This window comes from Desulfonatronum lacustre DSM 10312 (genome assembly GCF_000519265.1).
GTDB classification, from domain to species: Bacteria; Desulfobacterota; Desulfovibrionia; order Desulfovibrionales; family Desulfonatronaceae; genus Desulfonatronum; species Desulfonatronum lacustre.
On sequence record NZ_KI912608.1, the window covers coordinates 2,652,756 to 2,709,706 of the forward strand.

The window sequence follows — 56,951 nt, forward strand, 5'->3', positions numbered from 1 at the left end:
GGACTTTCCCCGGATGTATTGGGGCCTGGGCGCCCGCATCCTGCGGGCCACCAAAAAGATCGCCCGCACCCCCAACTGGTTCGGCGTCCACCTGACCAACTTCTCCTGCGGCCCGGATTCGTTCATTGAACACTTCTACGGCCACGTGCTGAGCGACAAACCCTTCCTGATCCTGGAACTGGACGAACACAGCGCCGTAGCCGGAATGCTCACCCGCATCGAGGCGTTTCAGAACGTGGTCAAGAATGTAAGGGCGGCGAGCAAGGCAGCAGAAGAGAAAGAGATCGCCGCGTGAGCGGGAAGTCGGATAATGTCCCCCCGGTAGGGGCACGGTGCGCCGTGCCCTACGGATACCACCCCATCCCCGCCATATCGATCAATTCGAAACCATCCCAACGAGCAAACAGTTAAAAGACAACGGACACCACCATGGAAATGCCCCCCGACAAACCAACCTCCTCGTTCGCGGAACGGATGACCCAGCAGGTCGGCCGGTTCGACGTTACCGGCAGGACCCTTCTGGTCCCGGACATGGCCCCCATCGGCTCCCGGCTGCTGGCCGCCAGCTTTCGGGCCTTCGGGGTTCCGGCCGTGGTCATGCCCACCTACACCCATTTGCACCTGGGCAAGGAGTTCACCTCCGGCAAGGAGTGCTTTCCCTGCCAGGTCACCCTGGGGGACATTCTCGGTTTTCTGGAGGAGGAGAAGAAGCGGCTGGGCGAGGCCTTTGACGTCACCCAGTACGTCTATTTCATGCCCGAGGCCGACGGTCCCTGTCGCTTCGGGATGTACAACAAGATGCACCGCCTGGTCCTGGACCGCTTCCCGGAATTCAAGGACATCCCCATTCTCTACATGTCCACGGCGGACGGCTACGCCTCCACGGGGGTGCTGCCCGGGGACAAGGCCAAGCTGTTCCGTCGCTTGGCCTACGTGGCCACGATCCTGGCCGATGTCCTGGACCGGATCACCTGGCGGGTACGACCCTACGAACGCGATCCCGGGGCTACCGACGCCTACATGGCCAAGGCCCTGCAAGAGATGATCGAGCTGATCGAGCGCCGCGGCGAGGCCCGGGATTTCAACGCCCTGTACGAGTTGCTGGGCAAAATCGCCGCCGGGGCCAGGGAACTCATCGATCCGGCCAAGCCGCGCAAGCCGAAGATCGGCATTGTCGGCGAAATCTACCTGCGCACCCATCCGGATTCCAACCAGAACATTGTCGGAGAGCTGGAGCGCTTTGGCGCGGAGGTGGTGGACGCCTCCCTGGGCGAGTGGGTGAACTACGTGAGCTTCGAGCAGCACCGGAACATCAGCAAGGACTGGCGGCAGGCCTGGAAGCGAATGGACGTCGGCGCTTTGGTGGACGCCACCCGGAAATGGGCGGACAGCCGGATCGAGATGGCCTGGCAGGGCTGGCGGCAGAATCAGGTCTACAAGAAGGCCCAGGAGCACCTGGACATCCAGGGCGACCACGCCATTACCACGGTGGAGGACAAGCTGGACAACGACAGCCTGTTCACCTTCGACATCGGCACCGAGGCGGCCCTGAGCATCGGCGGGGCGCTGGAATACGTCCACGACAACTTCGACGGCGTGGTCAACGTCTTCCCCTTCACCTGCATGCCCAGCACCATCACCTCGGCCATCCTCAAGCCCCTGCTCCTGAAAATGAACGTCCCCTATCTGGACGCCTCCTACGACGGAGCCATCCAACCCAACCGCGAAGTGGCTATCCGAACCTTTATGTACCAGGCCGCGCAGCATCAGGCGGCGCGGGGCGAGAAAAAAGGCGGGGCTTCCATGTAAAAGCCCGCGCAAGCGCCGACTTCTCGCAGAGAATTTAGACGGAACATGCTTCAAAAAGCCCGCGACGCACTCCGGGGGTTCGCCAGCGAAGCGGACGCGGTAATCCTGCAACGGTTTTTCAAGACCGGTCCCGGTGAATACGGGGAAGGGGATCGGTTCCTCGGCGTCCGGGTTCCCGCGACCCGCAAGGTTGCCCGGATGTTCCGGGCAATGCCCCTGGCCGACGCGCAAGCCCTCCTGACCTCGGAAATTCACGAGGAACGTCTCCTGGCTCTGCTGATTCTGATCGGCCGGTATCAGCGCGGGACCGCCGACCAGAAGCGGGGAATCTTCGATCTGTATCTCGCCAACACGCGCCATATCAACAACTGGGACCTCGTCGACGTCTCAGCCGAACACGTGGTCGGCGCCCACCTTTGGGACAAAAGCCGCGCCCCGCTCTCCAACCTGGCCCGCTCCGCCGACATCTGGGAACGGCGCATCGCGGTCATGGCCACCTTTCACTTCATCAAGAAGAACCAGTTCGACGAGACGCTGCGGATCGCCGAACTCCTCCTTTCCGACTCCCACGACCTGATCCACAAGGCCGTGGGCTGGATGCTCCGGGAAATCGGCAAGCGGGATCTGGACGCGGAAGAGGATTTCCTGCGACGCCACCACCAGCACATGCCCAGAACCATGCTCCGGTACGCCATCGAGAAATTTCCCGAGGACAAACGTCGCCGGTATTTGCTGAAGGGGCGGGGTAATGGCGGCCGTGCTACTGATCCCAGGTCTCGGGAGTGAACTCAACACAGTCCGTCAGTTCACAACGGCCCACGAGCGCGCCAAAGGCCAACTGCTTCTCGATCAAGCGAAACCGCTGCAAGAGCTTTCTTTCCCGCGTCATCCCGGCGTGCAACCACAGCGGCCCCCGGTGCCTGGTCGTCCATGAACGGATCTCGATGGCCTTGCGCCCCAGGGAGGGTCAGCTCAACCCAAGGTTGACGTATGCTCAGGGCAATCCGGGCCGGGTCCGTGGTCATATTCGTCATAGCCGGTTGGTTTGTTGGAATTTGGAGAGAATATCCAGAATTGAAAGGTCTTTCGTTACGGACCAGAAGGAAAGCATATCGAGCTCTTTCCGAAGTCTTTCGCAAAATGGGGAGCAGCTTAGGCCACACAAAACGAAGCACATTCGCCGACCTGGCTGTGAGAAAAGCGGGAGAGGGGATTGGACGCCTGTTCCTCGTCCGGACGAGGAACAGGCGAAAGTTTCCTGGTGGCCGACCCGCCGCCCAGAGCCAAGATCACGCCGGTTGGGCCTCCAGCCAGGTTTGGACCGGGGTGAAGTCCCGCTGCTGGTAGCGGGCCGCTTCTTCCAGCAGGAGCGTGCCCCCGGCGCAGGTCAGGCCTCGGGCCAGCCAGGGATCTTCCTTGCAGGCTTGAACCACGCCTTTGCCCGCAATGGCCAGGATCTTGTCCAGCAGGGCTTCGCCGTATCCGGCCGAGGCCGTGACCGGGACAGCGCCTGGGATGTTGTCCACGCAGAAATGGCGCACCCCGTCCACCTCGTAGACCGGATCGGCCCAGGTGGTGGGGCGGCTGGTCTCGATGGCCCCGGCCCGGTCGCAGGAAATGTCCACGATCACGGCCCCGAGCTTGAGCCGGCCCAGCATCTTCCGGGTGATCAGGTGGTCGGGCCGTTCCTTGGGCCAGAGCACGCAGTTGACCACCGCGTCCACGTCCTCCAGGTGGCGTTCCAGTTCGGTCACATCGCCCACATGCAGGCTTCGGTCGTGCCAGTCCAGGGCCGCGGCCTTGCGCGCACCCTCGAAAACATCCAGCCCGATCACCGTGCCCCCCAGTCCCAGCAAGGTGCGCACGGCCCCGCGACCCACGTTGCCCAGCCCCAGGACCAGCGCCTTCAGGGCTGGTTCACCGAAGTGGCCCATGAAATGCCGCCCCGTGCCGCCATACGTCGCCAGGCACAGCCGCACGGCCTCCAACGCGCCCACTTCTCCGGCCAGGACGCAGTTGGGCGAGCCGAAGCGGTGCGTGTTCTCAGCGGATATCGCGGTCAGCCCGACCTGGAGAAAAACGTCCAATTCCTCCTTGTTCATGGCCGCGTGAATATTGGTCAGGATAATATGTTCAGCCCTGAGCAGCGGGTATTCCGGCGGCAGAACCTCCTTGACCTTGATGATCAACCGGGCCGAGTCGAAAACTTCCTTGGCCGTTGGCAGCACCGTGGCCCCCACCGCGGCGTAATCCTGGTCCGAGGCGCGGGCCAGCAGACCCGTGCCGGATTCCACGAGCACGGCGTGTCCGGCCTGGGTCAGTCGTTGAACCTGTCTGGGCAGCAGAGCCGCCCGTCCTTCCTGGGGTTTGATTTCCTTGGGAATACCGATTCGCATTGATTCCTCGCGAAAGCGTCGTTGACGGTTGATGTGGTTGGGCGTAGGAAGCCCGCCAAACTTGAGTTTATCGATAACCTGATAGGTTTGTCTTCAAGGGTTGTGCCGCTGTTTCCCCCCGCGGCATCCCCCCCGTGGCCCCCCCTGCGGCCTCTTGGGCCCGGAAAGGATCAACATGGTTCCCGCTGAAATCCTGGCGCTCTGCGCCGCGTTGTGCTGGTCCTTCGGTGGGCTGATCGCCCTGTTTCCGGCCCGAGAGCTGGGGGCTCTGCCCTTCAACCGCCTGCGGATGTCCATGGTCTTCGTGATGCTCGCCCTGGCCGCCCTGGTCACCGGGGGCTGGTGGAGCCTGACCCTGGAGCACTCCTCGGTGCTGGTGGTCTCAGCCATGATAGGCATCTTCCTGGGGGACACGGCCCTGTTCGCGGCCCTGCGCCGGTTGGGGCCGAGGCGCTCCGGGATTCTTTTCGCCACCAACGCGCCCATGACCGCGCTGCTGGGCATCCTCATCCTGGGCGAACGGATGTCCCCGCTCACTCTGACCGGATGCATCCTGGTGATGATCGGGGTGGTCATGGCCATCCACTTCAGGAGCGAGGCGGCATCGCGGCATGCTTTCGAGGAGGTCCGCGGCCGGTTGGCCGTGGGCGTGCTCATTGGTCTTGGGGCCGCCCTGTGCCAGGCCGTGTCCACGATCATCGCCAAGCCCGTTCTGGCCTCGGGAGTGGACCCGGTGGCGGCCTCGGCCCTGCGCGTGGGTACCGCTGCCCTGGCCCTCTCCGCAACCTTGCTTCTGCCGGCCTCCATGTTCCATTCTCCGGCCAAAATCACGCCCAAAATAGCCGGTCTGACCGCGCTCAGCGGCCTTGTGGGCATGGCTCTGGGCATGACCTTTCTTTTGGCCGCCCTGGCCCGGGGCACGGCCGGAGTGGTGTCCACCCTGTCCGCCACCTCCCCGGTGCTGATCCTGCCCATTCTCTGGGTCGCCACCCGCCAGCGCCCGGCCGGTCCGGCCTGGCTGGGCGCGATTTTGGCGGTGATCGGAGCGGCCTGTATTTTCAACGGTCAGGCGTTCTGACCAGATTCGCGGCCGGCTTTTGCTCTGAATCGAAATCGGTATCGAAATCGAAATCGGTATCGAAATCGTTCTTGAACAAAAACAATTCAATACATTGTGATGCCTGACTTTTTTCGATTTCGACACCGATTTCGATTTCGATTTCGATCCGGACTCGCCCGGTTGATCCAAGTATATCTTCTTGAAAGCAAAATGGATTCAGTGCGAAAGGATCTGGGAGAGAAACAGCTTGGCCCGGTCCGTGCGCGGATTCCTGAAGAATTCCGTCGGCGTGTTGGCCTCGATGATTTCCCCGCCGTCCATGAAGACCACCCGGTCGGCCACTTCCCGGGCAAAGCCCATTTCGTGGGTCACGCAGAGCATGGTCATCCCGGATTTGGCCAGATCCACCATCACGTCCAGGACTTCCTTGATCATTTCCGGGTCCAGGGCGCTGGTGGGCTCGTCGAAGAGCATGATCTTCGGGCTCATGCACAGGCAGCGGGCAATGGCCGCCCGCTGCTGCTGGCCACCGGAGAGCTGGGCCGGATACTTGTCCGCCTGATCCGGGATGCGCACCCGGTCCAGGTAGTGCATGGCCTGTTTACGGGCCTCCTCCAGGGGCATGCGCCGCACCCAGATCGGGGCCATGGTGCAATTCTCCATAATCGTCAGGTGCGGGAACAGGTTGAAATTCTGGAAGAGCATGCCTACTTCCCGGCGGACCCGGTCGATGCGCTTCAGATCGTCGGTCAACTCGATCCCGTCCACCAGAATCCGTCCGCGCTGATGAATTTCCAGCCGGTTGATGCACCGGATCAGGGTGGATTTTCCGGAGCCCGAGGGGCCGCAGATCACCACCCGTTCGCCCCGGGCCACGTCCAGATGGATATCCTTCAGGGCGTGAAAGGGTCCGAACCACTTGTGCAGGCTCTCGATTCGGATGACCATGTCCGTTGGCGCGGTTTCGTTCATTTCCATTTCGTTCTTCCGTTCCTCAACGTTTCATCATTCGCTTCGTCTTCTGTCCGTCATCTGTCCGTCTTTAGCCGCTTCTCCAGGTGCATGGAGTAGCGGGACAGGGCGAAGCAGAGCAGCCAGAAGGCCAGTCCCGCGAAAACATAGGCTTCCTTGGTGTAGCCCAGCCAGTTGCTGTCGGCCACAGCGCTTTTCAGAATGCCCAGAATGTCCATCAGGTTGATCACCGCCACCAGGGTGGTGTCCTTGAGCAGGCCCAGAAAGGTGTTGGTGATGCCCGGAATGACCAGCCGCAGGGCCTGGGGCAGGATGATCAGGCGCATGGACTTCCAGTAGCGCAGGCCCAGGGCTTCGGCCGCCTCGTACTGGCCCTTGGGAATGGCCTGCAGGCCGCCCCGGACCACCTCGGCCATGTAGGCCGCGTAAAACAGGGATACCCCGATCAGGGCGCGCAGCAATTTATCGAAATGTACGCCCTGGGGCAGGGTCAGGGGCAGCATCACCGAGACCATGAACAGCACCGAAATCAAGGGCACGCCGCGCACGAACTCTATGAAGCTGACGCACAGGGCCTTGATCACCGGCATCCGGCTGCGCCGCCCCAGGGCCAGGAGGATGCCCACGGGCAGGGAGACGGCGATGCCGATCCCGGCAATGACCAGGGTCAGGAACATCCCTCCCCAGCGGTCGGTCTCCACCAGGGGCAGACCCAGCCCTCCACCCAGGAGCAGTAGATACGCGACGCAGGGATAGATGGTGAACAGCAGGGCGAATCGCCAGGAGGTCACGGACTGCCCGGACAGGGCAAAGGTGAGAAAGGCCAAGCCTCCCGCTGCCAGAGCCAGGGGGCCGGCCGCGCCGGGGTCCAGAGCCTGCATCGCTTGGCTCGTCACGAACCAGACCAGGACCGGAACGCCGATGAGCACGGCCTGACGCAGCCAGGGGAGCATGGTCGGTGGGAGCAGCTTGCGTTTGAACGCCCGGCCAAGCAGTTCCGGAGCCAGAAGCAGAACCAGGACCGCCAGTCCCGGGAGCATGCCGTGGAACACGAGGCTGTAGGCCGCCACGGCCAGCGGCAGGACCAGCACCAGGTCCAGCACTAGGCCCTGCTTGATCCGCTCCCGGAAAGGCAGCAGGGTGGAAAGGACCAACGGTCCGCCCAGCCCTACCAGCACCAGGAAGGTCAGCACCACCCGCCAGCGCTCGGCCTGGGGATAAAAGCCGTACATCAGCAGGTCGAAGCGGACCCGGATGAACACCCAGCAGGCGCCGTCCGGATTGCCCTGGGGCGGCAGGCAGGCGTCCCTGGTCTGGCCGATCCAGTTGGCCGAGAACAGACCCCAGTTCAGTATCGGCGGCAGGGCGGCCAGGAGCAGGCCCGCCGCGGCCAGGGTCATCAGCGAGTTCAGCCAGGAGGAGAACAGGTTCTTATGCAGCCAGCCCAGAACCCCGACCTCGGACAGGGGCGGCGGCAGGTCCGGATGGCGGGTGGTCTTTACGTACATGGACTACCGCTCCTTCAGGGCCATCCGCTTGTTGTACCAGTTCATGAACAGGGAAATCAGCAGGCTCACGGTCAGATAGAAGAGCATGGTCATGGCGATGATTTCCACGGCCTGCCCGGTCTGGTTCAACGTCGTGCCGGCAAAGACCGAGATCAGATCCGGGTAGCCGATAACCACGGCCAGGGAGGAATTCTTGACCAAGGTCAGGTGCTGGCTGGTCAGGGGCGGAATGATCACCCGCATGGCCTGGGGAATGACCACCAGACGCATGATCGTGCCGGGCCGCAGTCCCAGAGCCGCTGCGGCCTCCTCCTGGCCCCTGTCCACGGACTGGATACCGGCACGGACGTTCTCGGCGATGAATCCGGCGGTGTACAGGGTCAGGGCCAGGATCAGGGCGGTCAGTTCCGGCAGCAGGGTCATGCCGCCTTGAAAATTGAAGCCGCGCAGTTCCGGGATCACCCAGGTCAGGGGAAATCCGGCCAGGGCCGCGCCCAGCAGAGGCAGGACCACCAGCAGGCCCAGGGAGGCCGCGAAGGTCGGAAATCTTTGGCCTGTCAGGCGCTGGCGGCGTCTGGCCCAGAGGGTCAGGGCGACCACGGCCGGAATGGCCAGGACGGCGAATAACAGGATCAGCCAGGTGCCGGGATGAAATTCGGGTCGGGGCAGAATAAGTCCCCGGTTACAAAGAAAGAAGGTCTCCCAAAGACTGTAGGCTTGCCGGGGGCCGGGCAGCGGCATCAGAATGGCAATGTACCAGAACAGAATCTGCAAAAGCAGGGGGATGTTCCGGATCAGGCCGATATACGCGGCGGCCAAGCTTGAAATCAGCCAATTGGAGGACAGCCGGAGCACGCCCACCACGAAGCCGATCAGGGTGGAGGCCGTGATGCTGATCACCGAGACCAGCAGGGTGTTCAACAGACCCACCCAAAATACCCGGGCATAGGTGCTGGTCCGGGAGTATTCGATCAGGGTCTGACTGATCTCGAAACCCGCGGTCTGGCCCAGAAAACCGAAGCCCGAGGAAATCCCGGCCCGCTTCAGGTTGTCCGCCGTGGTGGAGACCACCCAGATCAGCCCCGCGACCACCGCGGCGAAGACCAGCAGTTGGACCAACGCGGACCGAAACGCGGGGTTGTTCGCGAGCCCGGCTAGAGCGGCCAGCCGGGAAGGGCGAGTCGGGTCAGAGGGAGGTGTCCCAAGAGGAATTTTAGACGCGGGGGCGGACATGGGAAAGGGCTATGGAGTCGTTCATACCTGGTTTCATGTCCAGGTGTAGGGGCGACCGGCCGGTCGCCCCTACTGCATGGCAAGAATGGCGTATATCCGCAACCAATTCTGAACCATTAGACCTGTATACGTTTCAGGGAGTTTCTTAGCGGATCGGGGGAGCGTAGAGCAGACCGCCGCGGGTCCAGAGGTCGTTTTGAACGCGTTCCAGCTTCAAGGCCGTGGTCGGTCCCACGTTGCGATCAAAGATTTCGCCGTAATTGCCCACATGCTTGACGATCTGATAGGCCCAGGCATTGGTCAGTCCGAACTGTTCGCCGAAATTGCCTTCCTGGCCGAGCAGCCGTTTGACGTTGGGATTGGCCGATTCCAGCATTTCATCCACGTTCTGGGAATTCACGCCCAGCTCCTCGGCATTGATCAGGGCGAAGAGGGTCCAGCGGGCTATTTTGCTCCAGCGGGGGTCGCCCTGGCGCACCGAGGGACCCAGGGGCTCCTTGGAAATGATTTCCGGCAGGATGATGTGATCGTCCGGGTTGGACAGCGTGGTCCGCCGGGCGGCCAGCCCGGAGGCGTCGGTGGTGTACACGTCGCAGCGTCCGGTGTCGTAGATCACCGTGGCCTCGTCCGCGCTCTCGAAGACCACGGGCTTGTAGGTCATGCCATGAGCCGCGAAATAGTCGGAAACGTTCATTTCCGTGGTCGTGCCGATCTGGATGCAGATGGAGGCTTCGTTCAGATCCTTGGCGCTGGTCACGCCCAGGTTCTTGTTGACCATGAAGCCCTGGCCGTCGAAAAAGATGATTCCCGCGAAATCAATGCCCTGTTCCACGTCCCGCTGGAACGTCCAGGTGGTGTTCCGGGAAAGGACGTCCACCTCGCCGGTCTGCACCGCGGTAAAGCGTTCGGTGGTGGTCAGGGGAACGAAGCGGACTTTTTCGGGATCGTTGAACACGGCAGCGGCCAGAGCCCGACAGTAGTCCACGTCCAGGCCTTTCCAGACGCCCTGCTCGTCCGGCACGGAGAATCCGGGCACCCTGCCGGCCACGCCGCAGGAAATATAGCCCTTGCCTTTGATGTTTTCCAGGACGTCCGCCAAAGCGGTCCCGGTCCAGAAAAAGACCGCCGCGGCCGCCAAAACCAGTATTTTGCCTTTCATCTGCTCCTCCAATCGGTAACAAGGTGGACAATCAACATGCACGACCATTTCCGCATACCGAGACAGCCCGACCCTCTATCCCCTACGGGCGGACCCGGCAAGAAAACATGAACGCGCTTATTTCCCCAGGAGAGGTTGGGAAGTCAAGAAAAAACTCATGTCTCAGCATGGAGGCTCTTTACGGCTGAGATAAAAAATCACCATAACTACATTGACACCTCGAATTGACGATGCATAGTTCCGAAATGCAAAATAATCCGTTGATCCAAAAGAGCGACATGGGCACGCATGATCAAGCGTCGAGGACACTTGCCACGGACCCTGCCGGATGGCGCTTCGACAACAGCTATGCCCGGTTACCGGAGGTCTTCTTTTCCCGGCTGCGTCCGGTTCCGGTTCGTGAGCCGCGCATGGTGCTTTTGAATCGTCCTTTGGCCGAGTTTTTAGGACTGAACGGAGAGATTCTCTCCGTTCAGGACGGCGCGGCGGTTTTTTCCGGCAATCGCCTTCCCGTCGGCGCGGAGCCCATCGCCCAGGCCTATGGCGGGCACCAGTTCGGATATTTTACCATGCTCGGCGACGGGCGGGCGATCCTCCTGGGGGAACAGATCACTCCGCGCGGCGAGCGTTTCGATATCCAGTTCAAAGGCTCCGGGCAGACCCCGTATTCGCGCCGCGGCGACGGCCGGGCCGCGCTGGGGCCGATGCTCAGGGAATACATCATCAGCGAGGCCATGCATGCCCTGGGCGTTCCCACCACCCGCGCCCTGGCCGTGGTGACCACCGGGGAGCCGGTGGTCCGGGAAACAGAGTTGGCCGGGGCGATTCTGACCCGTGTCGCGTCCAGCCACATTCGCGTGGGCACGTTCGAGTATCTCGCGGCCCGGGACGCGGCGGAGCATGTCCGAACACTGGCGGCTTACACCCTGCGCCGCCACTACCCCGAGTTGGAACCCTCCGACAACCCGCCCCTGGCCCTCCTGCGGGCCGTGATGGAGCGCCAGGCCGCGCTGGTGGCGAAGTGGATGCTTGTCGGATTTGTCCACGGCGTGATGAACACGGACAACATGGCCTTGAGTGGAGAGACCATCGACTACGGCCCCTGCGCGTTCATGGACGCCTACGATCCGGCCACGGTGTTCAGTTCCATCGACCAGCAGGGCCGCTATGCCTACGGCAATCAGTCCCGGATCGCCCAGTGGAATCTGGCCCGTTTCGCCGAGACGTTGGCGCCGGTGCTGGATGAAAGCCGGGAAAAAGCCGTTGACTTGGCCAACGAGGTGTTGGAATCGTTCCCCGACGTCTACCGCGATCATTGGTTGACGGGGATGCGGGCCAAGCTGGGGATGATCACGTCCGAAGAGGATGACGCCGCCCTGGTCCAGGATCTGCTGACGCACATGCATCGGAATCGGCTGGACTACACGAACACGCTGCGCGATCTGGCCGCGGACCATCCGGAACGCCTGCCGCTGTTCCAGGACCAGGCCTTCGCGGAATGGCTGAAGCGCTGGCAAGCGCGGCTGAAGCGACAGCCGGAATCCTCGGGAGCCATGCCGTCCGTCCGTGAACGGATGCGCGCCGCCAATCCCGCCGTGATCCCCCGCAATCACCGCGTGGAGGAGGCCCTGAAAGCCGCCGTGGACCACGGCGACCTGCGCGTGACGCATCGACTCCTTGACGTCCTGGCCCAGCCCTACGCCGAGCCGATCGATTCCGACTACCGGTTGCCGCCTCCCCCCTCGGCCGGAGCCTACAAGACGTTTTGCGGGACATGACGAATCTGACAAGCATGACGGGCATGACGGACGCGACCGGATCGAGACCGTCGTCGGCTTCGTTCGTGGATGCGGTCCAGCTCCGACACCATACCAGACCATCATGGGATTCTACGCCAGCACCGTTCTTCCCCGGCTGATTCACGCCGCCTGCGGCAAAGGGCCGATCCGTCGCCTGCGGGCGCGGATCATCCCGCCGGCCCAGGGCCGCGTTCTGGAGGTCGGAATCGGCTCGGGCCTGAATCTGCCCTACTATGACCCGGCTGTGGTAACCGAACTCTGGGGGCTTGATCCGTCTCCGGAAATGCTCCGCATCGCCGCCCACGCGGCCCGTTCCGGGCCGGTCGTTCCACACTGGATCGACCGGAGCGTGGAAGAGCTTCCGCTGGAGAGCGCAAGCATGGACACCATCGTCACGACCTTCACGCTTTGCAGCGTCGCTTCGCCCGAAGAGGGGCTGCGGCAAATGTACCGGGTGCTCAAGCCGGGAGGGACGCTGATCTTCTGCGAGCACGGCGCGGCGCCGGACCGAGCCGTGCGCCGCTGGCAGGACCGGCTGACCCCGATCTGGAAGCGGTTGGCCGGTGGATGCCATCTGAACAGGGATGTTTCGGGCTTGCTGACCCGGAGCGGTTTTCGATTGACCGCCCTGGAGACCACCGTGGTCCGGAAGTGGTGGCTGGCAGGGTATATTTTCCATGGAACCGCCACGAAATCGGTGGATCCGGTAACGCCAACCCTCCTTCGGTAATGCGTTATCCTCTTAAAATAATGCAGTTCTCTTGGTCGGCATCGGGGTCGGTATCGGGATCGAAACTGTTTGTTCGGCTATATCCTGATTTCGACCCAGATGCCGATATCGACACCGACACCGAAAGAGAATCGTTGATTGGAACTGGGATGACATATGAAGCGAGGCTGGTATGAATCCGGAAGCGTTGCAGGCGTTTCGCGAATTGATCGAAACAGGCATCCCCTTCAATGCCTATCTGGGCATCCGACTCCTGGACCTCGGGGATCGCCAGTGTCGCCTGCTCCTGCCGTACAGGCCGGAACTCCAGGGCGATGCCCGCCGCCAAGCCCTGCACGGCGGAGTGATTTCCGCCCTGATCGACACCTGCGGGGGATTCGCGGTCTGGAGCACCGGCAGCATCAAGGACCGGGTCGCCACCATCGACCTGCGCGTGGACTACCTCAAGCCGGCCGTGGCCTGCGACATCATCGCCCACTCCCGGATCAGGATGCTGGGCAACCGGGTGGGGAACGTCTCCACCGTGGTCCACTCCACCACCGCTCCGGAGGTGATCATTGCCGAGGGTCGATCCGTCTACAATATCCGACGGTTCTGAAACGAGGTCGGACCCTGTGTCCACCGAGATCGGGCCAGACATCCTCCAAGATCGGACCAGACATCCACCGAGATCGGACCAGACATCCACCGAGATCGGACCAGGTATTCATGAGCACGGGGCTTGGTCCAACTAATGGAACATGAATCGGCTGTAGACCTTCTTGATCAGCCGCAGCCCGTTCTTGATATTCTGCTTGAAAATCTCCTTGAGCATGGCCTCGTCCTTCTTTTTCAGGGCTTCCAGAATCTGGGCGTGCTGCTCGTGCATTCGCGCCAGATCGTTGTCGTCCCGGGGGCGATTGACCAGAAAGATATCCACGGACTCCATCAGCTTGTCCACCACCAGGCAGAGATGGGTCAGCCTTGAGTACTCGTAAATCAGGGAGTGAAACTGGCGGTCCAGATGGTAGAGGGCCTGAAGGTCCAATCCCGGCTGCATTTCCGCCAACATGGATTCCAGCTTGGCAATGCCTGACTCATCCATATTGCACATGGCCTCCAGGGCCAGAGTCGTCTCCAGCTTGACCCGCATTTCATAGATGATTTCAATCTCCCGCATCCGCGGAGACTCGGCCACCACCGCGCCTTTATAGGGAATATTGCGCACAAGGCCGGATCGGTCCAGACGCATTAAAGCTTCCCGGATCGGCCCCTTGCCGATTCCCAGCTCCTCTTCCAACTCCGAGATCACAAGCCGCGTTCCAGGGAGTTTCTCCCTGGTGATGACCATGTCCCTGATCCGCTGGTAGGCAGCCAGGGATTTCATTTCGCAGTTTTTTTCTTCCACTTCTTCTCCACAGCATCTTCAGCGATAGATCATTCTGACAGAAACACAGTGACGCTTTCCGGGTACCCGACATGCTCTCCAGTGCCGAGGGTGGAGGGACGGTTCGCGAACCGCCCCTACGGCAGACCGTGCATCCGCATGGGGTTTCTCAAGGCATGTCTCGACCGCCAAATGCCCGGCTGTTCTGAACCATCCCCTATCCGCAAGCTTGAATTTTCCGGACCACTCAACCGGCGCAATGAACCATAGGATTCGCCACGTCGAGCCGGAAGCGTTGCCGTCCTTGGACGTTCCGGTCATTACACTAGGTGCAGGGCAAAGTTAAGAATGACTTAATATAAAAAAAGATTCAAGAAAATTTAATAAATATTTTATAAAATATTGACATTTATTTTGACCTTCTCTAAGCAGAAAGTGAAGGCTTGAAATACAAGGTGGATGGAGGCTGGCTTGCGAAGAATCCCCGTATCTCTCGGCATATGAAACAGAGACTTTATCCTCATGGAATACATAAAAAAAGCGCGGAAATCGGCTGAAGACCACGGCGCAGAGATCAGTAAAACAGTTGCGCCCATGCTGGATGACATCCGAGCCCGTGGCGAATTGGCAATCCGCGAGATGGCCGCCAAATTTGACGGTTGGTCCGGTGAGTTCGTGCTCAGAGAGAATAAAAAGCAGCACTTGATTGCCGCTGTCCCGGAGCAGGTCAGAGCGGACATCCGCTTTGCTTACGAACAGGTCCGCAGCTTCGCTCTGCGGCAGCGCGAAAGCATTCGAGATTTCGAGGTTAACTCCTTCCCCGGGGTGCGCCTGGGGCAGCGCGTTCTGCCGATGGACGTTGCGGGATGCTATGTTCCCGGCGGGCGATTCGCCCATGCCTGCTCGGCCATCATGAGCGTGGCCACGGCCAAGGCCGCCGGAGTGCCCTTTGTGGTGGCCTGCTCTCCTCCTCGCGGTGAGAGCATCGACCCGGCAGTGGCCTTTGCCATGGACCTGGCCGGTGCGGATGTGATTCTCGAGCTCGGTGGCGTACAGGCCGTCGCGGCCATGGCCTACGGCCTTTTTACGGGCAGGCCGGCAAACATCCTCGTGGGGCCGGGCAACGCCTACGTGGCCGAGGCCAAGGCCCTGCTGGCCGGGAGCGGGGCTTGCGGGATCGATGTGTATGCCGGGCCCACGGAGTCGGCGATCATCGCGGACCAGAACGCGGATCCCATGACCGTTGCCGTGGACCTCGTTTCCCAGGCGGAGCATGGTCCGGATTCACCAGTCTGGCTGTTCACGGATTACCGCGAACTGGCGGACCAGGTGCTGGACCTGCTGCCCAGAGTGATCGCGGACATGCCCGTTCCGGATGTCCCCAGAACCGCCTGGTCCGACTACGGCGAAATCATCCTCTGTGCGGACCGGGACGAATTGTGCCGGGTTTGCGATGCATACGCCCCGGAGCATGTCCAGGTCATGGCCGAGGATCTGGATTGGTGGCTGGACAATCTACGTTCCTATGGATCGCTTTTTCTTGGCGAAGGCAGCTCGGTTGCCCATGGCGACAAGTGCTCCGGAACCAACCACATCCTCCCCACCAGGAAGGCCGCCCGACACAGCGGCGGACTGAGCGTGCATAAATTTTTAAAAATCAGCACGTATCAGGAAATCGACAGGGCGGCCAACAAGCAATTCAGCGCCGTTGCCTCACGACTTTCCAGGGTCGAGGGCATGGAAGGTCATGCCCGATCCTGCGATTGGCGGCTCAGGAAATTTTGCCCGGGCGAGAACTGGGATTTTCACGTCCACAACAATCTGGATGGTTGAAGATTCGGTAACTGTTCAATAATTGAGGCAATGGAGCTTTCAGACAATGCCCAGCCTTTTTGAGCAGTTACAAGATGCACATGTACACGAAACCACATCACAACAAGAAAAGGAGCGAATCATGAGCGTAGACAGGCCGTTTGATCTGTATTGCCCCACGAAAATCAAGTTTGGTGCCGGGATTACGGCTGCGGCAGGCGCGGAGGTCAAGGCGCTCAGGGGGAGCAAGGTCCTCGTTGTCGCCGACCCTGGAGTCGTCAAGGCGGGCTTGCTGGAGGGCGTTCTGGACTCCCTGAAGAAGGAGAATTTGCCGTTTGCCGTCTTCGACCAGGTGGAGGTGAATGCCACGCTGAGTTCCGTTGTGAAAGCCTCGGAGCTGCAAAAGAGCGAACAGTGCGACATTCTGCTGCTGGTCGGCGGCGGAAGCACCATGGACACCGGCAAGGGCGTCGGTTGCCTGGCCACCAACGAGGGGCCGCTGCCAGCCTACGAAGGGCCTGAAAAATACAGCAATCCACCCTTGCCTTCCATTGCCGTGCCCACCACAGCCGGAACCGGCAGCGAGCTGAGCTTTGGTGCGGTGCTCTTCGATGAAGAGCGTAACTACAAATTCTCCTTCCGCAGCTCCATGCAAATCCCGAAAGTTGCACTGCTTGATCCGCTGCTGCTTTCAAGCCTGCCGTCCCATGTGGCCGCGGGAAGCGGAATGGATGCGCTCTCCCATTGCGCTGAAGCATTTGTTTCCAAGTGGGCGACGCACTTCACGGATGCCTACTGCCGGGAAAATTTTATCCTCGTGGGCAAGTATCTGCGCCGCTTTGTCGCCGACCCCGCGGATACCGAGGCCGCTGGCGGCATGCTCCAGGCCAGCTCCATGGGTTCCATGGCCTTCAATACCGCCCGTCTTGGCCTGGTTCACGCCATGGCTTCCCCGTTGGGCGCCCACTTTCACCTGCCCCACGGCACGGCCTGCGCTGTACTGATGCCGGCGGTGATGCGCTTCAACCTGCTTGCCTGCCCTGAAAAATACCGTGAAATGGCCTTGTTGTTGGAAGGGGCGGTTTTCGGAAACAGCATGCTGGATCAAGCGGAGTCCGGCGTATACGCTGTGGAACGATTGCTGGATGATCTTGATATGAACGTTGAAATCGACACGACGCTTGTCACCGAGGAAAAGCTGTCCCAAATGGCGGATGAAACCTTGTCGTCAGGCATGCAGCTCACGAATCCCCGGAATGTGACAAAGGCTGACGTGATCAAGGTGTATAAGGATTATTTTAATATTTAAGTTTACAGGGCAAAGACAGCGCTGAAGGACAATCCCGTCTTTGCGTTTTCCATTAAAGCTGGGGCGTAAAAATTTTGCCCCTTGATTGGGGAGGCACATGTCAGTGTGTGTTTTCATCAACGGAGATGGCCAAACCTGCCCACACCAATATCAACACAAACAGAGAGAGGAGGTGAAGCGCTTCAAGTCGATGGTGTCGTCTCCATGTGGATGTTTTCGCGGAGATGGACGACAAATCAACCAGTAACGATGTGGAGGGACCGAGATGTTTAAGAAAGTTACAATGATGGTCGTGTGTTTGTGTTTTTTCCTCGGCATGATGGCGGGCAGCGCTTCGGCCCAAAAGGTTATCAAGGTCGGCATGGGGGATCCCATTGATTCGGACCAGGGCGCTTTTGCCACGCGTTTCAAGGAGGCTGTGGAAGGCTTGTCCAACGGTGAGATTAAAGTGGAGCTTTTCCCCGGCGGTGCCCTGGGCGCGGAGACGGAAATGCTCCAGAACGTCCGCATGGGAACCTTGGAAGTGGCCATCACGGCCGTGGGCAACATGGCTCCCTTTGTGCCCCAGTTCGCTGCCCTGAGCTACCCCTACCTGATCGAGACCCACTACGACGCGGTCAAGGCGACCACCGGCTATCTTGGCAAGTATTGGAACGAGATCAGCAAGGAAAAGGGCGGCTTTGAGATCCTGGGCTGGACCTACTCGAACTTCCGCTACGTGACCAACTCCCGCCGCCCGGTCTGCAACCTGGCGGACATTAAGGACCTGAAAATCCGCGTTCCGCAGAACAGGGTCATCCTGGCTGCCTTCACCGCTTGGGGCGCCAACCCGGTGCCCATGGCCTGGGCCGAAACCTTCACCGCATTGCAGCAGCGCGTGGTGGACGGTCAGGAAAATCCCTATATCGTCAACTACACCATGAATTTCCACGAAGTGCAGGATTACATCACGGAAACCCATTACCAGTACTCCCTGCAGCCCATGATCATCGGCGTGAACACCTTGGCCAATATGGACGATGAAACCCGGGCGATCATTATCCGGGCCGGCATCGAAGCCCAGCAGTATGGGCTGCTCTTTCAGGTTCTGGAAGCTGAAAAAGCCAAACAGGCCATGCAGGCTGCCGGCGTCGAGGTCTGTGAACTGGAAGACGAGGAAGAGTGGAAGAGAATCGCCATGGAAAAAGTCTGGCCTGAATACTACGACTTTGTCGGTGGGAAGGAAGTCATCGACACCATGCGCAAGCACCTTGGCAAGTAATCTCTGATGTTGACCACCCTGTGAACATGGGGTGATTTCCAGGTAAGTAGGGGCGACCCGCGGTCGCCCCTATTTTTCTCACGTATCGACAACGGACATATTTGTTTTTGGCGGTCACATGGATTCTCGAGAGTGATCATCACTCCGGTTTTTCAGGACTGCCGATCATTATCGTACAACCATCTTCCCAACTGAAGGAGATCGCCTTGTTCAGGAAATTGGCCCTAGTTGCCGTATCCGCGATTGTGTTGAGTCTCGTGGGACCGACCACTGCCCTGGCCACGCAGAGCATCAATGTGGGGATCGGCGACCTTCTGGATTCGGATCAGGGAAAGTTGGCCCAACGATTCAAGGAGATTGTCGAAGCGGTATCAGAAGGGAATATCGACGTGCAGCTGTTTCCCGGCGGAACGCTGGGGACGGAACAGGAAATGGTGCAAAATGTTCGCTCCGGCGCACTGGACATGGCCATTGCCAGCACAGCCACTTTGGCGTCGTTCGTACCGCATTTCGAGGCCCTGCACTACCCGTACCTGATCGAGAGCCAGGACGAAGCGATCAGGGCCACGACGGGCTATCTCGGCAATTTCTGGAACGACGCAGGCAAGAGCAGGGGCGGGTTCGAGATTTTGGGCTGGGCCCACTCGGGCTTCCGGTATCTGACCAACTCTCGGCGCCCTGTCTGCACCCTGGCGGACCTTAAGGGATTGAAAATCCGTGTTCCCCAAAACAGGATCACCCTGGCGACGTTCTCCGCCTGGGGCGCCACCCCTGTGCCCATGGCCTGGGAGGAAACGTACACCGCTTTGCAGCAAGGTGTGGTGGACGGCCAGGAAGCACCATACATGCCGTTCCTGGAAGTCCAGAAATTCGTCAGCCTGACCCACTATCAGTACAAGCTGTCGCCAATGATCATCGGTACGAAAACACTGGAGAGCCTGGACGACGACACGCGGAGGATCCTGACGCGGGCCGGTTTGGAAGCCCAGCAGTACTACCAGGTCCATCAAATCCACGAAGCGGAAAAGGCGCGGATGCATGCCGAAAAAATGGGTATCGCCATCTGCTCCCTGGAGGATGAGGAAACCTGGAAGGACATTGCCCGGGAAACGGTCTGGCCCAGGTTTTACGACTCCGTCGGCGGCAGGCAGGTCATTGACACCATCCAGCTCCGCCTTGGGAAACACCTGGATAATCGGTAGTCGGCAATTGTTCATCGGACCGCTAACCTTCGGGAGTCATCATGGTGGCAAAAAAAATATTGCACGTCCTCGACAATCTGGAGCGGTACATCTGTCAGGTTCTCCTGGCATTTTTCGTCACCATTCTCTTCGCGCAGATAACCCTGCGCGCCGTATTCAACATTGTTCTGCCCTGGAGCGAGGAAATTTCCCGCTTCTCTTTTGTCTGGTTCGTATTTTTCGGAGCCTCCTATGCAGCCAGACTGTCGGCCCATAACAGGGTCACCCTGCAGTTCAAGCTGTTTCGGCCGGAGGTTGGCAAGTATTCCCAGATATTCACCGATTTGATCTGGATCGGCTTCAATCTGACCATGATCCATGAAAGCATCAAGGTCATCAACAACATGAAGCTCTTTGCCTTCCACTCCCCTGCCCTGGGCTGGAACATGGCTCATGTCTACTACATTTTTCCCATCAGCTTCGCCTTGATGACCCTGCGCATCATCCAGGTCAATTACATCAAGCACGTCCTCAAGGAAGAGATCGGCGACGTGGACAAGGTCGACCCCGAGGAATTCAAGCAACTGGCCGAGAAGCCGAGCACCTAAAAGGAGCGCACAATGTCCCCAGCAACCATCCTTTTCGGGTCTTTCGTGCTCCTGCTGCTCTTTGGTAGCCCCATTGCCGTGGCCCTGGGCGTATCCGCCATGCTCACCTTTCTCTATGTGGGCACGGATCTCTCCAGTATCGTCCAGATTGCCTTCAATTCCGTCAACTCCTTTCCGATCATGGCCCTGCCCGCCTTTGTCCTGGCCGGGGCGCTCATGGACTGCGCCGGGATTTCCAAACGGCTGGTGCATGTTGCCGAGACCATGGTGGGCAGGGTCCACGGGGGCCTGGCCATCACCACGACCCTGGCCTGTGTGTTCTTCGGGGCCATTTCCGGCTCCGGCCCGGCCACCACCGCGGCCGTGGGCATGCTGATGATCCCGGCCATGATCAAGAAGGGCTACGACAAGGGCTATGCCGGCGCGGCCACGGCCACCGCCGGAGGCATCGGCATCATTATCCCGCCAAGCATTCCCATGGTCATCTACGGCATCACGGCCCAGCAATCCATCACCAAGATGTTCATTGCCGGCGTCATCCCCGGCTTGCTGATCGCCATGGGGTTGATCCTCGTCCATTACCTGCGCTGCCGGGGAACCGACTACAGCAGCGACATGGAAGCCTTTTCCCTGAGACGTTTCCTGCGAGCCGTCAAGGACGGTTTCTGGGCCATCCTCGCCCCGGTGGTCATTCTAGGCGGGATCTATTCCGGAATCTTCACACCCACCGAAGCAGCCATTGTGGCCATTTTCTACACCTTGTTCGTCGGTATCTTCATCTACAAGGAGATTACCCTCGCGGGCCTGGAGAAATCTCTGACCACGACCTCCTGGCTGACCGGTCGGGTGCTGGTGATCATGTTCACGGCTTTCGCCTTCGGAAGAATTCTCGTGCAGTACCGGATTCCAGACATGATCGCCCAGGGAATGCTCAGCCTGACCTCGGACGTGCACGTCATCTTCATTCTGGTCATTCTCTTTCTGCTGTTCATCGGCATGTTCATGGAAACCCTGGCCGTCATCCTGATCGTCACCCCGGTTCTGCTGCCGGTGATGACCATTCTCGGAGTGGACCCCATCCACTTCGGCGTTATCCTGGTCTGTTGCTGCGGGGTGGGCTTTTCCACGCCACCCCTCGGGGAGAACATGTTTATTGCCTCGGGGATCGCCAATATCTCCCTGGAGGAAATCTCCTGGAAGGCCCTGCCCTTTTGTGCCGTTACCGTCGGTGTCATCATCTTGATGGCCTTTTTCCCGCAAATCGTCCTCTGGCTGCCCACGGTCCTGGGGTACTGACCCCACTATCATAACCCAACCATCACTGGAGAATCTCATGTCAAAAAACGTTATTCACACCACCAAGGCCCCAAAAGCCGTCGGCCCCTATTCCCAGGCCGTCGCATCCGGTCCGTTGCTGTTCACCTCAGGCCAGTTGCCCCTGGATCCGGAATCCGGAACCATGCCCCAGGGGGACATCCAAGTTCGGGCGGAACAGTGTCTGCGCAACCTGCAAAGCATTGCCGAAGCCGGTGGCACGAGCCTGGACCGGGCGGTCAAGGTCACGGTGTTCCTGACCAACATGGCCGATTTTCAGGCCGTGAACCAGGTTTATGCCCAGTTTTTCAAGGAACCGTTTCCGGCAAGAACGGCGCTGCAGGTGGCGGCTCTTCCATTGGGCGCGGACATTGAGATCGAGGCGGTTTTCGAGCGTTGATGATCGAATCAGTGAAGCTTCCTGGTTTCATGAGCAAGACGTCTGGAATCCTGCCCACGGAACACACGGAAAAACACGGAAAGGGTGAGGGGCAAGGGAGTCGCGTCCACAAATCCAGTGAAAGCTTTACAGTTGTGTAGAGTTTGTAGCCATCAAACAATTCAGGAGAGATAGAATCATGAATTTTACCAAATTTCCCCGCCGTACCTACCTGCAAGGGGCTACGCCCATAGAACCCATGGACAACCTGAGCAAGGCCCTGGGGAAGGGAGTCAATCTGTTCGTCAAGCGCGACGATCTGCTGCCGGGGGCCAGCGGGGGGAACAAGACCCGCAAGCTGGAATTCTGCCTGGCCGACGGCCTGGAACAGGGGGCGGACACGATCATCACCTGCGGCGCGGTCCAGTCCAACCACTGCCGCCTGACCGCTTCCTGGTGCTGCAAGGAGAATCTGGAGTGCCACCTGGTGCTGGAAGAGCGGGTCAAGGGCTCCTACAAGCCGGATGGCAGCGGCAACAACTTTTTGTTCGACCTGTTGAACGTCAAAAGCATTGCCGTGGCTCCCGGCGGGTCGGACATGATGGCGGAAATGCGCAAAAAGGCGGAAGAACTGAAAGCCCAGGGCAAAAAGCCGTATATCGTCCCCGGGGGAGCGTCCAATGCCATCGGCGCTTTGGGGTACGTGGCCTGCGCGGAAGAAATCATGAATCAGTTGAATACGGAACACCTGAAGATCGACCACATCGTCGTGCCCTCGGGCAGCGCCGGGACCCACGCCGGCATGGTGGTGGGCATGGTCGGCACCAACGCCAACATCCCGGTCAGCGGGGTCAATGTGTCCCGGCCCAAGGACGTCCAGGAAGGCATTGTGCACAAACTGGCGGAGGAAACGGCGCGGAAGCTGGAAATGAAGATGCCCATTACCAGAGAAACTGTCGTCTGCTACGACCAATATGTAGGCCCCGGCTACTCCCTGCCCACGGACTCCATGGTCGAGGCGGTCCGGCTGTTCGCCAAACATGAGGCCATTCTTCTGGATCCGGTCTATTCGGGCAAAGCGGCAGCCGGTCTGATCGATCTTGTCCGTTCGAACCAATTCGCCAAGGGCAGCAATGTGCTGTTCCTGCATACCGGAGGCTCTCCGGCGCTGTATGCCTATTTGCCGACGTTCAAGAAGGAAGGTTGAAAAGTAGGAACCAGTTGAGGATGGCCCAGGTTGCACTGGTGGAGATCCAGGCTACTGTTCGAATACCAGCCAGCATCTTGCCGCTAACAACTTGAATGCAAAAACATTTCTTAATTGATGAAAAAGGACTCAAGGAGTCATAGCATGCCTTTCGGTTACAATGGAAAAATACTCATCGTAGATCTGACCAATCAAACTTGGTCCGTGGATGAACACGACGAGGCTTGGTACCGGACCTACTGGGGCGGCGGGGCTCTCGCCTCCTGGTACATGCTCAAGCATATTCCACCCAAGGCCGACCCCCTGGATCCGGACAACGTCCTGGTCTTTGCCGCTTCCGTGCTTTGCGGATCTGGCCTTTCGGGCTTCAACCGCTACACCGTCTCGGCCATGAATCCCTTGACCAGCGGTTTTGGAGAATCCGAGGCATCGGGGTATTTCGGACCTGAGCTGAAGCATGCCGGTTTCGATGCCGTGGTCTTCACCGGCAAGGCCCCCAAGCCGGTCTATCTGTGGATCAACAAGGGCCAGGTTGAGTTGCGGGACGCCGGTGGAGTCTGGGGCCTGGAGAACGCGCCGGCCCTGGACGCCATTCGCGAGGAGTTGGGCGACAAGAAGGTTCGCATCGCGTCCATCGGGCCAGCCGGGGAAAAGATGGTTCGCTTGGCCTGCGTGATCAACGAGTTGGCCCATGCCAACGGCCGCTGCGGCATGGGCGCGGTGATGGGCTCCAAGAACCTGAAGGCCGTGGTTGTTCGCGGGGATGTGGAAAGCATGACCCTGGCCGACCCGGATGCTCTCAAGGAGCTGAACAAATGGCACCGGGCGCGCATCGGCGAGCACATGCCCTCGGTGAACATGCGCAAGTTCGGCACGGTCCAGCATCTGATGGCCCAGCAGAATTCCGGCATCCTGCCCACCCGCAACTGGAAGGACTGCCAGTTCGAGGATGCGTCCAAGCTGGGCTGGGACGGCTACGAAAAGGTCCAGGACGGCACGCACACCTGCTACAAATGCTCCGTGGCCTGCAAGCGCAAGGTGAACAACACCTCGGAGAAGCGCTACGGAGGTCCGGAATATGAAACCTTGGCCGCTTTGGGCTCCATGTGCGGCGTGGGCGACCTGGACGCGGTCTGCAAGGGCCATGAGCGCTGCAACGCCCTGGGGCTGGACACCGTGGGCACCGGCGCGGTGGTGGCCATGGCCATGGAACTGGCGGAGAAGGGCATTCTTACCGCCGAAGATCTGGGCGGCAGAGCGATTACCTTTGGCGACGGCCCCGGCATGCTGGAGCTGGTGGAGAAGATCGCGGCCCGTGACGGCATTGGCGACACTTTGGCCGAAGGCGTCAAGCGCGCGGCCCAGCGCATCGGCAAGGGCGCGGAGGAATACGCCTTCCACGTCAAGGGCCAGGAACCGGCTTTTCACGACCCCCGGGGCAAGACCGGCGTGGGCCTGGGCTTTGCCCTGTCCCCCACGGGCGCGGACCATATTGAGGCTCCCCATGAAGTGCCCTTTCAGGGCGAGGGAGTGAAGCTGGTCAACCCACTGGGCATTTTCGTCGCACCTCAGGCCCTGGACAACGGACCGGACAAGGTCCGCTACTTCATTGCCGGGGAAAAGACCTGGGCCATGAACAACACCCTGGGCCTGTGCAATTTTGTGGTCGCCCCCCTGTTTTCCATGACCTACGACAAGCTGACCCAAGCCGTGGAGGCCATCACCGGCTGGTCCACCAGCCTGCATGAACTGATGCTGGTGGCTGAGCGCTCCATTGTCCTGGCCCGGATGTTCAATGTTCGCGAGGGCATGACCAGCAAGGACGACAAGCTCTTCCGCCGGATGTTCGAACCACTGCCCGACGGCGTGCTTAAGGATCAGAGCATTGACCCGGACTCCTTCCAGCAAGCCGTGGATCTCTACTACGCCATGATGGGCTGGGACGCGAACGGCGTTCCGAGCAAGGGGACGCTGTACAGGCTGAGCCTGGATTGGCTGGTGTGAGGGGGGGGAAGTTCAGAGAACAGAAGTCAGGAGTCAGGAGTGAGAAGGCGTGAGGGCGTATGGAGTACGCCCCCGCGAAGGAAAGGGGATGATGGGCAATACTGGTCAAGGAGCAGGACGAGCCGGGGAGGCGGAAGCGACGGTCAAGGTACGGCTGATGGCCATTTTGGCGGAGCATGCTCCGGCGAATCCGAAAGCGTTTCCGATTCCAGAGGGCTGCACCCTGGCGGAGCTGATTCAACTGTTGGGTCTGCGGGAGGATCAGGTGATGTTCGCCTTTGTGAACGGTCACATGGCGACATTGAAAACCAGAATCCCAGACAAAGCTTTGGTTTCACTTTGCCCTTACATTTGCGGAGGATAACAAACCTTCAGAACGGACAGTTGAAGGATAAAAGAAGAGGAAGTAGGGTCGGAAAAATTATTGCTCTCCAGGAGACAACTTCAGAACCAGCCGAGAAGGAACCGCGCCAAGGCACAATGGAATCGGTAAAGCAGGAAAAAATCGTCGGCATCATCGGCGGCATGGGGCCAGGGGCCACCGTGGATTTGATGGCCCGGTTGATCCGCCTGACCCCGGCCCTGGACGACGCGGATCATGTCCGATGCATCGTGGACAACAATCCCAAGGTGCCCTCGCGGATCAAGGCCCTGATTGAGGGCGGGGGGGGCAGCCCGGTGCCGGAGCTCCAGGACATGGCCAGGCGGCTGGAGGCCTGGGGGGCGGATTTTCTGGCCATGCCCTGCAACACCGCCCATTACTACTTCCAGGATATCCAGGATGCCGTGACCATCCCGATGCTCAACCTGATCCAGATCACGGTGCGGGAAGTCTTGAAACAACAGCCTGGGATCGTCAAGGTAGGCATTCTGGGCTCCACGGCAATGCAGCTCACCGGCCTGTATCAACGGGCCTTCTCCGCGATCGGGGCAGAGGTGGTCTATCCCGAACCTTCCGCCCAGGACAGGATCATGGCCGCCATCAAGGACATCAAGAAAGGTCGCATGGACCAGGCCGCCGCCGCGCTTGATGCAGCCGTCACCAGTCTGGAGTCGCAAGGGGCTCGGGCCGTGGTCGTCGCGTGCACGGAATTGAGTCTCTTGCCTTTTGCCTCATCCCTGCCACACTATGATGCCGCGGACATTCTTGCCCGCGAAATTATTCGCGTCTGCAAGTGGCAGGATTGAAGGGGCGGGCTTGAAACCCGCCCAAACTTGTCTTGCCACACGACTCACCCCAGCCAAGAGAGGAATCCTGATGAGCCTTGCGAAAACGATACTGTCACGAGATGCCGCATGCCTTGTGGGTGGGCAATGGATCAGCGCCGATTCAGGCAAGACCCTGGACGTGCTCAATCCGGCCACGGGCGAAGTGTTGGGTACCGTGCCCAATTGCGGACGCGGCGAGACGGCGCGCGCCATTGACGCCGCGGCCCGGGCCTGGCCGGCCTGGCGGGCCCTGACCGCGCTGGAGCGAAGCGCAATACTCTTGCGTCTGCACGACCTGTTGCTGGCCGAGCGCGAGGAGCTGGCCCACCTGATGACCCTGGAACAGGGCAAACCGCTGGCCGAGGCCCGGGCCGAGATCGGCTTCGGGGCCAGCTTTCTGCGCTGGTTTGCCGAGGAAGGAAGGCGGGCCTATGGAAGCATCATCCCCGCGCCCTGGCGGGACAAGCGCATCCTGGTCACCCGGGAGCCGGTGGGCGTGGTGGGGATCATCACCCCCTGGAACTTCCCCACGGCCATGATCTGCCGCAAGGCAGGTCCGGCCCTGGCCGTGGGCTGCCCGGTGGTCGTCAAACCGGCCAGCCAGACGCCCTTCTCGGCCCTGGCCCTGGCTGAGCTGGCCAGGCAGGCGGGCATTCCCGACGGCGTGTTCAATGTGCTGACCGGCTCATCCCGGGAAATCGGCGCGGAACTGACCGGAAGCCCGGTGGTCCGCAAGCTCAGCTTCACCGGCTCCACGAAAGTGGGCAAGGAGCTGCTGCAACAATGCGCCGCCACCGTGAAGAAGGTTTCCCTGGAACTGGGCGGCAACGCGCCGTTTCTGGTTTTCGATGACGCGGATCTGGACCTGGCCGTGGCCGGGGCGGTTAACAGCAAGTATCGCAATACGGGTCAGACCTGCGTCTGCACCAACCGGTTTCTGATTCAGGACGGGGTTTACGGGGCCTTTCTGGAGAAATTCACGGCAGCGGTGGGCCAATTAAAGGTCGGTGACGGACTGGAAGAGGGCGTGAGCCAGGGGCCGCTGATCGACGACCAGGCCGTGCTGCACATGGAAGCCCAGATAGCGGATGCCCAGGGCAAAGGCGGGCGTATCATCACCGGAGGCCGACGGCATGCCCTTGGAGGCAATTTTTTCGAGCCCACGGTCATCGCGGATGCGACCAGCGAGATGATCATGAGCACGGAAGAGACCTTCGGCCCCGTGGCCCCGGTGTATCGCTTTCAAACCGAACAGGAGGCCGTCGCCCTGGCCAACGCCACGGAATTCGGCCTGGCCGGCTATGTCTACACCCGCGACCTGGGCCGGGCCTGGCGGGTTTCCGAGGCCCTGGAATACGGCCTCGTGGGGGTCAATGAAAGCCTGATGTCCACCTGCGAAGCGCCCTTTGGCGGGATCAAGGAAAGCGGCTTCGGCCGGGAAGGCTCCCACTACGGCCTCGATGACTACACCACGCTGAAATACATCTGCATGGCCGGGCTCGCCGAAAAGATCTGAAGATTGTCCGGAGTCAGGTGCAAAGAGATGGTTTGCATCTGACTCCGGCACCTGAATACCCATCCTGCCTGGCCGCCCTACTCCTCCCTCATCCATCCGACACCTTTCTCCCGAAACGAACTCGATTCTCTCAACGGGCATTCTCACCGCCCGTCAGGGCGTCTTTGCTTCGTCTTTCGTCGACGCGATCGGTTCTTGCGGCACGTCGCGTCGCCCACCCCGAAGCCGATCCAGCATCCCGATCACCAGGGCGTAGAGAAAGGGCACGAAGACGACTCCCAGGAACGTGGCCGCGATCATTCCGGCGAAGACCGAGGTCCCCAGGGCGTGGCGGGCCGAGGCTCCGGCTCCGGTGGCCGTGACCAGGGGCAGGACTCCGAGAATAAAGGCCAGGGAGGTCATCAGGATCGGGCGAAAACGCATCTTGGAGGCTTCCACGGCAGCTTCCACCACGTCCATGCCCCGGTCGTAGGCCGTTTTGGCATATTCCACGATGAGCACGGCGTTCTTGGCCGCCAGGCCGATGAGCATGACCAGACCGATTTGGGCGTAGACGTTGTTGTCCAGGCCGCGCAGCCATTGTCCGCTGAAGGCCCCGAGGGCTCCCAGGGGCAGGGCGAAGAGCACGGCAAAGGGAATGGCCCAGCTTTCGTACAGGGCCGCCAGACAAAAGAAGACCATCAGCAGGGCCAGGGCAAAGACCGGACCGTAGGTTCCGGCGGATTCCTTCTCCTGCAGGGCCATGCCCGTCCATTCGTAACCGAATCCGGGGGGCAGGGCCTGGGCCGCGGTCTCTTCCAGGGCCGCGATGATCTGGCCGCTGCTGAACCCGGAGGCCGCGTCCGCGGTCACGCTGATGGCCGGATAGACGTTGTACCGGGCGATGTATTCCGGGCCGGAGGCGTCCGTGACCGTGACCAGGGTGGACAGGGGGACCATCTCGCCCTTGTTGTTGCGCACGTAGAAGTTTTCGATGTCCTCGGGCTTGCCCCGGAATTCGGGCTTGGCCTGGAGCATGACCCGGTAGGTTCGCCCGAACTTGTTCAGGTCGTTGATGTACAGCCCGCCAAGAAAGGCCTGCAACGCCGAATAAACCTGGGTCAGCGGCACGCCCATGTTCTTGGCCTTGTCCCGGTCCAGTTCCAGTTGCAGTTGGGGCACGTTCACGGAAAAGGTGGTAAAGGGATTGCTCACCTCGGGACGTTGGCCGGCGGCGGCCATAAACTCATTGGCCACCCGGGCCAGATCCTGGATTCCCGCTCCGGTACGGTCCTGGATCTGAATCTCCACGCCGCCCGTGGCACCCAGCCCGGAAATGGCCGGAGGGGAAAAGGCGAAGGCCAGACCGTCGTCAATGCTCCATAAGAAGCGTCCGGCCCGGGCCAGGATGGCGTCCAGGGTCAGCTCCGGTGTTTGGCGCTCGTCCCAGGAATCCAGAATCACGAACATGGTGGCGGCGTAGGAAGACACCCCGGCCCCCAGCATGTTGAACCCTCCCAGGGAAATGTAGGCCTTGATCCCCTCGGCCTGGTCCAGATAGGCCTCCACCTTGCGCACCGCCGTATCCGTGCGCTCCAGGGACGCTGCCGGGGGCAACTGGATGCTGACCAGGAAATAGCCCTGGTCCTCCGGCGGGACAAAGCCCGTGGGCAGTGCTCGCAGCAGGCCATAGGTGGCGCCGAAGAGCACGACCAGGACGCACAGGGTCAGGACCCAGCCGCGAATGGCTCCGCGCACCGTGGCCGTATAGCCCCGGGTGCAGAAGGCGAAGAAACGGTTGAACTGACGGAAGAACCAGCCCAGGGGGCCGCGGCCCGGCTTGGAGGGCCGCAACAAGAGCACGGCCAGGGCCGGACTCAGCGTCAGGGCGTTGAAGACCGAGATGCCCACGGACACCGTCAGGGTCAGGGCGAACTGTTTATAGAGCTGCCCGGCGATCCCGCCCAGAAAGGCCACGGGGATGAACACCGCCGCGATGACCAGCCCGTTGGCCACCACCGGCCCGGCCACCTCGTCCATGGCCTTGAGGGTCGCTTCCCGAGGGGTCATGCCCTCGTTGTCCAGGTTGTGCTGGGCCGCCTCCACCACCACGATGGCGTCGTCCACCACCAGGCCGATGGCCAGAACCAGGGCGAAGAGGGTCAGGGTGTTCAGGGAGAAGTCAAGCATCGGGAAGGCGATGAACGCGCCCACCAGGGACACGGGCACGGCGATCATCGGGATGATCGTGGCCCGCCAGCTTTGCAGAAAGAGAAAGACCACCAGAAAGACCAGGGCAAAGGCTTCGAACAGGGTCTGGACCACCTCTTCGATGGATTTGGAGACGAACTCCGTGGTGTCGAAGGCGATCTCATAGCCCACGTCGTCCGGAAAGGCTCCGGCCAAGTCTTCGATGGCCTTGCGCACGTCGCTCACCACGGTCAGGGCGTTGGCCCCGGGGAGCTGGTAGATCATCAAGGTGGCCGTGGGCTTGCCGGAAAAGCGGCTGAATACGCCGTAAAAATCCCCGCCCAGCTCCACCTGGGCCACGTCCCGTAGCCGGACCACTGCTCCGGAATCGGCCGTCTTGATGATCACGTCCTCGAATTCCTCGACCTCCGTGAGCTGGCCGCGAACCCGCACCGCGTACTGGAACAGGGTTCCCGGCGGGGCAGGGGCCTGGCCGATCTGCCCGGCCGGGGCCTGGATGTTCTGATCCTGCAGGGCCTGGTCAATGTCCGAAGCCACGATGCCCAGGGAGGCCATCTTGTCCGGATCGACCCAGATGCGCAGGGAAAACTCCCCGGCCCCGAAGGTGTCCACCTTGCCCACCCCGGGCACCCGGCTCAGGGCGTCGGTCAGGTTGATTTTGGCGTAGTTGAGCAGAAACAGGGCGTCGTAGGTTTCGTTCGGCGAGATCAGGTTCACGGCCAGGAGCATGCCCGTGGACTGCTTGTTCACCGTGACGCCCATGCGCTTGACCATGTCCGGCAGCTTGGGTTCGGCCTGGCTGACCCGGTTCTGGACGTCCACCGTGGCCATGTCCAGGTCGTGACCCACCTCGAAGGTTACGGTCAGGCTGTAGCTGCCGTCGTTGGAACTGGTGGAGGACATGGAGATCATCCCCTCCACGCCGTTGACCTGCTGCTCGATGGGCGTGGCCACGGCCTGCTCCACCACTTCGGCCGAGGCGCCGGGGTAGCTGGCGCTGACATTCACCGTGGGCGGGGTGATTTCCGGGTACTGGGCCACGGGCAAATTGACCAGCGCCAGAACCCCGGCCAGGGTCATGACGATGGACAGGACCGAGGCAAAGACGGGCCGGTCGATGAAAAATTTATAGAACATGGCTGGCTCACTCCCCGGCGGGGCTGTCAGCCGGTTTCACGGTGGCGTCCGAAACAGGCGAGCCGGCGGGATCGGTCAAGGGGTCTGTCGGTGAGGTAGTCGGGGGCGCGGCCGGAGTCTCGACCGAAGTCTCTTCCGTATCCTCCAGTTCGTAGGGAACCACGGTGGGGGCGACATGGGCGCCGGGACGAAGCTTCTGGAGATTGTCCACAGCCACCCGGTCGCCGGGCTCGACGCCCCGGACTGCGCGCAGATTGCCGAGGCGCATGCCCACCTCCACGCCGCGGGAGGCAATCAGCCCCTGGTCGTCCACCACGAACACGCTCTTGCGACCCAGGGTGTCCATGATGGCCACCTGGGGAATAAGCAGCGTCTCCCATTCCTTCTCCAGGGTAATTCGGGCCCGCCCGAACATGCCCGGACGGAGCATCCCGTCCGGATTGGGGAACACGGCCCGGGCCGCGATGCTGCCGGTCTTGGGGTCCACCTCCCGGTCGAACATGTCCAGATGCCCGGTGTGATCGTAGATCAAGCCTCCGGCCAGGGTCAGCCGAATGTCCAGGGTCTTGAAGACCTCCTGGAAGTCGTCCCCGAAATGGGCGCTGAGATTGAGATAGTCTTCCTCGCTGAGATAGAAGAAGAAATGCATCGGATCTACGGTGGAGATCTTGGCCAGCAGGGTCGAACCGGCAGTAACCAGTCCACCCTGGTCCACCAGGGCGAAGCCGATCCGTCCGTCGATGGGCGAGGTGATCCGGGTGTGACGGAGCTGGAGTTGGGCCAGGTTGACGGAGGCCGCATTGACCAGGACATTGGCCTCGGCTTCCTGTTCCTTGATCTGCTTCAGGTCGAACTCCTCCTGGGAGATCATGGCCTGACGAAGCAGCGTTGCGTAACGCTGGGTCTCCTTGCGGGCCAGTTCCAGGCTGACCTGGGAATACTCATATTGAGCCTTGGCCTTGGACAGATCCTGCTGGTACTGATCCGGGTCGATCAGAAACAGAAGCTGATCCTTTTTGACCAGGGACCCGTCTCCGAAGTCGCGGCGCAGCATGTGCCCGTTGACCCGGGAGCGAATTTCCACGGTCTCCACGGCCTGGGTGTTGCCCACGGCCTCGCCGTAGATGGGCACGGTCATCTTCTGGGCCGTGATCACGTTCACCGGCAGGGCCGGCGGCGGCCCCTGAGCCGGCGGCGAGGAATCCCCGCAGCCCGCCAAAAACATCGCCCCGGCCAGCAACAAGCAAACGGCCATCCCTCGCCACAAACGCCTTGCTCCAGAATCACCGCGCATCAGGTGGACTCCTATCAGTATGTCAGGTCAAAGTTCTAAACGGGACCTGGGACAGGGCAGACCTTGAACCCCTGGTTCCCGAAACAGTAGCGTTGATGTCAGGTGGAATAAACAGTCTATCCATTGCCCATTTCGTCGGATTATTGCCAATGCATTCCTGGAGCCGACTCCATTCGGACTCCTTGCGGATAATGTGTTCCCAATGATTCCGTTGCCGTAATTTACCCAGAATGGTGCGGGGTTGGTTTTGGTTTATCCATTTCAACCCTTGGTGTACACAACGATTTATATCCCCCAACAATCTCGCCCATCGTAGGAGCACCCCTTGCGGGTGCCCCTACAACCACAATAATGCCGTGGATATGGGTCGGCACGACGGCAAACCCATCTAACAGGCTGTTGAAGAATCCCCGCTAGCTGCGTTGCTGCAAAAAGTCCAACCCCCCTCAAGAACGACTAATCACCCTTCGACATTGAACTTTTTCCGCCTTGCCGCCGGGGTTTTTGAACAGCCTGCAGAATCTGGCTTTTTCAACTGCTAACAGACTTATTATACGAAATTGACAAAAACTCACCACCTTATCTCACAAACAGCTAAGCCTCTTCTCGAAAAGAACCTTTTTCGTTCACAACATTCTGTTTCAAAAGCATTATTTGCTCTGCAACACAATCCCTCCACCGTCGATGCCAACATTATGCAGTGCCAGATCAATCCTGAAAAAAGCCCTGCATAAAGCCCACCTCAGAGTGGTATGGCGGGGTGGAGCATGGCTGAACACTTTGAGAAAAGATGTCGCCTCGGTGCAATACGTTGAAAGCCGTGGTGGCGCATTCAGTCCGAATTCACGCCATTGGCCGCTTATAAATCCTCCGCACTCCGGTCCATGGGCACGGCCAGGCTCAGAAATCTGTCGGATTCCGAGAACATCAATCGCTTGTCCACCATCATCCGCAAAAAGCCGTCCAGTTTGTCCGCGGCCAGGTGGGGGAGCAGGGATTGGATTTGGTTTCTGGTGCGGCTTTTTCGGCAGAAGAGGTAGATGCGGCGTGAAGCTTGGGGCAGGCGGTGGGTGTCGTGGGTTTTGTCCGGGCGGCGGAGGGTGATGATCAGGAAGTCCGCGCCGTCCTGGTAGCCCAGGATCGGGCCGGGATTCGGCCCGCGCATGGATTGGGCGTATTCCCTGGCCCACTGTCTTGCCCGGTGCTCCACCGGTCGCCACAACCTGCGCTGCTCCCGCTTGCCGCCGACGTACCCCTGCACCATGAAGCGGAGGGTCCGGGCGATTTGAGGAGGAAACAGGACGCTCCAGCGCGGGTCGTTGCCCGTCAGGCGGATTCCGTGGCCGCGCGGATCGCGGAATACCGGGCTTCCCAGGCCCAGCCAGAAGAATACCGGACGCAGGGGCAGGTAGAGGGCGACGAATTCCATGTTGGCCAGGGTTTCTTGGACTTCTTGGGCCGTGGAGCCGGGAAAACGCATCAGCAGGTTGCCGCCGTGATGGATGCCCAGGGCCTCACAGTGGCGCATGACCTCGATGTTGTCCAGGGCGCTGGTGCCCTTGTTCATCCTGGCCAGCAGGGCGCTGCTCAAGGCCTCGACGCCTACCTGGACTTCGCGCATCCCGGCCCGGCGCATGGCCGCGAGCAGGGTCGGGGGCGTGTCGGCCCGGATTTCGCCGAACAGTCGGTAGTCCCTGCCGGATTCGGCCAGCGTGGTGAACAATTCCGTCGCGCCCTTGCGGGGCAGCAGGTTATCCATAAAGGAAAAGCCCAGCACCTTGTGCCGGGTGCTCAGGGCGGTGATTTCCTCCGCGACCTTGCGCGGGGATTTGGACCGGTATCCGGTCCAGTGCCGGTTCAGGTTGCAGAACGCACAGCCCTGAGCCGGGCGGTCTGGGTCCGGCTTCTTGATCCACCAGCAACCCCTGGAGGCCTCCACCGGAAGCACGGGATGAAACTGTTTCGCCGGGCCAAGAGATTGCAGTTGGGCGAAATAGTCGTCGAAGTCCGGTATGGGCAGATCGTCCAAATCCCGGATTTGGCGGTTGAGGCCGTCCGGGAGGGGTTTTCGCGCAGCCCCTTGGTTCCGACACAGGGCGTCCGTCAGCTCGGCCAGGTCCGTTTCCCCTTCTCCCTGGGTCAGGTAATCGATCTCCGGAAACGCGGCGGTCAGGGCCACGAAGGATTCGCCGGAAAAACCGGCCCCGCCGACCACGACGGGCAGTTCCGGATATTTTCGCTTGATGCGCCGGATCAGAACCAGGGAGCAGGTCGACTGGCACAGGGAGACGCTGAACCCGGCCAGACCGAACGCGGTCCAGTCGATGTCGGCGATGAACCGGTCGCAGGCCGTGTCCAGGGCCTGGGCCAGAGCCGGCAGCCCCACGGCGCGGATGGCCGGGTTTTGCCTGCTTTCCCGCTCGAAGAGCCGCTGAATGGCCGGACCCTGGTCCGGAAAGAGCAAGGTCGCGGCCACGCTTTCCGCGACCCAGGTTCGCTCGGAAATGACTTGATACAAGGTGTAGCCGACGGCCGCAGCCACATGAAGATGAACATGCTCCGCCCGGACCGGCACGTCGGGGAACCGGCGGCGCAGGTGGGCCTTGAGCGTGCCGAGCTGGATGGAGGGCCGGTTGTACATGGCCCAGGGCGCGGAAACGAGTATGAGCGGACGGGGGGAGATTATTCCGGCTTCAGGCTTGTGTTCGGCTGTGTGCATGGCAAGATCCGGATGCTATATATTTGGATGCGAGACGGTTGATCAAGGTTCTTGTTCTGGGCGTTTGTTCAGTATCCGTGCTCAGAATAGGGTTCTGAGCTGAAAACGCGCTCCACTCGCCCCCAAAATGGATAATCCGACCCAACTGTTCGATCAAGCCTTCAAACAGCATGAAGAACCGGCGTTCCTTCAGTGAATTGTCTTGTCCGCCTCCGTTCTTGACATTTGCCTGGACATTGACCAAAGACCTCGCATGTGAACTTTATTACAAAGGAGACGACCATGGGCATTACGGAAATCATCCCCACTTTGATCGCCAACGCGGCCAAGGAAGCCGATCTTTCCAGCGTAATCGGCGTCGGGTTCATCTTCACCTATCTGACCGTGATCGTGATCACCGCGCTTGTCCGCATCAAGCAGGGCAAGCACATGGATCACTAATCGCTTCTTGTCTTCATCCGGCCTCAGGGGCGACAAGCTCAAGGGGTTTTGGCCCCTCGGTCCACGGCCAAAGCTTCCTTGTTCGTGCGAACGAGGGGCTTTTGTCGTTTGGGCGTCCAAAGACTGTTCCGGGATTCACGGAAAACGCCATGCAATTGCGACTCAGCTCCATGCGGCGGGAGAATTTCGCCTCGGGGCAACGTCTGGCCGTGGTACGCGGTCCGGTTTTGGAGCCGGATACGGCTTCGGGCCTGTTTCCCGGCCCGCACCTGATCGCGGAAACGCCACCGTTGCCCGGCGTGGGCGCTGTCTTGGCCCGACCCGGCGAAGCCGGGAGCCTTCGGGTGCTGGGCATGTTCCGTTGGCCGGATCCCGTTGGCGGTCTGCCGAGCCGTGAGGGCTGCTGGGTCCAGGTGTTGGAAGCGTTCCAGGTTGAGCCGGGAGCGCAATCCTGGGCCGCGACAAAATGCGGCCACAGTCTGGCCTGGATCACGCTCAGCGACAAAGGCTACGTCGGACACCGCGAGGACCGGGCCGGGCCGCTGATCGTCGAGCTGCTGGACAAACAGACCGGCGGGCCCCTGGAACTGGCCTGGGCCCAAGGCTTTCTGCTTCCTGACGAGCCCGGAAGATTGCGCGCGCTGTTCACGGAACTGGCTCTGGAACAGGGCTTCGACCTGATCGTGACCACTGGGGGCACCGGGGTCGCGCCCCGGGACACCACCCCGGAAACCACCCTCTCCGTGATCGAAAAACGCCTGCCCGGCATGGAAGCGGCCATGCTCCAGGCCGGCCTGCGCAAGACCCCGCATGCCGTGATTTCCCGAGCCGTGGTCGGTATCCTGGGCCACGCCCTGATCATCAATTTGCCGGGTTCTCCCAAGGCGGTTCGGGAGAACCTCGAAGCCCTGCTGCCCGCTCTGGACCACACCCTGGCCAAGCTCCAGGGCGATCCCTCGGACTGCGCCACGGCGCATCCTCACGACGTCTCCCCCAACAATCACCCAGTGATTCCCGAATGACCTCCGACCTGTTCCGCGCGGACCTGCATATCCACTCCCGGTATTCCCGGGCCACCAGCCGCGGCCTGACGCCGAGCCACCTGGCTGCCTGGGCCCGGGTCAAGGGTCTGGACGTGGTGGCCACCGGAGACTTCACCCATCCCGGATGGCTGCAAGACCTTGAGGAATGTCTGGAAGAGGACGATTCCGGACTGCTGGTTCCGCGGCGGGAAGCGGACCTCTCGGCGGAGATCCCCTGGCTGGAGTCCGTTGCTCCGGGTCGCGGCGCAAGCCCGGTCCGGTTCATTCTCTCCGCGGAAATCAGCACCATCTACAAACGCGCGGGCCGGGTGCGCAAGGTCCATCATCTGGTGTACGTCCCCGGTCTGGAGCAGGCCAGGGCGTTGAACGCCAAGTTGGAACAAATCGGCAATCTGGGTTCGGACGGTCGGCCCATCCTCGGGCTGGACTCGCGCCATCTCCTGGAAATGGTCCTGGAGCTGCACCCCCAGGCCTTTCTCGTCCCCGCGCATATCTGGACGCCCTGGTTTTCCCTGTTCGGTTCCAAGTCCGGCTTCGACACCATTGAGGCGTGCTACGGAGCGCTGTCCTCGGAGATTTTCGCCCTGGAGACCGGGCTGTCCTCGGATCCGGACATGAACTGGCAGTGGAGCGCCCTGGACCGCTTCCGGATGATTTCCAATTCCGACGCCCATTCCGGGGAGAAGCTGGCCCGGGAGGCCAATCTGTTTCGCGGCGAGCCGAGCTTCGAGGGCATATACAAGGCCCTACGGGGCGACGGCGGGAGCCATGCCTTCCTGGGCACGGTGGAATTCTTTCCCGAGGAGGGCAAGTATCATTTGGACGGGCATCGCAAGTGCGACGTGGTCCTGTCCCCCGGAGAAGCCATGGCCCGGGGCAACATCTGCCCGGTTTGCGGCCAGCCCCTGACCCTGGGCGTGCTGCATCGGGTAATGGAATTGGCCGACCGGGACCAGCCGCTGAAGCCGTCCAATCAGCCTGGATTTCAGTCCCTGGTGCCCTTGGTGGAGTTGATTTCGGAAATCCTGGGCAAAGGCCCGGGTACCAAGACCGTGCGCCGGGAATACGCGGCCCTGGTCTCGGCTCATGGCTCGGAGCTGGACATTCTCGGCGAGCTGCCCCTGGACGACATGGCCCGTCGCCGCCCGGCCCTGGCCGAATCGTTGCGCCGGATGCGCCAGGGCCTCGTGCTGCGCCGATCCGGATATGACGGACATTTCGGCACGATTTCCATGTTCACGCCCCAAGAACAGCGGGAACTGCGCGGAGGCCGCGCTTTTTTCGCGACGCCGCCCGCAGAGGCTCAACCCGTGGATGCTCAACCCTCGGCTGCCGAGCCACAATCTTCCTATGGGGCCGTCCCCCCATCGCGAATCCCATCGGAGCCTTCGGACAAAGGCGCACGGCCCGAAGCCCGGATGGAGTTCAACGCGGAACAGGGCCGGGCCTTGCGGGCCGGGCCGCGGCCGGTGTTGGTCCTGGCCGGGCCGGGCACGGGCAAGACCAGGACCTTGATGGGCCGGATCGCCTATTTGTTGCAAAAAGGGGAACAGCCCCGGCGGATGCTGGTGGTCACCTTTACCCGGCGGGCGGCCAATGAACTCCGCGAACGACTCATCGCCACTCAGGGCGAGGAAGAAGCCCTGCCCCAGGCGGACACCCTGCACGCCGCGGCCTACGAGGTCTGGACCAGGGTCCAGGGCGACGCCCCGGTGTTGCTCTCCGAGGACGCGGCCCGGCGGGTTTTCGCCGCAGCCAATCCGGAACTCGGTCCAGCCGGGGTGAAGCAGGCCTGGAACGAACTCTCCCGTGCCAGGGAGAGCCGCGTGGTGTCCGACCGTGCCGAGGGCGCGGCGGAAAGGGCGGAACGTGCCGCCCGGTACGCCCGCCAGAAGCAGGATTGGAACCTGGTCGACTACACGGACCTGCTGGAGTTCTGGCTGGCCCAGGCCACCGAGGAGCGCGCCCATCACCCGTATACGCACATCCTGGTGGACGAGGTGCAGGACCTTTCCCGGCTCCAGTGGGAACTGCTTCAGGCCCTCGCCCCCCAGGACGGCTCCGGGTTCTGGGCCATCGGCGACCCCCGTCAGAGCATCTATGGTTTTCGGGGCGCGGTGGACGACATCGCCGCGACCATGCGTGCTCGCTGGCCCGATCTGGAGGTCGTCTCCCTGAGCCGAAATTACCGCTCCACGGAAAACCTGGTGCGTCTCTCAGGGAAGGTGTTTCCGGGCGAGCAAGGCCTGTTGGCCGAAAATCCGCATGCGGGGCGGATCGCCCTGTTTCAGGCCTCCAGCGCGGCCCGGGAGGCCGCCTGGATCGCCGACCAAACGCGGACGCTGTTGGGCGGGAGCGCCCATTGGGAAGCGGATCGGGGAACTCAGGGCGGCCTGAGCCCCGGAGACGTGGCGGTGCTGGTCCGGATCAAGGCCTTGATTCCGCCCATCGTTCAGGCCATGCAGCGCCTCGGGGTGCCTTGTTCCGCGCCCGAATCCGAGCCGTTCTGGAAAGAACCCAGGGTCGCCCTGCTGTTGCAGGCCGCTGCGGAACTGCTGGGGCTCGGTCGGGCGGAGGATGCGGACCAGGAAGTCCTTACACGGCATGTTCAGGGTCACGTTCTGGAACAGGCCCTGGTGCAGGGACCCGTGGCCCTGGCGGCCCATTTGCAGGAAGTGCCGCCCTTTGATCGCCTGTTCTGGCAAAGCAAGGAATTTTTGCGTCTCAAGGAGGCCTACGCCCGGCACAAGGGCTGGGCCGGGCTGCTGACCTGGATCAACTTCCACACCGAACTGGAACTGGTCCGCGCCCGGGCCGAAACCGTCCAGGTGATGACCCTGCACGCCTCCAAGGGGCTGGAGTTCGAGGCTGTCTTTTTGCCGGCCCTGGAAGACGGTCTGTTGCCCATGGTGGGGCTTGGTCCGCTGGGGGGGCATCGGGACGCCGAGGAACCTCCCCAGGAAGGCGTCATTGGTCCGCTATCCAGTTTGCCATCCAGTTTTCTCGGGGATCTGGAAGAGGAGCGGCGGCTGTTCTATGTCGGGTTGACCAGGGCCAGGCAATGGCTGTTTCTCAGCCATGCGGAAAAACGCAATCTGTTCGGTCGAACCTTGCGGCTCAAGCCGTCGCGTTTCCTGGGGGACCTGCCCCGGGAAGAGATGCGATGCAGCAAGACTGTGCAGCAGGTGGTCCGGCGGGAAAAGCGGATGACGTTATTTTCTTGATGGTCGAAAAATCGTGGTTTTGAAAGGGCTTGCGGGAGGGAGACGGGCGTATCCTAACAAGTTTGTCGGCGAACTTACCGGCGAATCTACCGGTGAATCTGGCAACTAACCTGTCGAACCGAGTTGGAACGTCCGGGCAGGCGCGATGGCACGGCAGGGTGTGACGCGAGAAATCAGAATCGGAAAGCGCGATAGACGAAGCGCTCGTACACCGTACAAAACCGTTGGGCCGTGCAGGTGTTGACGCCGATTTCCCGCAGTCTACAGTAGACGTGCAGGGGGTTGAAGTAGTGCTGGACGAAAAAGCGAACGGTGCGCATTGGGCTGGGCCTTGGAAAACGGTGCGAAAAACCTGCTGAGCGGGCAGTCGTGCAAGTTTTTTTTGCAAGGTGTATGCCATCGTCCCTGGACTCCTGCGCGCTGAGAGCGTTCTGCTGTGATTTTTTCCCCATGTCAACCACGACTTCATGAAAACGGGCGTCTTCCCAAAAATCCCGGCCATGTCCGCTTCCGGTCTCTGTTCACGCTCCAGGCTGAAACATGCAAGAATTGCCGCCCCGTCGTTCGTCTGGCCGGCGGATGTCGCCGCGAATTGCCGGCGGCTTGAGCCGTTGGTGGACGAAGTGGGGCTGCTTTTTTTTCAATCCGAAGCCTGCCTGGCCTACACCGAACATGACCTGCCTCCCTGGCTGGCAGAGACCGGCCTCGGGTTTCACGTCCATCTGCCCCTGGATCTGCCCTGGAACGAAGGACCGGAACGGGTCTGGGAGATCGTCTCCGGGCTGCGACGCAAGGCGGCTTTTCTCCGTCCCTGGGCCTTCGTGCTGCATCCGCCCGAGGCGCGGGCCGATTTTGCCGATCTTTCCGGACAGTCCCGGATTTGCCCGCCATCGGGAAATGGCGTAGCCTTCAGGCAAAGTTTTGACTCCCTGCGCGATTTTGTCCGACTTTGGGATCAAGAGAGGGAGCAGAGGCAGGAACACGGGAGCGGACGCCCGGAGGAACTGCTGCTGGAGAACATCCGGGAAAACGATCTGGTGGACTCGTGGTCATTGATTCAATCCTCCAACCTGGGTATTTGCCTGGACTTGGGGCATCTGCTCGTCCACGGACAGCAAACCCACCACCTGCCGGGGATTTGGTCCCGCGTGCGCATGATGCATCTCAGCGCTCCCGGCAAGTTTGGGGCGGATGGACGGCCACGGGACGGGCATCGTTCCCTGACCGAGCTGGACCACCGCGGCCGGTCGCTGCTGGAGGAAATTCTGGGGCGGATTCGCCCGGACTGTGTCTTGATGCTGGAAGTTTTTGAACCGGAGGGGTTCATGGAATCGTTGAACATGCTCCGCGCCATGACGGGTCGCTCATGATTACCTTGATTCTCGGAGGAGAGAAGTCCGGCAAGTCCGCCTGGGCCTTGCAGCGTCTGCTTCAGGCGGACGGTCCGCATCTGTTCGTCGGCACGGCCGCGGCCCAGGACATGGAAATGCGCCAGCGTATCCGGGAGCATCGTCGCCAGCGGCCCGCGCATCTACCGGCCCTGGAGACGAATATCGAACTGCCCGAGGCGCTGCGCCGGGAGCGGGCGGACCACGGGGCCATTTTGGTCGACAGCCTGGACTTCTGGCTGTTCGCCTGCATCCAGGCCGACCAGGAGACCCGGTTGCGAACCGAACTGCTGGACTGCTTGCAAGAGAGCGCCCTGAAAATGGTCGGGACGCGCCTGCTTTTCGTCAGTTCGGAAATCGGCCTCGGCCCGATCCAGGCCACGCCCCAGACCCGGCACTTCGTTCGCAGCTTGGGCCTTTTAAATCAACAAATCGCGGGCCTGGCCGACGAAGTGGTTCTGATGGTCGCCGGGTTGCCGCTTTGGCTGAAAGGAACGAGTTAGATGGGCTACTTCCGATCCCTGGGCTCCAAGATCGACGCCCTGAACGAGCTGTGGCGCAAATCGGACCGCTGGCTGATCATGATGAACGCTGACCCGGACGCCCTGGCCTCGGCCCAGGCGCTGCGCCGGATCATGGCCCGTAAGGTGGCCGCGGTGGACTGCGCCCAGGTCAACGAGATCTCCCGGCCGGACAACCTGACCATGATCAAGACCCTGCGCATCCCCACCCAGCGCCTGACCCCGAACCTGGCCGCGCAGTATGACCACTTCGCCCTGGTGGACTCGCAGCCTCACCATCACCCGGCATTCAAGGACTACGCCTTTTCCCTGATCATCGATCACCATCCCCTGGTTCCGGAAAATCCGGTTGAGGCGGAATTTCAGGACATCCAGCCGGGATACGGGGCCACCAGCACCATGCTCACGGAGTATCTCCATAGACTGAAGATCCGACCGGGAGAACTGCTGGCCACGGCCCTGCTCTACGGCATCAAGACCGACACCCAGAGTTTCGAGCGGCAGTTCTCGGACATCGACGTCCGGGCCTTTCGTTACCTGAGCAAGTTCGGCAATCTGAACCTGCTGCGCAAGATTTCCCGCAGCGAGTTCCGGCTGGACTGGCTGAAGTATTTTTCCCTGGCCTTCCGCAAACTGCGGGTGAACGGCCATTGCCTGCACGTGTTCATGGGACGACTGGACTCCCCGGACATTCTGGTGATCCTCGGGGATTTCTTCCTGCGACTGTACGGGATTTCCTGGACCGTGACCTGCGGGGTCTGCGACGACACCCTGGTCCTGATCTTTCGCGGCGACGGACTGCATCGGGACATGGGCAAGCTGGCCAACAAGCTGTTCGGCGACGTGGGCTCGGCCGGAGGCCACGCGACCATGGCCCGGGCGGAAGTTCCGCTGGCCAATATCGGCGAAAACGACCCCGAGGATTTTGTCTGGCAGCGTCTTCGTTCCGCCAAACGCGCCGTGGCCAAGCCCACGCCCAGTACATCCTGACCGCGTTTCAACCACCGTTTGAACATCCTCCGAGTGCTCCCAAGCCCTACCCGAGACTCCATGAGCCTGAAATCCCGCCTGAACCTCTCCGCGGACCCGGTGTTTCTTCTTGACGGAACCTCCTTTTTGTACCGGGCCTTTTACGCCTTTCCGGATCTGAAGCGCTCGGACGGCTTCCCGACCAACGCCCTGTTCATCGTCCTGCGCCTGCTGTTGCGCCTGCATCGCGAGGAACGACCGCGCTACGCCGGCTTTTTCCTGGACGGCCCCGGCCCCACGTTTCGCCATGAATTGTTCACGCCTTACAAGGCCCAGCGCCCCAAGACCCCGGAAGCCCTGGTCCAACAGATCGAGCCGCTGGTCCGGGGAGTGGAGCTGTTCGGCCTGACCGTCCAGGTGTCGGAAGGGGTGGAGGCGGACGACCTGATCGCCAGCCTGTGCAGGAAGTTCAAGTCCGAATGCCCGGTGGTTGTCGTCGGTTCGGACAAGGACCTGTTGCAATGCCTGGACAAGAATGTCGTGATCTGGGACCCGGGCCTGAAAAACGAGAAGCTGGTCACCAACGAATCCTTCCGCCGGGAACACGCCATGACCCCGGAGCAGTGGCCGGACTTCCAGGCCCTGACCGGAGACAGCACGGACAACATCCCCGGCATTCCCGGCGTCGGCCCAAAGACCGCCATGGGGCTGATGCGGCGATTCCCGACCCTGGAGGCTTTGCGGGACAACGTGAACGTGCTGACGCCCAAGGAGCGCAAAAAAGTCGAACCCGAGCTGGAGCGCATTTTTACCTACCGAGAGCTGACCCGTCTGCGCACGGACCTGCATCCGGACGCCCGGCTGGAGGATTATCGTTGCCGGGAATGGGACGACGCGTCGCTGCTGGCGTTTCTGCGCGAATACGAATTTCGCTCCCTCGAACGAGAGATGGCGGCCCTGTCCGCGCCTGAAGCATCGGCATCGTCCGATCAAGGGCGATTGCGCCAAGGAGAGTTGCTGACCTCGAAAACCCAGAAGGCGACGAAACGCTTGGCCGCGCATCGGAACCCGAAAGACGACCCTCCGGATGAACAGGCTTTGGAACGAACGGAGGTTCTGCCGAATTTTTCCGGAAAACGGGTCGGGGTGGCCGCGGACCGAGACAGTTGGCGACTGGGGCTGGAAGGGCGTGAACTCCTGTGGGGCGGCACGTCCAAGAACGTGACCAAGGATTTGGTGGACGCGTTGCGTCCGGCGGCCCTGGTCGCGGCCCATTCCTGGAAGGATTTGCTGGCCCAGGACGCGTGTTGGTCCGAAGTGCCCATGGACCGGCGCTTCGACGTCAGTCTGGCTGCCTACCTGCTCCAGCCCGAGGAGCGCGACTACAGCCTGGCGGCGCTGGTTCGCCGATATGGCCATGAGCTGGCGGATGCCGCCCAGCCCGGCGAGGAAGCGCCCGCCCTGCTGACGTTGCGGCTGGCCGAGGCCCTGGGGCGCAGCGTGGGGCAGGCCGGGTTTTCCGAGCTGATCGCCACTCTGGAGATGCCCTTGATCCCGGTGCTGGTGGACATGGAGCGGGTCGGAGTGCTGCTGGACCAGCAGGCCCTGAAAGCCTTCCTGGACGAGGTTCAGGCGGGATTGGAGCGGCTTTCCAGGTCCATTTCCCAGCGGGCCGGAGGGTCGTTCAATCTGCGTTCCAGCCAGCAGATGGCCGAGGTGCTCTTCGAGCGCCTGGGCTTGAAGACCGGACGCAAGACCCCCGGCGGCGGCAGGTCCACCAGCGTGGAGGTCCTGGAGCGGCTGGCCGGGGAGCATCCCATCGTTCCGGAGATCCTGGAGTACCGCAAACTGGAAAAGCTGCGCTCCACCTATCTTGAACCGCTGCCCAAACTGGCCGACAAAGGCGGCAGGGTGCACACCACCTTCAACCAGTTGGCCGTGGCCACGGGGCGACTGTCCAGCAGCAGCCCCAATCTACAGAACATCCCTATCCGAGGCGACCAGGGACGGCGGATGCGGGCCTGCTTCACCGCGCCGCCCGGCCAGGAGCTGATCAGCGCGGACTATTCCCAGATCGAGTTGCGCGTCCTGGCCCATCTTTCCGAAGATCCGCACCTGCGGGATCTCTTTGCCCGGGGAGTGGACGTCCATTCCGGTACCGCGGCCATTTTGTTCGTCAAGGAGCCGGAGCAGGTCACCGCCGAGGAGCGACGCAAGGCCAAGACCATCAATTTCGGGCTGCTCTACGGCATGGGGCCGCAAAAGTTGGGCCGGGAACTGGGCATCAACCAGCAGCAGGCCAAGGACTTCATGGCCCTGTACTTCACCCGGCTGCAAAAGGTCCGGGATTTTTACGAAGAGGTGGTGGCCAAGGCCAAGGAACAAGGGGCGGTGTTCACCCTGGCCGGAAGGCGCCGGACCTTGCCGGACATCAACTCCCGCAACGACAATCTGGCCCAGATCGCCCGGCGCATGGCCATCAACACCGTGGTTCAGGGCTCGGCCGCGGACATCATCAAAATGGCCATGATCCGCGTTCACGGCGACGAAGCACTGCGGGCGGCCGGGGCCCGGATGATCCTTCAGGTCCACGACGAACTGCTCCTGGAGGCCCCGGACGCGGAGAGCCAGCGGGTCGGCGAACGAGTGGCCGAGTTGATGGCTTCGGTGGTTCAGCTGGACGTGCCCCTGGTGGTGGATTGGGGCCGGGGGGCGAACTGGGCTGTGGGGCATGGGTAAGGATCGATTTTCATTGACGACAACCAGAAAGGAACGAATCGAATGCGCAACAAGCTGCGTTTGCTGACCCCGGGGCCGACGCCCTTGCCCGAGGAGGTCCGCCTAGCCCTGGCCCAGGATATGGTCCATCATCGCAAGCCCGGATTCAAGGCTGTTTTGCACCGCATCCAGGAAGGGCTGCAATGGCTGTTCGGAACCACGCAGCCCGTTTTGCCGCTGACCTGCTCCGGCAGCGGGGCCATGAACGCCGCGGTGTGGAACCTGTTTCAACCGGGCGAGCGGGTGTTGGTGGTGGAGGCCGGGAAGTTCGGCCAGCGCTGGAAGGACATCGCCCTGGCCCGGGGCCTGGAAGCCACGGTGCTCAAGCTGCCCTGGGGCCAGGCGGTTTCCCCGGAGGCGATCCGCGAGGCCCTGGACGGGGACCCGGCCATCCGGGGGGTGCTGGTCCAGGCTTCGGAAACCTCCACCGGGGTGCTGCATCCGGTGCGGGACATTGCCGAAATGACCCGGCACCGGGACGTCCTGCTGGTGGTGGACGGCATTTCCGCCGTGGCCATTTCCCCGTGCCCCATGGACGAATGGGGCGTGGACTGTCTGCTGACCGGCTCCCAGAAAGGCCTGATGCTCCCACCCGGCCTGGCCTTCATCGCCCTTAGCGCCCGGGCCTGGGCCGCGGTGGAACGCCAGGCAGGTCCCGCGGGCTCTCCGGGGGCCTGCCCCGTGGCCTATTTTGATCTGCGCCGGGAGCGGGAGAACTGCCTGAAGGACCAGACCCTGTTCACCCCGGCCATCAATCTGCTCAACGGACTGGACGTTTCGCTGAGGCTGTTCCGGGAGCGCGGGCTGGAGGAAATTTTCCGCAAGCAATGGGCCCTGACCCAGCTGACCCGCAGGGCGGTCCGAACCCTGGGGCTGGAACTGCTGGTGCAAAAACAGTACACATGGGGGCTGACCAGCATCCTGGTCCCCGCCGGTCTGGACGGACAGCGGCTGCTGCAAATCGCGGCCGACGCCTACGGCGTGGTCATGGCCGGAGGCCAGGATCACCTCAAGGGCCGGATCATCCGTCTTGGTCATATGGGCCACGTGGACTACGCGGACGTCCTGGCCGGGCTCTACGCCCTGCGCCAGGCCTTCAAAGCCTGCGGTGGACACACCGCCAGCCGGGATTATCTGGAGGCCGGGTTGACCGCCTACGAACAGGCCCTGGATCCGCGGAGCGTTCCGGGAGAGGAACCGGAGAGAACCTGAGCGAAACCGGTCGAGTGCATGAGCTTCCGTCCGACAAGCATTCGACAAGGAAGGTGAACAATGAACGAAGAGATCAAGATCACGGATCGACGCGTTGGTCATGGCAAGGAAGGCACGGAGCAAGGTGCATCGGCCGTGGAACAGGCCCAGGCGGACCACCAGGCCGGAGCCGGAGCTTTTCAAGGCTGCGTGATGCCCCAGGTCTGCTTTCCCACCTTTGTTCTGTCCCTGAGTTCCTCGGCCCTGGTCCATCTGGGCGAGGTTCCGGACCCGGAAACCGGAAAGACCGCCGAGAACATCGAAATAGCCAAACACACCATCGATATCCTGGCCATGCTTGAGGAAAAGACCAAGGGCAATCTGGATGCCGAAGAATCCAAGCTGCTCAAGGACATGCTCTTCGAGTTGCGCATGCACTACGTGCGCAAATCGGCGTAACGAACTTTTTGAAATCACCAACCGTAGAGAGAACCATGCAACGCATTCCCGTCGGACTCGTGGGCGTGGCCGGGTATACCGGCATGGAGCTGTGTCGGCTTTTGGCCGGGCATCCGGAAATGGAACTGGTTCGGGCCACCAGCCGGAGCGAGGCCGGAAAGACCCTGGGGCTGCTGCTGCCCCATTTGGCCGGGACCGGTTTGGCCGATCTGGTGGTCACCCAGCCGGACACGGACGATTTGGCCGAAGCCTGCAAGCTGGTCTTCCTGGCCGTGCCCCACGGGACGGCCATGGACATGGCCGCGGAGTTGCTCCAAAAAGGCGTCCGGGTGGTGGATCTGAGCGCGGACTTCCGGCTCCACGATTCTCAGGTCTACGCCCAGTGGTACAACCTGGAGCACCGCCACGCCGAACTGCTGAATCAGGCGGTCTACGGCCTGCCGGAGCTGTATGCCCGGGACATCGCCCGGGCTAGGCTGACGGCCAACCCCGGCTGCTACCCCACCAGCGTTCTGCTGGCCTTGGCCCCGGCCCTGCAAGGCGGGTTGGTGGAGCCGGACGGGATCGTGGCCGATTCCAAGTCCGGAGCCTCCGGGGCCGGGCGCAAGGCGGCAACGGCCACGCTGTTCTGCGAAGTGCATGACACCTTCCGGGCCTACGGCCTGGGCAAGCATCGCCATACCCCGGAAATGGAGCAGGAAGTGGGCAAGTTGGCCGGAACCCCGGTGGCCTTGTCCTTCAATCCGCACCTGCTGCCCATTGACCGGGGCATCCTGTCCACGGTCTACACCCGGTTGACCCGATCCGTGACCGGGGCGGAGGTCCTGGAACTCTACCGCGATTTCTACGCCACTCGTTCCGATATCCTGGGCCCGACAGCCGGGTCCTGGGTGCGCGTCCACCCGCAAGGATCATGGCCGGAAACCCGTTTCACCCGCGGGACCATGTTCTGCGATCTCGGCCTGCTGGTGGATGCGCGAACCAATCGGCTGGTGATCGTCAGCGTCATCGACAACCTCTGCCGCGGCGCGTCCGGCCAAGCGCTTGTCAACGCCAACCTGATGCTGGGCCTCGACCCGGCCCTGGGTTTGCCGGTTGCGCCTTTGGTGCCGTAGCAGCATGCTCAGGGATTGAGTTTATCGTGACCCCATTAATCGCCTTTTTCCCCCTCATCGCCCTGGCCCTCGGCCTCGTCCTGGGCAGCTTCTACAACGTCTGTATCCATCGCTACCTGACCGGAGAGTCCATTGTCCTGCCGGCCTCGCATTGTCCGCGTTGCCGCAACGCGCTTGTCTGGTGGGAGAATATTCCGCTGGTCAGCTTCATCCTGTTGCGCGGGCGGTGCCGGGCTTGCAAGGAGCCCATTTCCTGGCGCTATCCCATCGTGGAGGCGGTTTCCGGGATCTGGGCGCTGCTGCTGGCAGTGCAATTCGGCCTGGGCTGGGAATGGCTTTTGTACATGGCCGTTGGGGGATTGCTGATCATTATGAGCTTCATCGATTTTCAGGAATTCATCCTGCCGGACGTGTTCACGTTCCCTGGGGCGATTCTGGCTTTCTCCGGGACGGCGTTGATGACGGACATGACCTGGGGCGACTCCCTGCTTGGCGCGGTGATCGGCGCGGGGGCCTTTTGGTTGTTGCAGAAAGGGTACTACCTGGTGCGCGGCGTGGAAGGGCTGGGGACAGGGGACATCAAGCTGATGCTGATGCTCGGGGCCCTGGTGGGCTGGCAGGGGCTGCCGATGATGATCTTTCTGGCCGCGTTCACGGCCCTGGCGGCCAGCCTGGGCTACATGGCAAAAAATGCCCATCAGGGCATGCGGACCCGGATTCCCTTTGGCCCGTTTCTCAGCCTGGGGGCCATGCTTCAAATCTTGTACGGGCCTGTTTTGATGCACCTTTTGATGCCCTTGGCGTAGCTCTGGGCATATTCAGTTCAGTGGTTTCGCGTCGGCTTGACCCATGTCGGTGGAGTTGGCAACCTATTTGCAAAAACGCAAGACATACGGATTTCACCTCCACCCAGGAGCACCCCATGAAGATCAATCCAGATCAATCTTCTCTCGTCAAGGCGGATGCGGAACGGGATGTCCGGAGGGTGAACAGGGGCAGTGAACGGTTTGAAGATCTGCTCCTTCGCGCCACGGAAAACATCTCGTCCGGTCAAAGCCCGCCGTCCGGCCCGGCACAACCCCTGAGCACCGGGGATGCGATGCGTCTGACGCCGACCCAGATGCTGTTCCCCGCCGACCACACTCCAGGATTCGAGAGCAAGGCCATGGACACCCTCGACAATCTGCTTTCGAGGTGGGAAAAATATGCCCACCAGCTGACCGCCCAACCGCCGGAGTTGCGCGGCGCCAACGGAATCCTTGATGAGATTTCCACCGAGATCGGCGCCTTGAAGGCCAACTGGCCCCAACAGACCCCGCCTCAGCCCATGGCCCCTGAACTGCGCGACATGATTGACGAACTGGAAGTTCTGGCCGTCACCGAACGGATCAAGTTCAACCGTGGAGACTATCTGTAGATCGACGGGAGCCGATTATCCGAAGGCTCCCGTCGCCAGTCTCCATTCCGCCAGGGGCCGATAGTTCGGCCCTTCCGCGGACAAGCGGCTCTCCCAGAGCACCATCCGGTCCACGGTAATTTCCGGCCAGGAAATCGTTTCCACGAAGCGTAGGACCTCGCCCCAGGGTGAGGCGGATGATTGTCGACTTTCGCGCGAACTGCGGCACGCCTCGCCGCGATGGTCTTTTCGGGGCTGTTTGAGCCGTGCAATGGTCAGATGCGGCCGAAACAATCGCTCTTCTCGGGCAAAGCCCAGTTCCACGCAGACTTCCTCGATCCTGGCCGCCAATCGCCGGGTTCGGTTCGCACCTTTTCCCAGTCCCACCCAAAGGACGCGAGGCTTGCGCGGATCCGGGAAAAAACCTCCACCGCGCCCTTGCAAGACAAAGGCCTCTCCCGTACCCCCTCCGAAAAACTCGCTCAGGCGGGCCACATGCCCTTGGTCCGTTTCACCCAGAAATTTCAGCGTCAAATGCCAGTTTTCCGGTTTGGTCCAGGACGCACAGGCTCCGAGGACGGGCTTCCATTCAGTGATGACGCCCGCCAGGAGCCGTTGGTAGTCTCCGGGCAATGGCAAACCAATGAAGCAGCGCATGCTTTCCTCCTGGTCAGGATGTTCTTCGGAATCCATTCGACGTGGGCTCGCCATCCTCGATCAGTCAGTCCAGGAGCTTCATGCTGCCTCCGCGGCTTTGGTGATTGCTTGACGGCTGATTTTTGGACTTTTCCGCAGGGTTGAGGCAAGAAGATCGGATGTGGTCGGGGGAATGCTGGTCGAAATCCGTCCACGCCGGGAGATGAGGAAAAGCATTGGAGGAAGCTGATGCGGGATGTCACGGATGATCTTGTGCGGATCATGGAGCGGATTGCCGGTGGTGAATATGGAAGCGATCTCTTCCGGTACAGCACCGAGGAGCATCCGGAAATGATTCGCAGGATCGCCGAGGCCATGGGGATGATGATGGTCAAGGTGGAGGCCAGGGAGCAGCGAATTTTGATGGACCTGGAAGAACTCCGCGAGCGTCACGAAGTGTTCAAAAAAGCGGTGACCACCTTCGTGCTGGCCATGTCGTCCGCGATAGGGGCTCGCGATCCCTACACCCAGGGGCACGAGCAGCGTACCGCCGGGTATGCCTTGCGTCTGGCCCGAAGGGTCGGCTTGTCCAAGGAGGACGCCCAGTTTGTGTATCTCGGGGCCATGCTGCATGATATCGGCAAGCTCGGGTTTTCCGACAGGCTGTTCAGCGGCGAGGATTGTCGCGATTCGCCGGAATTGCTGCAAGCGATCAAGTCCCACCCCGAAATCGGAAGTTCCATCCTGCACTGGATCGACTTTCTCGGACCCGCCGTGGACGTGGTGCGTCACCATCACGAGCGTATGGACGGCTCAGGGTATCCGCAAGGTCTGGCCGGGGAGGACATTTCTTATTTTGCCCGGATCGTGGCCGTGGCTGATACCTTTGACGCCATTACCACGGATCGTCCCTACCAACCCGGCAAGACCATGCATGAAGGACTCGAGACTCTGAAAAACATCGCCGGAACCCATCTCGATCCGGCCCTGGTGGCCGCGTTTCAGGAGGAGATTCTGGAGAACGATTTGGAGTAGCCCTTTCCTTCCCCGCCTCTTCAGCCCGTTTGCCGAACCATGTCCAACATACCTTCCAGAGCCGCGCGGGCGCTCTGGTGCTTGATCTCCAGGCGCGTTCCGGAAAAGCGCCACAGTGCGCTGTGCGTCGCGTCGTCCAGGGCCCAGGCCATCCAGACCGTGCCCACGGACTTTTCCGGGGTTCCGCCGTCCGGACCGGCGATGCCGGAGACGGCCAGGGCGGCCTGGACGCCGAGGAGCCGCCGTGCGCCCTGAGCCATGGCCAGGACCGTCTCCCGGCTGACCGCTCCATGATTCGCCAGCACGGCCTCCGGCACACCAAGCACCCGCTGTTTGACGTGATTGGAATAGGCCACCACGCCCCCGGCGAACCAGCGAGAGCTGCCGGGAACGTTGGTCGCCTCGTGGGCGATCAGGCCGCCGGTGCAGGATTCGGCCGCGGCCAGCAGTGCCGTTCGGTCGAGCAGCTTCGCGCCGAGCACCCGGATGGTCTCTTCGAGTTCGGTATTCCCCATGTCGGTCATTGATTTCGTCTCCTTTGCCGGTCGCCTCTCTTTGGTGATGCCGGTTCGGCAATCCTTGATCCATGAATGGGTAAAGGGTAATGCCTTGCCTGGCAAGTACGTCGACACGGATCACCGATCCACCATAGCCGACGCCTTCGCGCAAGCACGCAGAGGCGCATCAAGGACCCTTCCCTCATGATTCAGTTTTTCTCCCGCCGAACTGCTCCGTTTTTTTCAATAGTTCGGCGTCATGGGATTTCGGCATGAACCGAATTCATCCCAAATCCATCCTTCTGGTGGCCAAGCGCGGTCATGGCGAAGCCCTCGGTCTGGCCGACGAAATCGCCGACTGGTTGACCCGCCGCGGGGTCGTTGCCCGGGTTACGGAAAACGAAGACGATCTCTCCCCGTGTCTGCCGGGCCAAAGCCAGACTCCTACCCTGGTCCTCGTTCTGGGCGGGGACGGGACCATGATCAGCGTGGCCCGGAAACTTTGCTCCAACGATATGGCGGTTCTGGGAATCAATTTCGCGCGGGTGGGCTTCCTGACGGAGTGTTCCAAGGAGGCCTGGGAGGAGGTCCTGGAGGGCATTCTGGCCGACGGAGCCGCCGTGTCCTCACGCCTGCTCCTGGACGTCCGTCTGGTCCGCGACGGGGCCACCCTGCTTTCAACCGTCGCGGTGAACGATATCGTGGTCGGTCGCGGTAATTTGGCCCGGTTGGTCAACCTGGAACTGTTTTTCGCGGACGAGCGGATCTCCGCCTTGCGGGCCGACGGTCTGGTGCTCTCCACACCCACCGGGGCTTCGGCCTATTCCTACTCCGCCGGGGGGCCGTTGATCTATCCGGAACTGGAGGTGATCTGCGCCACTCCGATCTGTTCGTTTCTGACGGAAGTCAAACCGTTCGTCTTTCCGGCAGACCAGGAAATCCGGGTCCGGGTGGACGAAGAGGCAACCGAGGTGTTCCTGACCCTTGACGGACAATCCGGGTGGCCGTTGCGCAAGGGGGACACCGTGCTGGTCGCCAGGTCGTCCCGGAAAATGCACCTGGTCAGGTATCCGGGGTCGTCCTATTTACAAAAACTCAAGGCCAAAGGTTTTCTCCGGGAGAGCTGACATGTCCGCCCATCTTCGCGCCGGTCCTTCTCCGGAGTTCCGGCTGGGGCATGATCCCCGGCTGGACGCCTGGATTCTGCATTTTCTCACCGAAAACAACCTGGACCACGCCACCAATCCGGAGGAGAACGCTTCACCGGAACAGATTCGGTTCATGGTGGATCTGGACGACGACCAGTTTTTTCCGGCCTGCACGGACTGGATGCTGGACTACCTGCTCAAGCAGGAGTTGGCCCCGGCCCTGCGCGCCGAGTACGCCCGGCATTGGAAAAGTCTGTTCCGTCTGGTCCGTGAGCAGATCACCGACCCGTATCTGCGGGACAAGATCATCGCCCTGTGTCAGTTCAAGTTTCGTTCCGCCCTGCACTCGTCCATCATCATCCCTTCGCGGTTGATCAAATGGATGCTGACGATCTTCATGAGCTACAGCGGGCTGGACGATCCGCTCCGGGACCGCAAACGCCGGGCCAACGCCCGGGCCTACGCCTTCACGCAGACCGCGTTGTACCACCGGATCGTCAGCGCCTGCCCTCAGGACATCATCGCCTGCACCAACATGGATCAGTTGCGGGAGGATCTGGACCTTCTGGAACTGAAGCGACTGGTGCGCCTGGCCACGTTGCACGGCATTTGGGAGGCCAAGGAGTTCCGCCTGCATAAGACCGTGGCCGAGTGGACCGACGTTCTCCCGGTTTGGGAGTCCAAGGAGATTCAGCCCGACGCCAAGACCTTGCTGGACGAAATGGACGCTCCCTGGCCGGAGTTTGAAGAATTGCGGGGCTATCTGTTCCAGAAGCGCCATGATTCCCTGAAGATTCTGTACCTGCCCGGCGAAAGCGGGGCCGTACTGTTCGACATTCTGATCGTCCGCTCCCTGATGCGTCAGGGCCACCGGGTCATCCTGGCCTTGAAGGAAGGATTCGACTTCATGGCTCCCACGGTCTGGGACGCGGACTACGACCCCGTGCTGGCCGAATCCCTGGACGACGCCTTTTTTCTCACGGATAACCAGGTTTCCAAAAATGAACTACTCAAACGGATCCGGGAAAATCAACTCCTGATGATTTCGGACGGCACCCGGGAGCGTCTGAATATGTACCGGACCAGCCTGACCTTCGCCAGGGCCTGGAAGGAGGCGAATTTGGTCCTGGCCAACGGACATGACCATTATCGTCGGCTGATCGCCGTGAGCCAGGGGTTTACCCGGGACATCGTCGCCTTTTACCGCGACGAGGACGGAAAAGTTTTTTTTTCATGCAAACCGCGCTCCGAGCGTATCCGGCACGTCACGGAGCGGGAACTGCTGGTCAAGGCCGAGAAGCTGATCGATGCCATGCGCCAGGCCAGGGCCGCGGGCAAGACCGTGATCTTTTACAGCGCCATTATCGGGTCCATTCCCGGACAGACCAAGACGGCCATCGCCGTGCTCAACGCCTTTGCCGCACACCTGCGCTCCAGACTGGAACAGTCCCTGATCATCAATCCCGCCGAACATTTCGAACCGGGGATGGACGGGGACGATCTGATGTACATGTGGGAGAAGGTTCAGCGCAGCGGATTCATCGACGTCTGGCGGTTCCAAACCGTGGAGGACATCGAACGCGCCTTTGAATTGCTGGGCCAAAAGATGCCTGCGGTCTGGAACGGCAAGGACGCCACGTATTCCACGGGCTGCACCAAGGAAATGAAAATCGCCCTGGACATGCAGAAACGGCACCCCGAACTCCAGATCATCGGCCCCGACCCGGCCAAATTCTTCCGTCGCCGGGAGTATGGGGTGGGCAAGTACTTCGATAGCAGCCTGGAACGGGCCTGGCGGTAGTCCGGGCGGGTTGAGGCTTTGAAAGGGTGGCCGTCAAATAACGACCAGAAAGCTGTCAGGAGGCGGAGAAGATCAGCGTCCGATCCGAGGTGTCCTGGATGCGGTAGTTGGCGGCTTCGATTTCCTGGCGCAGGGCGTCGGCCGTGGCGAAGTCCTTGTCGTTTCGGGCGGTTTCGCGTCGGGCGCAGAGGTCGCGAACGTGGTCCGGCAGGTCGGATGGGCGAAGGGGAACTTCGGTCCAATCCACCAAGCCCAGAACGGCGTCCAGGTACCGGAAGAGATCGACGCAGGCCGCGGCTTCCTGGGTGGAGAGGAGGTTCTGATTGATCGCGGCGTTGATTTCCCTGGTGCATTGGAACAGGGCAGGCCAAAAGGCGGGCAGGTTGAGGTCGTTTTCCAGGCAGTCCGTGAGAGCCTGTTTGACGTTGAACAGGGATTGACCGATATTTTGGCCGATATTCGTCGCGGGCTTCTTCGGTTCGGTATCCGGGGCGAGGGTGTGCAGCCTTGCCAGGGTCTGCTGAATGCGTCTCCAGTTTTTGAGCCACATTTCCAGACTTTCAGCGGAACATTGCAACGCGGTATGGTAGGAGCCGGAGAGCAGCCAGAAGCGCAGGACGAGGGGGGGGATGTCCATGACCGGAAGGGACGACAGGGAACAAGAGGTCTCCGACTCGGCGCAGATCGCGGACTGGGCCGTGATCCAGGCCTGGGGCTGGGTGTTGCCCACACCGCGCCAGATGGAGCAAAGGTTTTCCAGGTGCGGGAAGCGGTGGTCGTCGTCCCCGAGGACCAGGGTCAGTTCCGACGACTGACCGTGCAGAACCACACCGGCCATTTGCAGGTACCAACTGGGACGGACGTTGCCCCACTCGGTCTGGAGGAAGAAGCCGTCCTTGAGATCCGCCAGGGAGGTGCGCTTGAGCAGGGTGAAGTCCCGAGGATTGTCCTTGACGTAACCGTCCAGGTCCACGGTGGAGCCGGAGCGCAGTTTTTCCGGATCCACCCCGAGCAGATCCCCGTAGTGCTTGTCCCGGCGCACGTCGAAGTAGACCGAGCGCAGCTTCTCGTACCCGAGCCCCTTGCTGAGCAGCTTGCGGCAGGCCTGGAGCAGTTCCGGGGCGCACTGGCCCGCGGAGACGAAACGGACCCGGGAGGACACGCCCAGCCGTGCGGCAAGCTCACGAATCGTGGAAAGGGCTTGCTTTCCGGACACCTCCAGGCTCATTCCTCCGGCACGGGCAGCGGCCACGGCCCGGTCGTCCAGGTCGGCCACGCCCACCAGCACTTCGGCTCGATCACTGGCTTTGGCGTCCTTCTGATTGAGATACCTGGCCGCCACGTCCAGCAAAACGATGCGACGCCATGCTCCGAATCCGGTGATGTCGTCCAGGCTGGGGCCGGGGGTGAACAGGCGCATGGCCGACTTGCCGGGCCGTAACGCCGTCAACTTGCGTCGGCGCAAATCCCGGACCTGAACACCCTGCTCCTGAGGCGGGGCGAAAAGCGGGGTGCTCAGGTAGCGGATGCCGCCGTCCGGAAAGATGACCACCACCAGGGGGGGCGGGGCCGCCGGATGCTTCGCTGCCTGCTGGTCCAGTTCGCGAGCCAGTTGGAGCGCTCCGCTGAGCGCGGCCCCGGAACTCATGCCCGCGAAAATTCCTTCCTGATTGGCCAGTTTGCGGCAGAGGTCAAAGGCGGTCTCATCCTCCACGTTCAGAATCCGGTCCGGAGCGTGCTTGTCGTAGATACCCGGCGGATAGGACTCCTGCATGTTTTTCAGGCCCTGGATCTTGTGTCCGGCATAGGGTTCCACGGCCACGACCGTGATATCCGGATTGAGTTCCTTCAGCCGCTTCGTCAACCCCATCACGGTCCCAGACGTGCCCAGGGTGGCCACCACGTGGGTCGCCCGGCCTTCGGTCTGGTCCCAGATTTCCTGGGCCGTGGTCCGGTAGTGGGCCGCGATGCTGGCCGGATTGTTGAACTGGTCCATGAGCACGTAACGTTCCGGCTCCTCGCGGTGCAGCCGGTAGGCTTCCTCGATGGCCCCGTCCGTGCTCAGGTGCCCGGGCGTGAGGTGGATGGTCGCCCCGTAGGCCAGCATGATCCGTCTGCGTTCCTCCGAGGCTGACTC

Annotated in this window: 48 protein-coding genes (2 of these 48 cut by a window edge); 34 read left to right on the forward strand and 14 right to left on the reverse strand. The window is 61.5% G+C overall.

The genetic code is table 11. The annotated features are described in order from the left end of the window. From DESLA_RS0112535 to DESLA_RS20350, 3 genes are all read left to right on the forward strand, one after another. Nucleotides 1-295: the 3' portion of an acyl-CoA dehydratase activase gene (locus tag DESLA_RS0112535; RefSeq protein ID WP_028572716.1), read on the forward strand. 2,741 nt of this gene lie to the left of the window's left edge; only the last 295 of its 3,036 coding nucleotides appear in the window; its start codon lies off the left edge, out of view; its stop codon occupies nucleotides 293-295. 134 nt (nucleotides 296-429) lie between these two features. After that, complete coding sequence (locus DESLA_RS0112540) at nucleotides 430-1,809, forward strand: CoA activase (RefSeq protein WP_028572717.1); 1,380 nt, start codon at nucleotides 430-432, stop codon at nucleotides 1,807-1,809. A gap of 45 nt (nucleotides 1,810-1,854) precedes the next feature. Beyond that, the gene (locus DESLA_RS20350) at nucleotides 1,855-2,595 is read left to right on the forward strand and encodes a DNA alkylation repair protein (protein ID WP_051434653.1); all 741 of its coding nucleotides are present in this window, start codon (nucleotides 1,855-1,857) and stop codon (nucleotides 2,593-2,595) included. Here the strand turns inward: DESLA_RS20350 and DESLA_RS23795 are convergent. Beyond that, a complete protein-coding gene (locus tag DESLA_RS23795) occupies nucleotides 2,570-2,710 on the reverse strand; it encodes a hypothetical protein (RefSeq protein ID WP_492207364.1) in 141 nt (46 codons plus the stop codon). The genes DESLA_RS20350 and DESLA_RS23795 overlap by 26 nt on opposite strands. Nucleotides 2,711-3,098: 388 nt before the next feature. Continuing rightward, nucleotides 3,099-4,205, reverse strand: coding sequence for an alanine dehydrogenase (locus tag DESLA_RS20355; protein ID WP_051434654.1), 1,107 nt, complete (start codon nucleotides 4,203-4,205; stop codon nucleotides 3,099-3,101). Between the two features lie 175 nt (nucleotides 4,206-4,380). Here DESLA_RS20355 and DESLA_RS0112555 point away from each other — a divergent pair, with 175 nt between their 5' ends. Next, on the forward strand, nucleotides 4,381-5,283 hold the full coding sequence (locus DESLA_RS0112555; protein ID WP_028572718.1) for a DMT family transporter: 903 nt from the start codon (nucleotides 4,381-4,383) through the stop codon (nucleotides 5,281-5,283). A gap of 198 nt (nucleotides 5,284-5,481) precedes the next feature. On the opposite strand, the gene DESLA_RS0112560 is transcribed toward DESLA_RS0112555, so the two are convergent. The 4 genes from DESLA_RS0112560 to DESLA_RS0112575 form a co-directional block, all read right to left on the reverse strand. Continuing rightward, nucleotides 5,482-6,243 (reverse strand): amino acid ABC transporter ATP-binding protein, encoded by a 762-nt coding sequence (locus DESLA_RS0112560; RefSeq protein ID WP_028572719.1) that lies wholly within the window; start codon nucleotides 6,241-6,243, stop codon nucleotides 5,482-5,484. A 50-nt stretch (nucleotides 6,244-6,293) separates the two neighbouring features. Continuing rightward, entirely contained in the window at nucleotides 6,294-7,745 is a 1,452-nt protein-coding gene (locus tag DESLA_RS0112565; RefSeq protein ID WP_028572720.1) for an amino acid ABC transporter permease, read from the reverse strand. A gap of 3 nt (nucleotides 7,746-7,748) precedes the next feature. Then, the gene (locus DESLA_RS0112570; protein ID WP_084032051.1) at nucleotides 7,749-8,978 is read right to left on the reverse strand and encodes an amino acid ABC transporter permease; all 1,230 of its coding nucleotides are present in this window, start codon (nucleotides 8,976-8,978) and stop codon (nucleotides 7,749-7,751) included. Nucleotides 8,979-9,123: 145 nt separating this feature from the next. After that, complete coding sequence (locus DESLA_RS0112575) at nucleotides 9,124-10,137, reverse strand: amino acid ABC transporter substrate-binding protein (protein WP_028572722.1); 1,014 nt, start codon at nucleotides 10,135-10,137, stop codon at nucleotides 9,124-9,126. 278 nt (nucleotides 10,138-10,415) lie between these two features. Between DESLA_RS0112575 and DESLA_RS0112580 the strand changes: the two genes are divergently transcribed. From DESLA_RS0112580 to DESLA_RS0112590, 3 genes are all read left to right on the forward strand, one after another. Further along, on the forward strand, nucleotides 10,416-11,915 hold the full coding sequence (locus tag DESLA_RS0112580; protein ID WP_028572723.1) for a protein adenylyltransferase SelO: 1,500 nt from the start codon (nucleotides 10,416-10,418) through the stop codon (nucleotides 11,913-11,915). Between the two features lie 103 nt (nucleotides 11,916-12,018). Further along, nucleotides 12,019-12,666 carry a class I SAM-dependent methyltransferase gene (locus tag DESLA_RS0112585; RefSeq protein ID WP_028572724.1) on the forward strand — a complete coding sequence of 216 codons (648 nt, stop codon included), beginning with the start codon at nucleotides 12,019-12,021 and terminating at the stop codon, nucleotides 12,664-12,666. Between the two features lie 172 nt (nucleotides 12,667-12,838). Next, entirely contained in the window at nucleotides 12,839-13,264 is a 426-nt protein-coding gene (locus DESLA_RS0112590; protein WP_028572725.1) for a PaaI family thioesterase, read from the forward strand. Between the two features lie 132 nt (nucleotides 13,265-13,396). On the opposite strand, the gene DESLA_RS0112595 is transcribed toward DESLA_RS0112590, so the two are convergent. Then, nucleotides 13,397-14,053 (reverse strand): GntR family transcriptional regulator, encoded by a 657-nt coding sequence (locus DESLA_RS0112595; RefSeq protein WP_028572726.1) that lies wholly within the window; start codon nucleotides 14,051-14,053, stop codon nucleotides 13,397-13,399. A 501-nt stretch (nucleotides 14,054-14,554) separates the two neighbouring features. Here DESLA_RS0112595 and hisD point away from each other — a divergent pair. The 12 genes from hisD (at nucleotide 14,555) to DESLA_RS0112655 (ending at nucleotide 27,832) form a co-directional block, all read left to right on the forward strand. Beyond that, on the forward strand, nucleotides 14,555-15,865 hold the full coding sequence (gene hisD, locus DESLA_RS0112600; RefSeq protein WP_028572727.1) for a histidinol dehydrogenase: 1,311 nt from the start codon (nucleotides 14,555-14,557) through the stop codon (nucleotides 15,863-15,865). A 121-nt stretch (nucleotides 15,866-15,986) separates the two neighbouring features. Next, nucleotides 15,987-17,153, forward strand: coding sequence for an iron-containing alcohol dehydrogenase (locus tag DESLA_RS0112605; protein WP_028572728.1), 1,167 nt, complete (start codon nucleotides 15,987-15,989; stop codon nucleotides 17,151-17,153). Between the two features lie 265 nt (nucleotides 17,154-17,418). Further along, nucleotides 17,419-18,414: a TRAP transporter substrate-binding protein gene (locus DESLA_RS0112610; RefSeq protein WP_028572729.1), complete on the forward strand. Its 996-nt coding sequence runs from the start codon at nucleotides 17,419-17,421 to the stop codon at nucleotides 18,412-18,414. 206 nt (nucleotides 18,415-18,620) lie between these two features. After that, nucleotides 18,621-19,616, forward strand: coding sequence for a TRAP transporter substrate-binding protein (locus DESLA_RS0112615; RefSeq protein ID WP_028572730.1), 996 nt, complete (start codon nucleotides 18,621-18,623; stop codon nucleotides 19,614-19,616). 41 nt (nucleotides 19,617-19,657) lie between these two features. Then, nucleotides 19,658-20,203 (forward strand): TRAP transporter small permease, encoded by a 546-nt coding sequence (locus DESLA_RS0112620; RefSeq protein WP_028572731.1) that lies wholly within the window; start codon nucleotides 19,658-19,660, stop codon nucleotides 20,201-20,203. A 12-nt stretch (nucleotides 20,204-20,215) separates the two neighbouring features. Beyond that, complete coding sequence (locus tag DESLA_RS0112625) at nucleotides 20,216-21,499, forward strand: TRAP transporter large permease (protein ID WP_028572732.1); 1,284 nt, start codon at nucleotides 20,216-20,218, stop codon at nucleotides 21,497-21,499. A gap of 37 nt (nucleotides 21,500-21,536) precedes the next feature. Beyond that, entirely contained in the window at nucleotides 21,537-21,917 is a 381-nt protein-coding gene (locus DESLA_RS0112630) for a RidA family protein (RefSeq protein WP_028572733.1), read from the forward strand. A gap of 178 nt (nucleotides 21,918-22,095) precedes the next feature. Further along, nucleotides 22,096-23,103, forward strand: coding sequence for a D-cysteate sulfo-lyase (gene cuyA, locus DESLA_RS0112635; protein ID WP_028572734.1), 1,008 nt, complete (start codon nucleotides 22,096-22,098; stop codon nucleotides 23,101-23,103). A 144-nt stretch (nucleotides 23,104-23,247) separates the two neighbouring features. Continuing rightward, entirely contained in the window at nucleotides 23,248-25,107 is a 1,860-nt protein-coding gene (locus DESLA_RS0112640) for an aldehyde ferredoxin oxidoreductase family protein (RefSeq protein ID WP_028572735.1), read from the forward strand. 88 nt (nucleotides 25,108-25,195) lie between these two features. Beyond that, a complete protein-coding gene (locus tag DESLA_RS20360; RefSeq protein ID WP_245590058.1) occupies nucleotides 25,196-25,471 on the forward strand; it encodes a MoaD/ThiS family protein in 276 nt (91 codons plus the stop codon). A gap of 116 nt (nucleotides 25,472-25,587) precedes the next feature. Next, the gene (gene cuyB / locus DESLA_RS0112650; RefSeq protein WP_028572736.1) at nucleotides 25,588-26,295 is read left to right on the forward strand and encodes a cysteate racemase; all 708 of its coding nucleotides are present in this window, start codon (nucleotides 25,588-25,590) and stop codon (nucleotides 26,293-26,295) included. A 70-nt stretch (nucleotides 26,296-26,365) separates the two neighbouring features. After that, on the forward strand, nucleotides 26,366-27,832 hold the full coding sequence (locus DESLA_RS0112655; protein ID WP_028572737.1) for an NAD-dependent succinate-semialdehyde dehydrogenase: 1,467 nt from the start codon (nucleotides 26,366-26,368) through the stop codon (nucleotides 27,830-27,832). Between the two features lie 153 nt (nucleotides 27,833-27,985). Here DESLA_RS0112655 and DESLA_RS0112660 read toward each other — a convergent pair whose 3' ends face one another. The 3 genes from DESLA_RS0112660 to DESLA_RS0112670 form a co-directional block, all read right to left on the reverse strand. Further along, nucleotides 27,986-31,159: an efflux RND transporter permease subunit gene (locus tag DESLA_RS0112660; RefSeq protein ID WP_028572738.1), complete on the reverse strand. Its 3,174-nt coding sequence runs from the start codon at nucleotides 31,157-31,159 to the stop codon at nucleotides 27,986-27,988. Nucleotides 31,160-31,166: 7 nt separating this feature from the next. After that, a complete protein-coding gene (locus DESLA_RS20365) occupies nucleotides 31,167-32,453 on the reverse strand; it encodes an efflux RND transporter periplasmic adaptor subunit (RefSeq protein WP_084032053.1) in 1,287 nt (428 codons plus the stop codon). 859 nt (nucleotides 32,454-33,312) lie between these two features. Then, entirely contained in the window at nucleotides 33,313-35,172 is a 1,860-nt protein-coding gene (locus DESLA_RS0112670; protein WP_028572739.1) for a RiPP maturation radical SAM C-methyltransferase, read from the reverse strand. A 282-nt stretch (nucleotides 35,173-35,454) separates the two neighbouring features. On the opposite strand from DESLA_RS0112670, the gene DESLA_RS22955 reads away from it, so the two are divergent. From DESLA_RS22955 to DESLA_RS0112685, 3 genes are all read left to right on the forward strand, one after another. Beyond that, on the forward strand, nucleotides 35,455-35,613 hold the full coding sequence (locus tag DESLA_RS22955) for a hypothetical protein (RefSeq protein ID WP_153304589.1): 159 nt from the start codon (nucleotides 35,455-35,457) through the stop codon (nucleotides 35,611-35,613). Between the two features lie 149 nt (nucleotides 35,614-35,762). Next, on the forward strand, nucleotides 35,763-36,635 hold the full coding sequence (locus tag DESLA_RS20370; RefSeq protein ID WP_051434656.1) for a molybdenum cofactor synthesis domain-containing protein: 873 nt from the start codon (nucleotides 35,763-35,765) through the stop codon (nucleotides 36,633-36,635). After that, entirely contained in the window at nucleotides 36,632-39,880 is a 3,249-nt protein-coding gene (locus DESLA_RS0112685; RefSeq protein WP_028572740.1) for a UvrD-helicase domain-containing protein, read from the forward strand. The genes DESLA_RS20370 and DESLA_RS0112685 overlap by 4 nt, the downstream gene beginning before the upstream one ends. Nucleotides 39,881-40,053: 173 nt before the next feature. Here DESLA_RS0112685 and DESLA_RS23210 read toward each other — a convergent pair whose 3' ends face one another. Continuing rightward, nucleotides 40,054-40,200: a hypothetical protein gene (locus DESLA_RS23210; RefSeq protein ID WP_162834856.1), complete on the reverse strand. Its 147-nt coding sequence runs from the start codon at nucleotides 40,198-40,200 to the stop codon at nucleotides 40,054-40,056. A gap of 147 nt (nucleotides 40,201-40,347) precedes the next feature. Between DESLA_RS23210 and cbiR the strand changes: the two genes are divergently transcribed. The 9 genes from cbiR to DESLA_RS21850 all read left to right on the forward strand — a co-directional run bounded on the left by cbiR (nucleotide 40,348) and on the right by DESLA_RS21850 (nucleotide 49,718). Beyond that, nucleotides 40,348-41,250 carry a cobamide remodeling phosphodiesterase CbiR gene (gene cbiR, locus DESLA_RS20375; RefSeq protein ID WP_051434657.1) on the forward strand — a complete coding sequence of 301 codons (903 nt, stop codon included), beginning with the start codon at nucleotides 40,348-40,350 and terminating at the stop codon, nucleotides 41,248-41,250. Then, a complete protein-coding gene (locus DESLA_RS0112700; RefSeq protein ID WP_028572741.1) occupies nucleotides 41,247-41,771 on the forward strand; it encodes a bifunctional adenosylcobinamide kinase/adenosylcobinamide-phosphate guanylyltransferase in 525 nt (174 codons plus the stop codon). The genes cbiR and DESLA_RS0112700 overlap by 4 nt, the downstream gene beginning before the upstream one ends. Continuing rightward, entirely contained in the window at nucleotides 41,772-42,779 is a 1,008-nt protein-coding gene (locus DESLA_RS0112705) for a DHH family phosphoesterase (RefSeq protein ID WP_028572742.1), read from the forward strand. Between the two features lie 60 nt (nucleotides 42,780-42,839). Further along, complete coding sequence (gene polA / locus DESLA_RS0112710; RefSeq protein ID WP_028572743.1) at nucleotides 42,840-45,497, forward strand: DNA polymerase I; 2,658 nt, start codon at nucleotides 42,840-42,842, stop codon at nucleotides 45,495-45,497. A 42-nt stretch (nucleotides 45,498-45,539) separates the two neighbouring features. Then, nucleotides 45,540-46,748, forward strand: a complete 1,209-nt coding sequence (locus DESLA_RS0112715) for a pyridoxal-phosphate-dependent aminotransferase family protein (RefSeq protein WP_028572744.1) — start codon at nucleotides 45,540-45,542, stop codon at nucleotides 46,746-46,748. Between the two features lie 60 nt (nucleotides 46,749-46,808). After that, nucleotides 46,809-47,186, forward strand: a complete 378-nt coding sequence (locus DESLA_RS0112720) for a DUF1844 domain-containing protein (protein WP_084032054.1) — start codon at nucleotides 46,809-46,811, stop codon at nucleotides 47,184-47,186. A 35-nt stretch (nucleotides 47,187-47,221) separates the two neighbouring features. Further along, nucleotides 47,222-48,301 carry an N-acetyl-gamma-glutamyl-phosphate reductase gene (gene argC / locus DESLA_RS0112725; RefSeq protein ID WP_028572746.1) on the forward strand — a complete coding sequence of 360 codons (1,080 nt, stop codon included), beginning with the start codon at nucleotides 47,222-47,224 and terminating at the stop codon, nucleotides 48,299-48,301. A gap of 26 nt (nucleotides 48,302-48,327) precedes the next feature. Continuing rightward, the gene (locus tag DESLA_RS0112730; protein WP_028572747.1) at nucleotides 48,328-49,107 is read left to right on the forward strand and encodes a prepilin peptidase; all 780 of its coding nucleotides are present in this window, start codon (nucleotides 48,328-48,330) and stop codon (nucleotides 49,105-49,107) included. A 116-nt stretch (nucleotides 49,108-49,223) separates the two neighbouring features. Then, nucleotides 49,224-49,718 (forward strand): hypothetical protein, encoded by a 495-nt coding sequence (locus tag DESLA_RS21850; protein WP_051434658.1) that lies wholly within the window; start codon nucleotides 49,224-49,226, stop codon nucleotides 49,716-49,718. A 15-nt stretch (nucleotides 49,719-49,733) separates the two neighbouring features. Here DESLA_RS21850 and thpR read toward each other — a convergent pair whose 3' ends face one another. Next, nucleotides 49,734-50,354 (reverse strand): RNA 2',3'-cyclic phosphodiesterase, encoded by a 621-nt coding sequence (gene thpR, locus DESLA_RS0112740; RefSeq protein WP_028572748.1) that lies wholly within the window; start codon nucleotides 50,352-50,354, stop codon nucleotides 49,734-49,736. A gap of 228 nt (nucleotides 50,355-50,582) precedes the next feature. Between thpR and DESLA_RS0112745 the strand changes: the two genes are divergently transcribed. Further along, a complete protein-coding gene (locus tag DESLA_RS0112745; protein WP_028572749.1) occupies nucleotides 50,583-51,368 on the forward strand; it encodes an HD-GYP domain-containing protein in 786 nt (261 codons plus the stop codon). A 20-nt stretch (nucleotides 51,369-51,388) separates the two neighbouring features. Here the strand turns inward: DESLA_RS0112745 and DESLA_RS0112750 are convergent, their stop codons facing one another. After that, nucleotides 51,389-51,892, reverse strand: a complete 504-nt coding sequence (locus DESLA_RS0112750; protein ID WP_245590059.1) for a CinA family protein — start codon at nucleotides 51,890-51,892, stop codon at nucleotides 51,389-51,391. Between the two features lie 245 nt (nucleotides 51,893-52,137). Between DESLA_RS0112750 and DESLA_RS0112755 the strand changes: the two genes are divergently transcribed. Together DESLA_RS0112755 and DESLA_RS0112760 are read left to right on the forward strand one after the other, a co-directional pair. Then, nucleotides 52,138-52,992 (forward strand): NAD(+)/NADH kinase, encoded by an 855-nt coding sequence (locus DESLA_RS0112755; protein WP_051434660.1) that lies wholly within the window; start codon nucleotides 52,138-52,140, stop codon nucleotides 52,990-52,992. 1 nt (nucleotide 52,993) lies between these two features. Then, the gene (locus DESLA_RS0112760; RefSeq protein WP_028572752.1) at nucleotides 52,994-54,814 is read left to right on the forward strand and encodes a hypothetical protein; all 1,821 of its coding nucleotides are present in this window, start codon (nucleotides 52,994-52,996) and stop codon (nucleotides 54,812-54,814) included. 55 nt (nucleotides 54,815-54,869) lie between these two features. Here DESLA_RS0112760 and DESLA_RS0112765 read toward each other — a convergent pair whose 3' ends face one another. After that, nucleotides 54,870-56,951, reverse strand: partial view of a cysteine synthase gene (locus DESLA_RS0112765; RefSeq protein ID WP_028572753.1) — the 3' portion only. Its footprint extends 282 nt past the window's final position; the window shows 2,082 of its 2,364 coding nt (coding positions 283-2,364); its start codon lies beyond the right edge, outside the window; the stop codon is at nucleotides 54,870-54,872.

What these genes read in the sequence shown, in the direction of transcription:
- DESLA_RS0112640 (WP_028572735.1), top strand. Translation starts at nt 23,248, where the DNA reads ATGCCTTTCGGTTACAATGGAAAAATACTCATCGTAGATCTGACCAAT.
- DESLA_RS0112755 (WP_051434660.1), top strand. Translation starts at nt 52,138, where the DNA reads ATGAACCGAATTCATCCCAAATCCATCCTTCTGGTGGCCAAGCGCGGT.
- DESLA_RS0112540 (WP_028572717.1), top strand. Translation starts at nt 430, where the DNA reads ATGGAAATGCCCCCCGACAAACCAACCTCCTCGTTCGCGGAACGGATG.
- DESLA_RS21850 (WP_051434658.1), top strand. Translation starts at nt 49,224, where the DNA reads ATGAAGATCAATCCAGATCAATCTTCTCTCGTCAAGGCGGATGCGGAA.
- DESLA_RS0112630 (WP_028572733.1), top strand. Translation starts at nt 21,537, where the DNA reads ATGTCAAAAAACGTTATTCACACCACCAAGGCCCCAAAAGCCGTCGGC.
- DESLA_RS20355 (WP_051434654.1), bottom strand. Translation starts at nt 4,205, where the DNA reads ATGCGAATCGGTATTCCCAAGGAAATCAAACCCCAGGAAGGACGGGCG.
- DESLA_RS20370 (WP_051434656.1), top strand. Translation starts at nt 35,763, where the DNA reads ATGCAATTGCGACTCAGCTCCATGCGGCGGGAGAATTTCGCCTCGGGG.
- DESLA_RS0112620 (WP_028572731.1), top strand. Translation starts at nt 19,658, where the DNA reads ATGGTGGCAAAAAAAATATTGCACGTCCTCGACAATCTGGAGCGGTAC.
- DESLA_RS0112610 (WP_028572729.1), top strand. Translation starts at nt 17,419, where the DNA reads ATGTTTAAGAAAGTTACAATGATGGTCGTGTGTTTGTGTTTTTTCCTC.
- DESLA_RS22955 (WP_153304589.1), top strand. Translation starts at nt 35,455, where the DNA reads ATGGGCATTACGGAAATCATCCCCACTTTGATCGCCAACGCGGCCAAG.
- DESLA_RS20365 (WP_084032053.1), bottom strand. Translation starts at nt 32,453, where the DNA reads ATGCGCGGTGATTCTGGAGCAAGGCGTTTGTGGCGAGGGATGGCCGTT.
- DESLA_RS0112760 (WP_028572752.1), top strand. Translation starts at nt 52,994, where the DNA reads ATGTCCGCCCATCTTCGCGCCGGTCCTTCTCCGGAGTTCCGGCTGGGG.
- DESLA_RS0112590 (WP_028572725.1), top strand. Translation starts at nt 12,839, where the DNA reads ATGAATCCGGAAGCGTTGCAGGCGTTTCGCGAATTGATCGAAACAGGC.
- DESLA_RS20360 (WP_245590058.1), top strand. Translation starts at nt 25,196, where the DNA reads ATGATGGGCAATACTGGTCAAGGAGCAGGACGAGCCGGGGAGGCGGAA.
- DESLA_RS0112655 (WP_028572737.1), top strand. Translation starts at nt 26,366, where the DNA reads ATGAGCCTTGCGAAAACGATACTGTCACGAGATGCCGCATGCCTTGTG.
- DESLA_RS0112605 (WP_028572728.1), top strand. Translation starts at nt 15,987, where the DNA reads ATGAGCGTAGACAGGCCGTTTGATCTGTATTGCCCCACGAAAATCAAG.
- cuyB (WP_028572736.1), top strand. Translation starts at nt 25,588, where the DNA reads ATGGAATCGGTAAAGCAGGAAAAAATCGTCGGCATCATCGGCGGCATG.
- DESLA_RS0112585 (WP_028572724.1), top strand. Translation starts at nt 12,019, where the DNA reads ATGGGATTCTACGCCAGCACCGTTCTTCCCCGGCTGATTCACGCCGCC.
- argC (WP_028572746.1), top strand. Translation starts at nt 47,222, where the DNA reads ATGCAACGCATTCCCGTCGGACTCGTGGGCGTGGCCGGGTATACCGGC.
- DESLA_RS0112575 (WP_028572722.1), bottom strand. Translation starts at nt 10,137, where the DNA reads ATGAAAGGCAAAATACTGGTTTTGGCGGCCGCGGCGGTCTTTTTCTGG.
- DESLA_RS0112570 (WP_084032051.1), bottom strand. Translation starts at nt 8,978, where the DNA reads ATGTCCGCCCCCGCGTCTAAAATTCCTCTTGGGACACCTCCCTCTGAC.
- DESLA_RS0112705 (WP_028572742.1), top strand. Translation starts at nt 41,772, where the DNA reads ATGGGCTACTTCCGATCCCTGGGCTCCAAGATCGACGCCCTGAACGAG.
- DESLA_RS0112555 (WP_028572718.1), top strand. Translation starts at nt 4,381, where the DNA reads ATGGTTCCCGCTGAAATCCTGGCGCTCTGCGCCGCGTTGTGCTGGTCC.
- DESLA_RS0112660 (WP_028572738.1), bottom strand. Translation starts at nt 31,159, where the DNA reads ATGTTCTATAAATTTTTCATCGACCGGCCCGTCTTTGCCTCGGTCCTG.
- DESLA_RS20350 (WP_051434653.1), top strand. Translation starts at nt 1,855, where the DNA reads ATGCTTCAAAAAGCCCGCGACGCACTCCGGGGGTTCGCCAGCGAAGCG.
- DESLA_RS0112750 (WP_245590059.1), bottom strand. Translation starts at nt 51,892, where the DNA reads ATGACCGACATGGGGAATACCGAACTCGAAGAGACCATCCGGGTGCTC.
- DESLA_RS0112565 (WP_028572720.1), bottom strand. Translation starts at nt 7,745, where the DNA reads ATGTACGTAAAGACCACCCGCCATCCGGACCTGCCGCCGCCCCTGTCC.
- hisD (WP_028572727.1), top strand. Translation starts at nt 14,555, where the DNA reads ATGGAATACATAAAAAAAGCGCGGAAATCGGCTGAAGACCACGGCGCA.
- DESLA_RS23210 (WP_162834856.1), bottom strand. Translation starts at nt 40,200, where the DNA reads ATGCGCACCGTTCGCTTTTTCGTCCAGCACTACTTCAACCCCCTGCAC.
- DESLA_RS0112580 (WP_028572723.1), top strand. Translation starts at nt 10,416, where the DNA reads ATGGGCACGCATGATCAAGCGTCGAGGACACTTGCCACGGACCCTGCC.
- polA (WP_028572743.1), top strand. Translation starts at nt 42,840, where the DNA reads ATGAGCCTGAAATCCCGCCTGAACCTCTCCGCGGACCCGGTGTTTCTT.
- DESLA_RS0112560 (WP_028572719.1), bottom strand. Translation starts at nt 6,243, where the DNA reads ATGGAAATGAACGAAACCGCGCCAACGGACATGGTCATCCGAATCGAG.
- DESLA_RS0112745 (WP_028572749.1), top strand. Translation starts at nt 50,583, where the DNA reads ATGCGGGATGTCACGGATGATCTTGTGCGGATCATGGAGCGGATTGCC.
- cbiR (WP_051434657.1), top strand. Translation starts at nt 40,348, where the DNA reads ATGAAAACGGGCGTCTTCCCAAAAATCCCGGCCATGTCCGCTTCCGGT.
- DESLA_RS0112720 (WP_084032054.1), top strand. Translation starts at nt 46,809, where the DNA reads ATGAACGAAGAGATCAAGATCACGGATCGACGCGTTGGTCATGGCAAG.
- DESLA_RS0112670 (WP_028572739.1), bottom strand. Translation starts at nt 35,172, where the DNA reads ATGCACACAGCCGAACACAAGCCTGAAGCCGGAATAATCTCCCCCCGT.
- DESLA_RS0112625 (WP_028572732.1), top strand. Translation starts at nt 20,216, where the DNA reads ATGTCCCCAGCAACCATCCTTTTCGGGTCTTTCGTGCTCCTGCTGCTC.
- cuyA (WP_028572734.1), top strand. Translation starts at nt 22,096, where the DNA reads ATGAATTTTACCAAATTTCCCCGCCGTACCTACCTGCAAGGGGCTACG.
- DESLA_RS0112715 (WP_028572744.1), top strand. Translation starts at nt 45,540, where the DNA reads ATGCGCAACAAGCTGCGTTTGCTGACCCCGGGGCCGACGCCCTTGCCC.
- thpR (WP_028572748.1), bottom strand. Translation starts at nt 50,354, where the DNA reads ATGCGCTGCTTCATTGGTTTGCCATTGCCCGGAGACTACCAACGGCTC.
- DESLA_RS0112685 (WP_028572740.1), top strand. Translation starts at nt 36,632, where the DNA reads ATGACCTCCGACCTGTTCCGCGCGGACCTGCATATCCACTCCCGGTAT.
- DESLA_RS0112700 (WP_028572741.1), top strand. Translation starts at nt 41,247, where the DNA reads ATGATTACCTTGATTCTCGGAGGAGAGAAGTCCGGCAAGTCCGCCTGG.